The organism is Enterobacter sp. 04-C-12-SI-ECC, from assembly GCF_047530715.1.
GTDB lineage: Bacteria > Pseudomonadota > Gammaproteobacteria > Enterobacterales > Enterobacteriaceae > Enterobacter > Enterobacter bugandensis.
In genome coordinates, this window is the sequence record NZ_JBLKDI010000002.1 from 398440 (window position 1) to 455191 (window position 56752).

At 56.4% G+C, this 56752-nt stretch carries 58 protein-coding genes (2 of these 58 running past the window's edge); 12 read left to right on the forward strand and 46 right to left on the reverse strand.

Annotated elements, in window-relative coordinates; all coding sequences use genetic code 11:
- The 9 genes from nuoI to lrhA form a co-directional block, all read right to left on the reverse strand.
- Positions 1-285: the 5' portion of an NADH-quinone oxidoreductase subunit NuoI gene (gene nuoI / locus ACMWL8_RS05085; RefSeq protein ID WP_003861491.1), read on the reverse strand. It extends 258 nt beyond the left edge of the window; the window shows 285 of its 543 coding nt (coding positions 1-285); its start codon is at positions 283-285; its stop codon lies beyond the left edge, outside the window.
- A 13-nt stretch (positions 286-298) separates the two neighbouring features.
- Complete coding sequence (nuoH, locus tag ACMWL8_RS05090) at positions 299-1276, reverse strand: NADH-quinone oxidoreductase subunit NuoH (RefSeq protein ID WP_008500211.1); 978 nt, start codon at positions 1274-1276, stop codon at positions 299-301.
- Positions 1273-3996 carry an NADH-quinone oxidoreductase subunit NuoG gene (gene nuoG / locus ACMWL8_RS05095; protein WP_045259693.1) on the reverse strand — a complete coding sequence of 908 codons (2724 nt, stop codon included), beginning with the start codon at positions 3994-3996 and terminating at the stop codon, positions 1273-1275. Before nuoG ends, nuoH begins: the two co-directional genes overlap by 4 nt.
- A 55-nt stretch (positions 3997-4051) precedes the next feature.
- Positions 4052-5389: an NADH-quinone oxidoreductase subunit NuoF gene (nuoF, locus tag ACMWL8_RS05100; RefSeq protein WP_006811381.1), complete on the reverse strand. Its 1338-nt coding sequence runs from the start codon at positions 5387-5389 to the stop codon at positions 4052-4054.
- Positions 5386-5886 (reverse strand): NADH-quinone oxidoreductase subunit NuoE, encoded by a 501-nt coding sequence (gene nuoE / locus ACMWL8_RS05105; RefSeq protein WP_006176513.1) that lies wholly within the window; start codon positions 5884-5886, stop codon positions 5386-5388. The genes nuoF and nuoE overlap by 4 nt, the downstream gene beginning before the upstream one ends.
- 2 nt (positions 5887-5888) lie before the next feature.
- Entirely contained in the window at positions 5889-7691 is a 1803-nt protein-coding gene (gene nuoC / locus ACMWL8_RS05110) for an NADH-quinone oxidoreductase subunit C/D (protein WP_028013933.1), read from the reverse strand.
- A gap of 89 nt (positions 7692-7780) precedes the next feature.
- Positions 7781-8455 carry an NADH-quinone oxidoreductase subunit NuoB gene (gene nuoB / locus ACMWL8_RS05115; RefSeq protein WP_003861482.1) on the reverse strand — a complete coding sequence of 225 codons (675 nt, stop codon included), beginning with the start codon at positions 8453-8455 and terminating at the stop codon, positions 7781-7783.
- Between the two features lie 15 nt (positions 8456-8470).
- Positions 8471-8911 carry an NADH-quinone oxidoreductase subunit NuoA gene (gene nuoA / locus ACMWL8_RS05120; protein WP_014171000.1) on the reverse strand — a complete coding sequence of 147 codons (441 nt, stop codon included), beginning with the start codon at positions 8909-8911 and terminating at the stop codon, positions 8471-8473.
- 630 nt (positions 8912-9541) lie between these two features.
- Positions 9542-10480, reverse strand: coding sequence for a transcriptional regulator LrhA (gene lrhA / locus ACMWL8_RS05125; RefSeq protein WP_028013934.1), 939 nt, complete (start codon positions 10478-10480; stop codon positions 9542-9544).
- 938 nt (positions 10481-11418) lie between these two features.
- Here lrhA and alaA point away from each other — a divergent pair.
- Together alaA and yfbR are read left to right on the forward strand one after the other, a co-directional pair.
- Positions 11419-12633, forward strand: a complete 1215-nt coding sequence (alaA, locus tag ACMWL8_RS05130) for an alanine transaminase AlaA (RefSeq protein ID WP_003861471.1) — start codon at positions 11419-11421, stop codon at positions 12631-12633.
- Between the two features lie 94 nt (positions 12634-12727).
- Entirely contained in the window at positions 12728-13327 is a 600-nt protein-coding gene (gene yfbR / locus ACMWL8_RS05135; RefSeq protein WP_028013935.1) for a 5'-deoxynucleotidase, read from the forward strand.
- A gap of 52 nt (positions 13328-13379) precedes the next feature.
- On the opposite strand, the gene ACMWL8_RS05140 is transcribed toward yfbR, so the two are convergent.
- The 4 genes from ACMWL8_RS05140 to yfbV form a co-directional block, all read right to left on the reverse strand.
- A complete protein-coding gene (locus tag ACMWL8_RS05140) occupies positions 13380-15212 on the reverse strand; it encodes an SLC13 family permease (protein ID WP_028013936.1) in 1833 nt (610 codons plus the stop codon).
- 75 nt (positions 15213-15287) lie between these two features.
- Entirely contained in the window at positions 15288-15947 is a 660-nt protein-coding gene (locus ACMWL8_RS05145; protein ID WP_041908926.1) for a sugar phosphatase, read from the reverse strand.
- Positions 15948-15958: 11 nt separating this feature from the next.
- Positions 15959-16453, reverse strand: a complete 495-nt coding sequence (locus ACMWL8_RS05150; RefSeq protein WP_003861461.1) for a YfbU family protein — start codon at positions 16451-16453, stop codon at positions 15959-15961.
- A 92-nt stretch (positions 16454-16545) separates the two neighbouring features.
- On the reverse strand, positions 16546-17001 hold the full coding sequence (gene yfbV / locus ACMWL8_RS05155) for a terminus macrodomain insulation protein YfbV (protein WP_028013938.1): 456 nt from the start codon (positions 16999-17001) through the stop codon (positions 16546-16548).
- A gap of 337 nt (positions 17002-17338) precedes the next feature.
- Here yfbV and ackA point away from each other — a divergent pair, with 337 nt between their 5' ends.
- Together ackA and pta are read left to right on the forward strand one after the other, a co-directional pair.
- The gene (gene ackA, locus ACMWL8_RS05160; RefSeq protein WP_041908924.1) at positions 17339-18541 is read left to right on the forward strand and encodes an acetate kinase; all 1203 of its coding nucleotides are present in this window, start codon (positions 17339-17341) and stop codon (positions 18539-18541) included.
- Positions 18542-18616: 75 nt separating this feature from the next.
- The gene (gene pta, locus ACMWL8_RS05165; RefSeq protein WP_045259692.1) at positions 18617-20758 is read left to right on the forward strand and encodes a phosphate acetyltransferase; all 2142 of its coding nucleotides are present in this window, start codon (positions 18617-18619) and stop codon (positions 20756-20758) included.
- A 107-nt stretch (positions 20759-20865) separates the two neighbouring features.
- On the opposite strand, the gene ACMWL8_RS05170 is transcribed toward pta, so the two are convergent.
- The 5 genes from ACMWL8_RS05170 to ACMWL8_RS05190 form a co-directional block, all read right to left on the reverse strand.
- Positions 20866-21819, reverse strand: a complete 954-nt coding sequence (locus ACMWL8_RS05170) for a transketolase family protein (RefSeq protein WP_045259691.1) — start codon at positions 21817-21819, stop codon at positions 20866-20868.
- The gene (locus tag ACMWL8_RS05175) at positions 21812-22642 is read right to left on the reverse strand and encodes a transketolase (protein ID WP_028013942.1); all 831 of its coding nucleotides are present in this window, start codon (positions 22640-22642) and stop codon (positions 21812-21814) included. The genes ACMWL8_RS05170 and ACMWL8_RS05175 overlap by 8 nt, the downstream gene beginning before the upstream one ends.
- Positions 22639-24030 carry a PTS ascorbate transporter subunit IIC gene (locus ACMWL8_RS05180; protein ID WP_045259690.1) on the reverse strand — a complete coding sequence of 464 codons (1392 nt, stop codon included), beginning with the start codon at positions 24028-24030 and terminating at the stop codon, positions 22639-22641. The genes ACMWL8_RS05175 and ACMWL8_RS05180 overlap by 4 nt, the downstream gene beginning before the upstream one ends.
- Before the next feature lie 21 nt (positions 24031-24051).
- Entirely contained in the window at positions 24052-24324 is a 273-nt protein-coding gene (locus tag ACMWL8_RS05185) for a PTS sugar transporter subunit IIB (protein WP_045259689.1), read from the reverse strand.
- 80 nt (positions 24325-24404) lie between these two features.
- Positions 24405-24848 carry a PTS sugar transporter subunit IIA gene (locus ACMWL8_RS05190; RefSeq protein WP_045259688.1) on the reverse strand — a complete coding sequence of 148 codons (444 nt, stop codon included), beginning with the start codon at positions 24846-24848 and terminating at the stop codon, positions 24405-24407.
- A gap of 232 nt (positions 24849-25080) precedes the next feature.
- Between ACMWL8_RS05190 and ACMWL8_RS05195 the strand changes: the two genes are divergently transcribed.
- Positions 25081-26100 (forward strand): LacI family DNA-binding transcriptional regulator, encoded by a 1020-nt coding sequence (locus tag ACMWL8_RS05195; protein ID WP_028013946.1) that lies wholly within the window; start codon positions 25081-25083, stop codon positions 26098-26100.
- A 3-nt stretch (positions 26101-26103) separates the two neighbouring features.
- Here ACMWL8_RS05195 and yfcD read toward each other — a convergent pair whose 3' ends face one another.
- The 3 genes from yfcD to yfcF are packed head-to-tail and all read right to left on the reverse strand — an operon-like array spanning position 26104 to position 27977.
- Positions 26104-26670: an NUDIX hydrolase YfcD gene (yfcD, locus tag ACMWL8_RS05200; RefSeq protein ID WP_006811396.1), complete on the reverse strand. Its 567-nt coding sequence runs from the start codon at positions 26668-26670 to the stop codon at positions 26104-26106.
- A gap of 55 nt (positions 26671-26725) precedes the next feature.
- Positions 26726-27277 (reverse strand): phosphodiesterase, encoded by a 552-nt coding sequence (gene yfcE / locus ACMWL8_RS05205; protein WP_028013947.1) that lies wholly within the window; start codon positions 27275-27277, stop codon positions 26726-26728.
- A 55-nt stretch (positions 27278-27332) separates the two neighbouring features.
- Positions 27333-27977, reverse strand: a complete 645-nt coding sequence (gene yfcF, locus ACMWL8_RS05210; protein WP_028013948.1) for a glutathione transferase — start codon at positions 27975-27977, stop codon at positions 27333-27335.
- A 140-nt stretch (positions 27978-28117) separates the two neighbouring features.
- Between yfcF and yfcG the strand changes: the two genes are divergently transcribed.
- The 4 genes from yfcG to ACMWL8_RS05230 all read left to right on the forward strand — a co-directional run bounded on the left by yfcG (position 28118) and on the right by ACMWL8_RS05230 (position 30640).
- Positions 28118-28747 (forward strand): GSH-dependent disulfide bond oxidoreductase, encoded by a 630-nt coding sequence (yfcG, locus tag ACMWL8_RS05215; protein WP_028013949.1) that lies wholly within the window; start codon positions 28118-28120, stop codon positions 28745-28747.
- A 75-nt stretch (positions 28748-28822) separates the two neighbouring features.
- The gene (gene folX, locus ACMWL8_RS05220; protein ID WP_028013950.1) at positions 28823-29191 is read left to right on the forward strand and encodes a dihydroneopterin triphosphate 2'-epimerase; all 369 of its coding nucleotides are present in this window, start codon (positions 28823-28825) and stop codon (positions 29189-29191) included.
- Positions 29192-29204: 13 nt separating this feature from the next.
- On the forward strand, positions 29205-30098 hold the full coding sequence (locus ACMWL8_RS05225) for a TIGR01777 family oxidoreductase (RefSeq protein ID WP_045259687.1): 894 nt from the start codon (positions 29205-29207) through the stop codon (positions 30096-30098).
- A 44-nt stretch (positions 30099-30142) separates the two neighbouring features.
- Entirely contained in the window at positions 30143-30640 is a 498-nt protein-coding gene (locus ACMWL8_RS05230; protein ID WP_045259686.1) for a GNAT family N-acetyltransferase, read from the forward strand.
- A gap of 57 nt (positions 30641-30697) precedes the next feature.
- Here the strand turns inward: ACMWL8_RS05230 and hisP are convergent, their stop codons facing one another.
- From hisP to pdxB, 15 genes are all read right to left on the reverse strand, one after another.
- Positions 30698-31471, reverse strand: a complete 774-nt coding sequence (gene hisP / locus ACMWL8_RS05235) for a histidine ABC transporter ATP-binding protein HisP (protein WP_010433274.1) — start codon at positions 31469-31471, stop codon at positions 30698-30700.
- Positions 31472-31479: 8 nt separating this feature from the next.
- Positions 31480-32196 carry an ABC transporter permease gene (locus ACMWL8_RS05240; RefSeq protein WP_028013953.1) on the reverse strand — a complete coding sequence of 239 codons (717 nt, stop codon included), beginning with the start codon at positions 32194-32196 and terminating at the stop codon, positions 31480-31482.
- Entirely contained in the window at positions 32193-32879 is a 687-nt protein-coding gene (locus ACMWL8_RS05245; protein WP_028013954.1) for a histidine ABC transporter permease HisQ, read from the reverse strand. Before ACMWL8_RS05245 ends, ACMWL8_RS05240 begins: the two co-directional genes overlap by 4 nt.
- Positions 32880-32966: 87 nt before the next feature.
- Positions 32967-33749 (reverse strand): histidine ABC transporter substrate-binding protein HisJ, encoded by a 783-nt coding sequence (hisJ, locus tag ACMWL8_RS05250; protein WP_028013955.1) that lies wholly within the window; start codon positions 33747-33749, stop codon positions 32967-32969.
- 213 nt (positions 33750-33962) lie between these two features.
- Positions 33963-34745, reverse strand: a complete 783-nt coding sequence (argT, locus tag ACMWL8_RS05255; protein ID WP_045259685.1) for a lysine/arginine/ornithine ABC transporter substrate-binding protein ArgT — start codon at positions 34743-34745, stop codon at positions 33963-33965.
- A 290-nt stretch (positions 34746-35035) separates the two neighbouring features.
- Complete coding sequence (locus ACMWL8_RS05260; protein ID WP_028013957.1) at positions 35036-35605, reverse strand: UbiX family flavin prenyltransferase; 570 nt, start codon at positions 35603-35605, stop codon at positions 35036-35038.
- An 88-nt stretch (positions 35606-35693) separates the two neighbouring features.
- Positions 35694-37211: an amidophosphoribosyltransferase gene (gene purF / locus ACMWL8_RS05265; protein WP_014884664.1), complete on the reverse strand. Its 1518-nt coding sequence runs from the start codon at positions 37209-37211 to the stop codon at positions 35694-35696.
- A 33-nt stretch (positions 37212-37244) separates the two neighbouring features.
- Positions 37245-37733, reverse strand: coding sequence for a colicin V production protein (gene cvpA, locus ACMWL8_RS05270; protein WP_000262116.1), 489 nt, complete (start codon positions 37731-37733; stop codon positions 37245-37247).
- Between the two features lie 164 nt (positions 37734-37897).
- A complete protein-coding gene (gene dedD / locus ACMWL8_RS05275; RefSeq protein ID WP_045259684.1) occupies positions 37898-38590 on the reverse strand; it encodes a cell division protein DedD in 693 nt (230 codons plus the stop codon).
- Complete coding sequence (gene folC, locus ACMWL8_RS05280) at positions 38580-39848, reverse strand: bifunctional tetrahydrofolate synthase/dihydrofolate synthase (protein ID WP_045259683.1); 1269 nt, start codon at positions 39846-39848, stop codon at positions 38580-38582. Before folC ends, dedD begins: the two co-directional genes overlap by 11 nt.
- Before the next feature lie 70 nt (positions 39849-39918).
- Entirely contained in the window at positions 39919-40824 is a 906-nt protein-coding gene (accD, locus tag ACMWL8_RS05285) for an acetyl-CoA carboxylase, carboxyltransferase subunit beta (protein WP_003861408.1), read from the reverse strand.
- Between the two features lie 154 nt (positions 40825-40978).
- Entirely contained in the window at positions 40979-41638 is a 660-nt protein-coding gene (locus ACMWL8_RS05290; protein WP_008502599.1) for a DedA family protein, read from the reverse strand.
- A gap of 28 nt (positions 41639-41666) precedes the next feature.
- Positions 41667-42479 (reverse strand): tRNA pseudouridine(38-40) synthase TruA, encoded by an 813-nt coding sequence (gene truA, locus ACMWL8_RS05295; RefSeq protein WP_045259682.1) that lies wholly within the window; start codon positions 42477-42479, stop codon positions 41667-41669.
- Positions 42479-43492 (reverse strand): aspartate-semialdehyde dehydrogenase, encoded by a 1014-nt coding sequence (locus ACMWL8_RS05300; RefSeq protein ID WP_028013962.1) that lies wholly within the window; start codon positions 43490-43492, stop codon positions 42479-42481. Before ACMWL8_RS05300 ends, truA begins: the two co-directional genes overlap by 1 nt.
- A 67-nt stretch (positions 43493-43559) precedes the next feature.
- The gene (gene pdxB, locus ACMWL8_RS05305; RefSeq protein WP_045259681.1) at positions 43560-44696 is read right to left on the reverse strand and encodes a 4-phosphoerythronate dehydrogenase PdxB; all 1137 of its coding nucleotides are present in this window, start codon (positions 44694-44696) and stop codon (positions 43560-43562) included.
- A 113-nt stretch (positions 44697-44809) separates the two neighbouring features.
- On the opposite strand from pdxB, the gene flk reads away from it, so the two are divergent.
- Positions 44810-45814, forward strand: a complete 1005-nt coding sequence (flk, locus tag ACMWL8_RS05310) for a flagella biosynthesis regulator Flk (protein ID WP_045259680.1) — start codon at positions 44810-44812, stop codon at positions 45812-45814.
- An 89-nt stretch (positions 45815-45903) separates the two neighbouring features.
- Here flk and ACMWL8_RS05315 read toward each other — a convergent pair whose 3' ends face one another.
- Entirely contained in the window at positions 45904-47082 is a 1179-nt protein-coding gene (locus ACMWL8_RS05315) for an MFS transporter (RefSeq protein ID WP_045259679.1), read from the reverse strand.
- Positions 47083-47150: 68 nt separating this feature from the next.
- The gene (gene fabB / locus ACMWL8_RS05320; protein ID WP_023336433.1) at positions 47151-48368 is read right to left on the reverse strand and encodes a beta-ketoacyl-ACP synthase I; all 1218 of its coding nucleotides are present in this window, start codon (positions 48366-48368) and stop codon (positions 47151-47153) included.
- A 158-nt stretch (positions 48369-48526) separates the two neighbouring features.
- Here fabB and mnmC point away from each other — a divergent pair, with 158 nt between their 5' ends.
- Positions 48527-50524: a bifunctional tRNA (5-methylaminomethyl-2-thiouridine)(34)-methyltransferase MnmD/FAD-dependent 5-carboxymethylaminomethyl-2-thiouridine(34) oxidoreductase MnmC gene (gene mnmC, locus ACMWL8_RS05325; RefSeq protein WP_045259678.1), complete on the forward strand. Its 1998-nt coding sequence runs from the start codon at positions 48527-48529 to the stop codon at positions 50522-50524.
- A 53-nt stretch (positions 50525-50577) separates the two neighbouring features.
- Here the strand turns inward: mnmC and ACMWL8_RS05330 are convergent, their stop codons facing one another.
- From ACMWL8_RS05330 to prmB, 6 genes are read right to left on the reverse strand one after another with little or no spacing between them, the layout of a single operon-like run.
- Positions 50578-50853, reverse strand: a complete 276-nt coding sequence (locus ACMWL8_RS05330; protein WP_028013966.1) for a YfcL family protein — start codon at positions 50851-50853, stop codon at positions 50578-50580.
- A 13-nt stretch (positions 50854-50866) separates the two neighbouring features.
- Positions 50867-51412: an elongation factor P hydroxylase gene (locus ACMWL8_RS05335; protein ID WP_045259677.1), complete on the reverse strand. Its 546-nt coding sequence runs from the start codon at positions 51410-51412 to the stop codon at positions 50867-50869.
- Complete coding sequence (locus ACMWL8_RS05340) at positions 51412-52221, reverse strand: sulfite exporter TauE/SafE family protein (protein ID WP_045259676.1); 810 nt, start codon at positions 52219-52221, stop codon at positions 51412-51414. The genes ACMWL8_RS05335 and ACMWL8_RS05340 overlap by 1 nt, the downstream gene beginning before the upstream one ends.
- Positions 52221-53045, reverse strand: a complete 825-nt coding sequence (mepA, locus tag ACMWL8_RS05345; RefSeq protein WP_045259675.1) for a penicillin-insensitive murein endopeptidase — start codon at positions 53043-53045, stop codon at positions 52221-52223. The genes ACMWL8_RS05340 and mepA overlap by 1 nt, the downstream gene beginning before the upstream one ends.
- A 2-nt stretch (positions 53046-53047) precedes the next feature.
- The gene (gene aroC, locus ACMWL8_RS05350; RefSeq protein WP_045259674.1) at positions 53048-54133 is read right to left on the reverse strand and encodes a chorismate synthase; all 1086 of its coding nucleotides are present in this window, start codon (positions 54131-54133) and stop codon (positions 53048-53050) included.
- A gap of 60 nt (positions 54134-54193) precedes the next feature.
- On the reverse strand, positions 54194-55126 hold the full coding sequence (prmB, locus tag ACMWL8_RS05355) for a 50S ribosomal protein L3 N(5)-glutamine methyltransferase (RefSeq protein WP_023312578.1): 933 nt from the start codon (positions 55124-55126) through the stop codon (positions 54194-54196).
- 145 nt (positions 55127-55271) lie between these two features.
- Here prmB and smrB point away from each other — a divergent pair, with 145 nt between their 5' ends.
- Positions 55272-55823 carry an endonuclease SmrB gene (gene smrB / locus ACMWL8_RS05360; protein WP_008502613.1) on the forward strand — a complete coding sequence of 184 codons (552 nt, stop codon included), beginning with the start codon at positions 55272-55274 and terminating at the stop codon, positions 55821-55823.
- Between the two features lie 46 nt (positions 55824-55869).
- Here smrB and sixA read toward each other — a convergent pair whose 3' ends face one another.
- Together sixA and fadJ are read right to left on the reverse strand one after the other, a co-directional pair.
- The gene (sixA, locus tag ACMWL8_RS05365; RefSeq protein WP_003861375.1) at positions 55870-56355 is read right to left on the reverse strand and encodes a phosphohistidine phosphatase SixA; all 486 of its coding nucleotides are present in this window, start codon (positions 56353-56355) and stop codon (positions 55870-55872) included.
- A gap of 209 nt (positions 56356-56564) precedes the next feature.
- Positions 56565-56752 carry the 3' portion of a fatty acid oxidation complex subunit alpha FadJ gene (gene fadJ / locus ACMWL8_RS05370; protein ID WP_045259672.1) on the reverse strand. Its footprint extends 1960 nt past the window's final position, so the window shows 188 of its 2148 coding nt (coding positions 1961-2148); its start codon lies beyond the right edge, outside the window — the gene reads right to left on this strand; the stop codon is at positions 56565-56567.

A 56752-nucleotide genomic window follows, 5' to 3' on the forward strand; every position in this document is an offset into this window, starting at 1 on the left:
GTTGATGCGGAAGAACTCAGGGTACCAGCGGCCGTCTACCGTCTCGGCTTTCTGCAGAGAGATACAGCCGACCGGACACGCTACCGCACACAGGTTACAGGCAACGCAGCGCTCGGAGCCGTCAGGGTCGCGCGTCAGCACGATACGGCCACGGTAGCGCGGCGGCAGATATACCGGCTCTTCCGGGTACATCCGGGTTTCGCGTTTAGCAAACGCGTGCAGGCCGATCATCCAGATACTGCGTACCTGGGTACCGAAACCTACCAGTAATTCTTTTAAGGTCATGGTCTATAGCCCCTTATGGCTGCTGCCAGAGAATGACAGCTGCCGTTACCAACAAGTTGACGAGCGTCAGCGGCAGGCACACTTTCCAGCCGAAGGACATTACCTGGTCATAACGTGGACGCGGTAACGCTGCGCGAATCAAAATGAACATCATCATGAAGAACGCGGTTTTCAGCGCGAACCAGATGAACGGCGGTAAGAACGGGCCATGCCAGCCACCAAAGAACAGCGTTACCATCAACGCGGAAATGGTGACGATACCGATGTACTCGCCCACAAAGAACAGACCGAACTTCATGCCGGAATATTCAATGTGGTAACCGTCGGCCAGTTCCTGTTCGGCTTCCGGCTGGTCAAACGGGTGACGGTGACACACGGCCACGCCCGCGATAGCAAAGGTAATAAACCCAAAGAACTGCGGGATAACGTTCCAGATGTCGGCCTGGTTGTTGACGATGTCGGTCATGTTGAATGAACCGGCCTGCGCCACCACGCCCATCAGGGAGAGTCCCAGGAACACTTCGTAGCTCAGCGTCTGCGCGGAAGCACGCATCGCACCCAGCAGCGAGTATTTGTTGTTACTGGACCAGCCTGCGAACAGGACCGCGTAAACCGCGAGACCTGCCATCATCAGGAAGAACAGAATGCCGATGTTCAGGTCAGCGACCACCCAGGTCGGGCTGACCGGAACGATAGCAAACGCCAGCAGCAGCGAGGTGAAGGCGATCATCGGTGCCAGAGTAAAGATCACGCGATCCGAGAAGCGAGGGATCCAGTCCTCTTTAAAGAACATCTTGATCATGTCCGCGACCAGCTGGAGTGAACCACCCCAGCCCACGCGGTTCGGTCCGTAACGGTTCTGGAACAGACCGAGCAGACGACGTTCACCAAAGCTCATGAACGCGCCGCAGGTGACCACCACCAGCAGGATCACAATCGCTTTCAGAATGCTCAGCAGGATGTCGATAAGATCCGGCGTTAACCAACTCATGCTTTTGCCTCCTGCAGATTATCAAGACGCGCACCCGCCAGAACCGGCGCGATGCCAGGCATACCCATCGGCAGACCGACCTGCCCTGCTGTCAGATTTTCAGAAATAATCAGCGGCAGGCTGATGGTCTGGCCGTCATAGCTAAAGGCGATGTTCGCGCCCGCGTTAACGCCAAGCTTCGCGGCATCCGCCGGGTTGAGCTTGATGTAAGGCTGCGGCATACGGGTCTGGAAGACCGGTGAACGCTGGGACAGCTCGTCGCTACCGAACAGGTGGTAGTACGGGGCAATACGCCAGCTACCGTCCTGCGCCTGGAAGCTCGCCGGTACGGTGGTGAAGAAGTCCAGACCGGTTTCGGAAGCTTCAATCAGACGCACGCCCGGATCGCCGTGGCGCAGGGAGCCGCCCACTTCAGCCTGGAACTTGTTCCACGCCTGCGGGGAGTTCCAGCCCGGAGCCCATGCGAACGGGATTTGCGAACGCGGGGCAGACGGCTGGTTGTTCCCTTCCATGGAGAAGGCGAACATGGTGTCTTTATCCTGCGGCTGGCGCGGTTCGTGTACGCTGATGTTGGCGCGCATAGCGGTACGGCCGCTGTAGCGGTGCGGTTCACGCGCCAGCTTCTGGCCGCGGATGCGGAAGCTGGCTTCAGGTGCGGCATCTTTAATGCCTGCCAGCTGAGGCAGTTTTTCCACCACCGCGTCGATAACGTGGTCGAGCTGCGTCCAGTCCACTTCACGGCTCTGCACGGTGCTGTGCAGGGAGTGCAGCCAGCGCCAGCTTTCCAGCATCACGGTGTTGCTGTCGTAGTACGCCGGGTCGTAAACCTGGAAGAAACGCTGCGCGCGGCCTTCGTTGTTGATAACGGTACCGTCGCTTTCTGCGAAGCTTGCCGCAGAGAGCACCAGATGCGCTTTGTCCATGATCGCGGTGCGCTGATGGTCAATCACCATCACCAGCGGCGCTTTGGAGAGCGCGGCGTCAACGCGAGCGGCAGACGCGTGGCGGTGCAGATCGTTTTCCAGCACCACAACGGCGTCAGCGGCACCGGATTCCAGTTCGCTTAACGCTTCTTCCAGCGAGCCGCCGCCAATCATGCCCAGACCGATGCTGTTTACCGCACGGGCAATCATGGTCACGCCAACGTCTGCACCGCGGCCTTTCAGGGCTTTGGCAACGTTCGCGGCGGCCTGAATGATTTCAGCGCTACCGGCGTTGGTTCCGGAGATAATCAGCGGTTTCTTCGCACCTGCGAGGGCCTGAACAATCACGTCGACCTTGTTTTGCAGGTCGCGATCCAGTTCAACGGCCGGTGAGCTGTTGTCCAGCGCGTGGGCAATGGCAAAGCCGAGGCGCGCCTGATCTTCAACCGGCGCGCAGTAGGTCCACGCGGCGATATCGTCCAGACGGGTGTTGTCGACGTTCGTTACAAACAGAGGGTGCTTCGCGCGCTGGCCGATGTTGAGGATTGCCGCAATTTGCCAGTCAGCCACTTTCTGCGCCGCTGCCATTTCACGTGCTTTACCCTTCACCGCCTGACGAACCGCCAGGGCCGCGCGGGCGCCGGTTTGCGTCAGGTCTTCACCCAGCACCAGGACCGCATCATAGGATTCAATTTCACGCAGCGCAGGGGTATGGATACCGCCTTCACGCAGCACTTTCAGTACCAGCTGCAGACGTTCCTGCTCGCCCTGGGCGATACCGGTATAGAAGTTTTCCGCCCCGACCAGCTCGCGCAGCGCGAAGTTGCTTTCGATACTGGCGCGCGGGGAGCCGATGCCGATCACTTTCTTCGACTGGCGCAGAATATCTGCCGCGCCCTGCATCGCCTGTTCAGCGTTCAGGGTAATAACGTCGTCGCCACGGCGCTGAACCGGCTGACGCGGACGGTCTTTCAGGTTCACATAGCCATAGCCGAAACGACCGCGGTCGCACAGGAAGTAGTGGTTAACGGTACCGTTGTAACGGTTTTCGATACGACGCAGTTCGCCGTAGCGCTCACCCGGGCTGGTGTTACAGCCGAGGGAACACTGCTGGCAGATGCTTGGCGCAAACTGCATGTCCCATTTACGGTTGTAGCGCTCGGAGTGGGTTTTATCCGTGAATACGCCGGTCGGACAGATTTCTACCAGGTTACCGGAGAATTCGCTCTCCAGCACGCCGTCTTCCGGACGGCCGAAGTAGACGTTATCGTGTGCGCCATACACGCCCAGATCCTGACCGTCCGCGTAGTCTTTGTAGTAACGCACGCAGCGGTAGCAGGCGATGCAGCGGTTCATTTCGTGAGAGATGAACGGCCCCAAATCCTGGTTACGGTGGGTACGCTTGGTAAAGCGATAGCGACGGAAGCTGTGACCGGTCATCACGGTCATATCCTGAAGGTGGCAGTTACCGCCCTCTTCACAAACAGGACAGTCGTGCGGGTGGTTGGTCATCAACCACTCCACCACGCTTTCGCGGAACTGTTTGGCTTCTTCGTCATCAATCGAAATAAAGGTGCCTTCGGTGGCTGGCGTCATACAGGACATCACCAGGCGACCACGCGTGTCTTCCGCGTTTTGATATTGCTTCACCGCACACTGGCGGCAAGCACCGACGCTGCCCAGCGCCGGATGCCAGCAAAAGTACGGAATATCGAGGCCAAGAGACAGACAAGCTTCCAGCAGGTTGTCCGCCCCGTTGACTTCGTATTCTTTGCCGTCTACATGAATCGTAGCCATTAGCATGCTTCCAGTTGGCTCGGTCGAAACCGAGCGTTAATCAAAATTCTTGTCGTTACCAGCGCGCTTTCAGCAGGTTCGGCTGAATACCATTGATCGAATGGGTATTGCTGAACGGCTGCTTGATGCCTGCTTCGAATTCGTCGCGGAAATATTTAATCGCGCTCTGCAGCGGCTCGACGGCACCCGGTGCGTGGGCGCAGAAGGTTTTACCCGGGCCTAAGAATCGACACAGTTGCTCAAGCGTCTCGATATCGCCAGGCTGGCCTTCGCCACGTTCGATTGCGCGCAGGATCTTCACGCTCCACGGCAGACCATCACGGCACGGTGTACACCAGCCGCAGGACTCACGGGCGAAGAACTCTTCCAGGTTACGCACCAGCGATACCATGCCGATCTCGTGGTCGACGGCCATCGCCAGCGCCGTACCCAGACGGCTGCCTGCTTTACCAATGCTTTCGAATTCCATCGGCAGATCAAGGTGGGCTTCGGTCAGGAAGTCTGTCCCTGCCCCACCCGGCTGCCAGGCTTTGAATTTCAGGCCATCGCGCATGCCGCCAGCGTAGTCTTCAAGAATTTCGCGTGCGGTGGTACCGAACGGCAGTTCCCAGACGCCAGGGTTCTTCACGCGACCGGAGAAGCCCATCAGCTTGGTACCGGCATCTTTGCTTGAGGAGATGCCCTGATACCACTCCACGCCGTTGGCGAGGATAGCCGGGACGTTACACAGGGTTTCGACGTTGTTTACGCAGGTCGGTTTACCCCATACGCCGGAGCTTGCCGGGAACGGTGGCTTGGAACGTGGGTTCGCACGGCGGCCTTCCAGGGAGTTAATCAGCGCAGTTTCTTCACCGCAGATGTAACGCCCGGCACCAGTGTGCACGAACAGTTCGAAGTCAAACCCGGTACCCAGGATGTTTTTACCCAGAAGGCCGGCTTCAGTGGCTTCGGCAATCGCGCGACGCAGGTTTTCCGCCGCTTCGATGTACTCACCGCGCAGGAAGATGTAGCCACGGTACGCTTTCAGCGCAAACGCGGAGATCAGCATGCCTTCCACCAGCAGGTGCGGCAGCTGCTCCATCAGCAGGCGGTCTTTATAGGTGCCTGGCTCCATTTCATCGGCGTTACACAGCAGGTAACGGATGTTCATGGATTCGTCTTTTGGCATCAGGCTCCACTTCAGACCGGTGGAGAAGCCCGCGCCGCCGCGGCCTTTCAGGCCGGAGTCTTTCACCGCATTAACGATATCGTCCGGCGCCATGCCGCCGAGGGCTTTACGCGCACCGGCATAGCCGTTTTTGCTCTGGTATTCGTCGAGCCATACCGGCTGTTTGTCATCACGCAGACGCCAGGTCAGCGGATGCGTCTCAGCAGTACGAATTACAGTTTTCATTTGTACTGCTCCAGCAGGTCAGGAATCGCTTCCGGCGTCAGATGGCTGTGAGTATCCTCATCAATCATCATGGTCGGCCCCTTGTCGCAGTTACCCAGGCAGCAGGTTGGCAGCAGAGTAAAGCGTCCATCGAACGTGGTCTGGCCCGGCTTGATATTGAGCTTTTTCTCAATCGCAGCCTGAATGCCCTGATAGCCGGTAATGTGGCAGACGACGCTGTCACAGTAGCGGATCACATGGCGGCCAACCGGCTGACGGAAGATCTGGCTGTAGAACGTGGCTACGCCTTCTACGTCGCTTGCCGGAATACCCAGCACTTTCGCGATCTCGTAAATCGCCCCATCCGGCACCCAACCACGCTGTTTCTGTACGATTTTCAGCGCTTCAATGGACGCCGCACGCGGGTCTTCGTAGTGGTGCATTTCGTGCTCAATGGCGGCACGCTCTGCTTCACTCAGCTCAAAAGCCTCGGTTTGTGGTTGTTGATTCTCGTGCATAATTAGCGGTCCACATCTGACATAACAAAATCGATACTACCCAGATACACAATCAGGTCAGAGACCAGACTGCCGCGGATGGCGGACGGGATCTGCTGCAGGTGCGCAAAGCTCGGCGTACGCACGCGGGTACGGTAGCTCATGGTGCTGCCGTCGCTGGTCAGGTAGTAACTGTTAATACCCTTGGTCGCTTCAATCATCTGGAAGGATTCTTGCGCCGGCATGACCGGGCCCCAGGAAACCTGCAGGAAGTGGGTGATCAGGGTTTCGATATGCTGCAGCGTGCGCTCTTTCGGCGGCGGCGTGGTCAGCGGGTGATCCGCCTTGAACGGGCCTTCCGGCATGTTGTTGAGGCACTGCTCAAGGATGCGCAGACTCTGGCGCAGCTCTTCCACTTTCAGCATCACGCGGGTGTAGCAGTCGGACACACCGCCGCCAACCGGCACTTCAAAGTCGAAGTTCTCGTAGCCAGAGTAAGGACGGGCTTTACGCACGTCGAAATCAATACCGGTCGCGCGCAGGCCAGCACCTGTAGTCCCCCACTCCAGCGCTTCTTTCGCGCCATAGGCAGCAACGCCCTGGGAACGGCCTTTCAGGATGGTGTTGCGCAGCGCGGCTTTCTCGTAAGACGCCAGACGCTTCGGCATCCAGTCGAGGAATTCACGCAGCAGGCGGTCCCAGCCGCGCGGCAGATCGTGTGCCACACCGCCGATACGGAACCAGGCCGGGTGCATACGGAAGCCGGTAATCGCTTCCACCAGATCGTAGATTTTCTGACGATCGGTAAAGGCGAAGAAGACTGGGGTCATCGCGCCCACGTCCTGAATGAACGTAGAGATGTACAGCAGGTGGCTGTTGATGCGGAACAGTTCTGACAGCATAACGCGAATCACGTTAACGCGATCCGGTACGGTAATGCCTGCCAGTTTCTCAACGGCCAGCACGTATGGCATTTCGTTTACGCACCCGCCGAGGTACTCGATACGGTCGGTATACGGAATGTAGCTGTGCCAGGACTGACGCTCGCCCATCTTCTCAGCACCGCGGTGGTGGTAGCCGATGTCAGGGACGCAGTCGACAATCTCTTCGCCATCAAGCTGAAGAATAATACGGAATGCACCGTGCGCAGACGGGTGGTTCGGACCGAGGTTGAGGAACATGAAGTCCTCGTTTTCAGTACCGCGCTTCATGCCCCAGTCTTCCGGCTTGAAGGTCAGCGCTTCCATCTCCAGATCCTGCTTGGCTTTGGTCAGCTCAAACGGATCGAATTCGGTCGCACGTGCCGGGTAGTCTTTACGCAGCGGGTGGCCGGTCCAGGTCTGCGGCATCATGATGCGCGTCAGGTGCGGGTGGCCGTCGAAGGTCATGCCGAACATTTCCCAGGTTTCACGCTCATACCAGTTAGCGTTCGGGAAAAGTTTGGTGATCGTCGGCAGATGCATGTCGTTTTCAGACAATGCCACCTTGAGCATGATATCCGTGTTGCGGTCTATTGAGATCAGGTGGTAGAAAACGGAAAAATCCGCAGCAGGGAGACCCTGGCGGTGCGTTCTCAGACGTTCGTCCATGCCGTGTAAGTCAAACAGCATGACGTAAGGTTTTGGCAATTTCTTGAGGAAATCGACAACTTCCAGCAATTGTTCACGCTTCACCCAAACAACGGGTACCCCGGTGCGGGTCGCCTGAACGGTAAAGGCATCCGGCCCAAAACGGTTGCGCAGTTCGCCAATAACGGGGTCATCAAGATGATCCCGGGTCTGCCAGGCGGCTTCTTGCGCGGTTAAGTCGGTCATATTGTTCACCATTGCAAATGGTCCGTGGTGACTGTTAAGCCTGGCTTCGCGCTATTTGAGTAGTGATATGCGAAGGTTTTCTCCAGGCCTACAGGCGCAAATTAAATTTCGTCAGGCGTACGCAGGTTGGTGACGGCAATACGTTCACCACGTTTACGCTCGCGCTCGGACTGCATGTTCGCGCGATAGACACCCTGATCGCCAACAACCCATGAGAGTGGGCGACGTTCTTTACCGATAGACTCCTGCAGCAGCATCAGCGCCTGCATATAGGCTTCTGGGCGCGGCGGGCAGCCCGGGATGTAAACATCCACCGGAATGAACTTATCAACGCCCTGCACAACGGAATAAATGTCGTACATACCGCCGGAGTTTGCACATGCGCCCATGGAAATAACCCATTTTGGCTCCAGCATCTGGTCATACAGACGCTGAATAACAGGTGCCATTTTGGTAAAGCAGGTACCGGCCACCACCATCAGGTCAGCCTGACGTGGGGAAGCACGCAGTACCTCGGCCCCAAAACGCGCAACGTCATGCACCGCAGTGAATGACGTCACCATTTCAACGTAGCAGCAAGAAAGGCCAAAGTTGTATGGCCAGATGGAGTTCTTACGACCCCAGTTGACCATATCGTGCATGGCATGTTCGAGTTTGCCCATATACACGCTTTTATTGACTTCTTGCTCCAGGGGGTCGGTTACGATCTCCTGTTTTTGCAGGGGGTAACGGTCATTCTCACCGTTAGGATCTATGCGGGTGAGCGTATAATCCATCTTATTGCCTCGCTGTTACTGCTGACGATTAGAGATACTGTTTTCCGGGTTGATGTGTTCACGACGTGAACGCGCAGGCGTCCAGTCAAGCGCGCCAATACGCACCAGATAAACCAGACCGGCCAGTAGCACTAAAATGAAAATTGCGGCCTCGACAAAGCCCACCCAACCACTTTCGCGAATGGAGGTCGACCATGCGAACAGGTAGAGCGCTTCCACGTCAAAGATGACGAAGAACATCGCTACCAGATAGAACTTGGCAGACAGGCGTAAGCGAGCGGAACCTACTGAATCAATACCTGATTCGAAAGGTGTGTTTTTGTGCCTTGCACGGGCGCGACCGCCCAGGAACCAGCCGCCGACTAACATCAGGCAGCACAGGCCAATGGCTACAATAAGAAAGATTGCGAATGCCCAGTGATGAGCGATGACTTCTGTGGATGTTGACATACTCATTGCTTACTCATCAAAAGTGATACCGACGACACTGCTCTTGCTGGCAGATGGGCATCACATCGATTCATGGGGAGGAACAAATAACCTTACACTAACTGTCTGAAATGAGACGTAGACAGCAAAATGATGGGGTTTTTTACTCCTTTCTATAACCTATTGTCAACTTTAACAAAGGTTTCTTCACATTAAATTACATCGAGCGATTCTCATTAACATTTGGTGCCCTTTAACCCTGGTGGTTACCTGACTTTTCGTCAAATGCATGTTGTTGAATCGTGTCCGTTTTGGAAGTAAAAAAAATAACCCTCCTATTTTGACAGGATTTGCCAACGATTCCTCCCCCCAAATAGGAGTATTTTCTTGATCTGAGACACGCTTTTGTTAATTCACCCAAAAAACCGGCAACATATTTGCTGCTTTTTTAACATCAAGGGGTTATGGATGAAGTTAGAACGGAAAGTGAACAAGATTTAAGCAGAAGCATTTATTCCCTTGATATGTATGTTTTATTTATGAAAACCCTGTAACGAAAGAGGATAATAATGGCAAAAAAAAGCCACTGCGTGCGAAAACGGCACGAGTGGCTTTTTTTTACACTTACAATTTGTTACCAGAATTTTGAGCTTTTGATCACTCAAAGTCACCTTCAACGATCAGGGAATCATCCCCCCCTTCGGAGGTAACATGCTCGAACTGCCATGGGTTATGGTAATTTTCCATCGCCTCAAACACCACCTTCGCCAGCTCGTTATGACTGGACGCGTTATGGCAAAGCAGATACTCGGTATCCGGCAGCGCTGGGAGACCATCAGATTTACCGAGAACGCGCAGATCGGGGCTCATCATCTCTACCGGACGGGCCGTTACGCCAAGACCCGCTTTCACGGCGGCACGCACCGCGGGCAGTGTGGACGCTACATAGGCCAGACGCCACGGAATGTTGGCTTCATTTAACGCCGTAAGCACCATATCCCGGAAAGGACTCGGATCGTCCAGTAAAACCAGCGGTACGGGTTCCCCTTTTTGCAACACGTATTCCGCTGCGCAATACCAGTGCGTTGGCGATGTGCGCAAGGTCAGACAATCAAACTGTCCGGGACGATGCGTCGTGACCACCAGGTCGACCTTGTTCTCATTTAACATCTCCACCATAAAGGCATTACGCTTTACGCTCACATCCAGCGCAAGCTTCGGATAAACCGAGCTAATTCGGTTGAGAAGAAACGGCAATATTGTATCCGCTGACTCATCAGATGCCCCTAAGGTTAACACCCCCTGAAGGTTGCTAAACATTAATGACATACATGCTTCATCATTAAAGCGAAGAATTTTCCTGGCATAACCCAGTAGCTGAATACCGTGTTCCGTTAAGAGCTTATTACGCCCGTGACGGGCAAAAAGCTCTTTCCCAACCAGTTGCTCCAGCCGCTGCATTTGCTGGCTAACGGCGGACTGAGTTCGGCAGACGGCGGCAGCAGCTGCTGCAAAAGTGTTGAGATCGGCGACCGCAACAAACGTTCTCAGCAGATCGAGGTCGAGATTCATTATCGGACGATTTGCATTTATCATATCTATTCACTTTCAGGTTGCTCGTGCGGAGCTGCCCGGGTTGAAGCTGTGTGTAACAGTTAAGCAATTCCTTCTGAAGGTTTTCCCTCGCATCCCGGCCCGGCAGACTGCCTGACAGATAGTTATTGTGCTGCTTTATATCAACAGTCAGAAAGCACGTTTCATGACGTTATTTTTATTCTCTTAAACGTTCAGGATATTTAGATGTTCGCAGGGTTATGTAAATTACATTAAAGGCGTAACACTTTTTCTGCCATCTTTTTCGCAGCGCTGTCAACGTAGCAGGAGATGTTTGACACATTCCAGCCAGAGATAACTCCAACAATAACAATCAATTAAATCGGAAAATCAGTTTCAAAAATGCAAAACCACTGCATCTTTCTACTGCTTTCCGTATAGACATCTTAACCCAAATCCACTTTATTTATAAGTCTTATTGCAATATTCAGGATTAAAGAGGTTTGTTAAGCTTCTAAACTAATTTTATTAGAATTAACTAAAGTTGCATTTTGTTGGTTAATAATAAATAAATTTTAATTTAGATTATGGTCATTCATTAATAACACTTAACATTAATTTCACATGATTAACTTTTAGCCGCTCCGGGCTATTACTGCAAGGTGCCTTCAACACTCAGGTTTTACGAAATGTCACCCAGCGTAACTTCTGCTTGTTGTCTGCGCGTTTTTTATTTTCCATCAGAACAATATACATAATTCACATAAATCAGCAGCACAATCAACCTTTATTTATGGTTTGTACATGACGTTAAGGCAGTGAAAGCGTCAGTCAATAGTTAAAAAGATTCATCACAATTTCGCTATGAGCACAAAATCTTCTTCTGCACACCCTTCAAAACGAAGCGTGGGGGGAGTACATTATTCCGTGCTGACTTCCACGGCAGGGAGTGGCAATAATAGCGAAAAGGTTAAAGGTTCATGTCCCCTATCGAAAAATCCAGCAAGCTAGATAACGTCTGTTATGACATCCGTGGCCCGGTTCTGAAAGAGGCAAAACGCCTTGAAGAAGAAGGCAACAAGGTTCTGAAGCTCAACATCGGCAACCCCGCGCCATTTGGTTTTGAAGCGCCGGATGAAATTCTGGTTGATGTGATCCGCAACCTGCCTACGGCACAAGGCTATTGTGACTCAAAGGGACTTTACTCCGCCCGTAAAGCCATTATGCAGCACTACCAGGCGCGCGGTATGCGTGACGTTACCGTCGAAGATATCTATATCGGCAACGGCGTCTCCGAACTTATCGTTCAGGCCATGCAGGCGCTGCTGAACAGCGGTGACGAAATGCTGGTTCCCGCGCCGGACTATCCGCTGTGGACCGCTGCCGTATCGCTCTCCAGCGGTAAAGCGGTACATTATCTTTGCGACGAATCCTCTGACTGGTTCCCGGATCTGGACGATATTCGCGCGAAAATCACGCCTCGCACGCGTGGGATTGTGATCATCAACCCGAACAACCCGACGGGCGCGGTCTATTCAAAAGAGCTGCTGATGGAGATCGTGGAGATCGCCCGCCAGCACAACCTGATCATCTTCGCTGACGAAATCTACGACAAGATCCTGTACGACGCGGCGCAGCACCACTCTATCGCCGCGCTGGCGCCCGACCTGCTGACCGTCACCTTTAACGGACTGTCTAAAACCTACCGCGTGGCCGGTTTCCGTCAGGGCTGGATGGTGCTGAACGGCCCGAAAAAGCACGCAAAAGGCTATATTGAAGGGCTTGAGATGCTGGCGTCGATGCGTCTTTGCGCCAACGTGCCTGCTCAGCACGCGATCCAGACGGCGCTGGGCGGCTACCAGAGCATCAGCGAGTTTATCGTCCCTGGCGGTCGCCTGTACGAACAGCGTAACCGCGCATGGGAACTGATCAACGATATCCCGGGCGTCTCCTGCGTGAAGCCGAACGGGGCGCTGTATATGTTCCCGAAAATTGACGCGAAGCGCTTCAATATCCACGACGATCAGAAAATGGTGCTCGATTTCCTGTTGCAGGAAAAAGTGCTGCTGGTTCAGGGGACGGCGTTTAACTGGCCGTGGCCGGACCACGTGCGTATCGTGACCCTGCCACGTGAAGACGATCTCGAAATGGCCATCAGCCGCTTCGGGCGATTCCTCTCTGGATACCATCAGTAATCTTAAAATCAGGCTACTTCGGTAGCCTGATTTGCATCTTCCCTCCCCTCCCCGCACAATGAAGTCCTGTCGCAGTGAAGACAAAAGGTAACCTATGAGTCAGAGCCATTTCTTTGCCCACCTCTCCCGCCTGAAACTGATCAACCGCTGGCCGCTGATGCGCAACGTGCGTACAGAGAACGTGTCTGAGCATAGTCTGCAGGTTGCTATGGTTGCTCATGCGCTGGCTGCCATTAAGAATCGCAAATTTAACGGGCAGGTGAATGCCGAGCGCATCGCTTTGCTGGCGATGTACCACGACGCATCAGAGGTGCTGACCGGCGACCTGCCTACCCCAGTGAAATATTTCAATTCTCAGATTGCTCAGGAATATAAGGCTATCGAGAAGATTGCCCAGCAAAAGCTTATCGAGATGGTGCCCGAAGAGCTGCGCGATATCTTTGAACCGCTCATCGACGAGCATCAGTATACGGAAGATGAAAAGTCGCTGGTCAAGCAGGCCGACGCGCTGTGCGCCTATCTGAAGTGTCTGGAAGAGCTGTCTGCGGGCAATAATGAGTTTTTACTGGCGAAAACGCGTCTGGAAAAAACGCTGGAATCCCGCCGCAGCGAAGAGATGGACTACTTCATGCAGGTATTTGTGCCGAGCTTCCATCTATCGCTGGACGAGATTAGCCAGGATTCACCGTTGTAATTTTAGCCGGGTGGCGGCTTCGCCTTACCCGGCCTACGTTTCTGCGCTCACGCTAAAACGGGAATAACACCGGAATTAACACCACGCACACCACCATCACCAGCACGGTGAACGGCACGCCCAGCTTCACGAAATCGCTGAACTTATAATTCCCCGGCCCCAGCACCAGCGTGTTCACCGGCGATGAAACCGGCGTCATAAACGCCGCGGATGCCGCCATCGCGACCATCATCGCAAACGGGTACGGCGACACCCCCATGGATTTCGCCATCGCCAGCGCAATGGGCGCCATCAGCACCGCCGTCGCGGTATTCGAGATAAATAACCCTATCGTGGCACACATGACAAACAGACAGACCATCATCATGTACGGTCCATACCCGCCGCCCACGTCCATCAAGCCTTTTACGATCAGATCCACCCCGCCGGTTTTTTGCAGTGCCAGGGCAAAGGGCATCATCCCGACGATAAGAATAATGCTCGGCCAGTGAATGGCTTTATACGCGCTTTCGGCGTCAATGCAGCGGAATTTCCCCATCAGCAGGCAGGCGATAATGGCCGCGACCGGATTAGGGATTTCATCGGTCAGCATCAGCGCCACCATCAGCACCAGACAGAAAATCGCATGGGGCGCCTGGCTGTGCGCCGGGGAGGCATCGCTCTCCTCGACCGGCATGTTGAGCACCACAAAATCACGCCCTTTTTGCCCGAGCTGGCTTATCAGCTTCCAGTTGCCGACCACGAGGAAGATATCTCCCAGCAGGATCGGCTCATCGACGACGGCCCCTTCCATCGCCACGCCATCACGCTTCAGCCCCACTACGTTCAGGCCATAGCGGGTACGGAACCCCATTTCACGCACGGTTTTACCCAGCAGTTCCGATTCCGGTATCAGCGACACTTCGGCCATCCCCACATCCAGCGCCTGGTCGGAGAAATACTCGCCGCGTAGCACCATCGGCTCCAGCAGCTGCTCGCTACAGAACTCTCGCAGATCCACGTCCGCCGTTGACATATCAATCAGCAGGACATCACGCGCGCGGAACTCTGATACCCCGTTCACGTTAACGATCACCCGGCGAAAACGACGCCAGCGCTCAACCCCGATCACGTTCGCGCCATAACGCTCGCGCAGCTTAAGGTCGTCGAGCCGCTGGCCGACCATCGGCGAGCCGGGGCGAATGGCCAGACGGCGCGCCCGCCCGGTGAGGCGGTACTCTTTGATCAGATCGCGGAAGGTACGTCGCTTCCACCCCTCTTTATTCTTATCCTGTTTGTCGCCTTTGAGGGCAAAACGGGTCAGCAGCATGTAGACCACGCCCATCGCCAGAATCACCAGCCCAAGCGGGGTGACGCTGAAAAAGCTGAAGCCCTGAAACCCTTCACGAATCAGCTCGCTGTTGACAACCAGGTTCGGCGGCGTCGCCACCAGCGTCATCATTCCGCTGATCAAACCGGCAAAGCTCAAAGGCATCATCAGGCGCGACGGCGAGCTCTGCATCCGCATTGAAACGCTCAGCACCACCGGAATAAAAATAGCGACCACGCCCGTTGAGCTCATAAACGCCCCCAGTCCGGCGACCGTCAGCATCAGGTAGATCAGCATTTTGGTTTCACTGCTGCCGGCCACCTTAACCAGCCACGCGCCCATGATGGTCGCCACGCCGGTGCGAACAAGGCCGTCGCCGATGATAAACAGGGCAGCTATAAGGATAACGTTGGGGTCGCTGAACCCGGAGAAGGCTTCCGGTAGCGTGAGCGTGCCGCTCAGCACAAACGCGACGATGACAAACAGGGCGACGGCATCCATGCGCACCTTGCCTGTGGCGAAGAGAATAATGGCGATTAAAAGCAGGCTCAGAACCCAGATCAATTCACCGTTCACAACCTATCCTTGTCAGTGGAAGATGAGAAATTTTGCCATAAAAAAGCCCCAGCAGCGTGGGGCTATATCATGGGATTACATTTTTAGCGAGACGGTTACAACTCCGTCGGGCGCTTTTGACACCGCCAGCGCCGTCAGAGAATGAATCACAAAGTCCGCCTCGTCCAGGCGTGGAGATCCCGCCGGAACGTTAACGGCAATGACGTGGCTCCCGGCGTTCAGCCCGGCCAGCACGCCAGCGGCCGCATCTTCCACCACCACACATTCTGCAGGCGCGAAGCCCAGCATTTCTGCACCAAGCAGAAACGCATCCGGCTCCGGCTTGCCGCGTTTAACGCGCTCAGCCGTAATGAACACCTCTGGCTTCGGTAAACCGGCCGCCTTATGGCGGGCATGCGCGACCGGAACAGAGCCGGAGGTGACGATAGCCCACGGGATTTGCGCTTCATTCAGATGCTCAAGCAGTTCGCGCGCCCCGGGCAGCGCGGTAATGCCCTCGGTGTCAGTGGCCTCAATCTGCTCCAGGTATTTGAACTCCGCCTGGATCTCTTCCTCAGAACGCCCCGCTAAAAAGTGCCGCAATGAGGTAATGGCCTGTTTGCCATGGATAAAATTCAGCACGTCCTGATGGTCGATGCCGTGCCGGTCGGCCCAGTGACACCATGAGCGTTCCACCACCGGCAGCGAATCCACCAGCGTACCGTCCAGATCAAACAGAAAACCTTTACACTGCACACGCACCTCCGTCAGGCATTAATGATTTGTTGAATTTCGTTGCTGCTTAAATGGTACTGACGCGGGCAGGCGTGCCACGCGCTCAGCATACGTTGATATTTATCCCACATGGGGGTTTGGGCGTTGAAGCCGTGCGTTCCCGCATCAAAATGGGTGTAGCGCCCTTCGGTGTTCACCATAAAGCGAACATAGCTCAGATAGCGCGCTTCCGTCGCGGCATCAAAGCCTAAGAAGGTCACGCGACGTTCGTCAATGGTCTGCTGGTCTTTGAGATTCGTCCAGGAGACGTGCAGAGCGTGATACATCTCCATAATGTCGATCACGATGCGGCAGGTTTCTTCTTTCAGCTCGCCAAACTCGCGGTCCAGTTCGCGCATTTGCAAACCAAAACCGCGTTCGACGATGGTTTGCAGGCGGCTGTAGCGCGCAGCGTTATCGGGATCAAGCATAGTCATCATCTTGTACTGGTTAGACAAAATCAGACGTTGAGCATGGGTCATTTCCATCTTTCGACTCCTGTAGCGCATTGCACTGTAAAAAAAAGACACGGTAACGGTGTGTTACTGTGCCTTCTTTTGTTAGTCGTTTCGATGATCAATCACAAGTCATCGAGGAATGTTTTATCCAGCTGCTTAAAAGCACGCTTTAACGTGTCCGCCAGCGCCTGGTAATCCGGCTTGCCTTCAACCGGGGCCAGCGCCTGCCCGGCCTCCTCCAGTTTTCCACGCACTTCATAAAACCAGTGTAAAATTGAAGGCGGAAGCGGCGTAATGGAGCGTTTGCCTAACCACCACAGCCCCTGCATCGGCAGGCTTAACGCGAAGAGCGCCGTTGCGACGGCAGGACCAAGCTGTCCACCGAGGGCGATTTGCCAGCACAGAGTAAAGATAGCGACCGGAGGCATAAAGCGAATCGCATAGCGCGTGGCGCGGATCGTGCGATTCTCAATAAACATTGGCGCAAGGCGCTTTTCCATTGGCCACGTCTTTGCGTAATGCTGTCCCCGACGAAACAGACTGAAAAAGCTCACGGACGGGATTTCGGGTGTCGACATGGCTGTACCTCAACTTCACATATAAAAATTAAAATTTTTGTGCAAAACCACAACAGGCTATGACAACGTTCAAAATATTTTGTCATCGCTACCCCGTATCGGGTATTCTGTGCCAGCCTGATAGGGCCGTAGACGAGAAGCGTTAACTCGTCAAATTATCGCATATTATGCCATTGTCTGAAAAATGTTCAAAATGGCTTAAAATCATAGATATTTCTTCCATCCTGCCAGAATGTTCGTTTGGCATGATGTTAATCATAAACGTCTGGGTCAGCTTGCGTTACGCTTTTAGGCTCATTGACGTTTTTTTAGCCACGTATCAATTATAGGTACTTCCATGTCGAGTAAGTTAGTACTGGTTCTGAACTGCGGTAGCTCTTCACTGAAATTCGCCATCATCGATGCGCTCAACGGTGACGAGTACCTCTCTGGTTTGGCCGAATGTTTCCATCTGCCTGAAGCACGTATCAAGTGGAAGATGGACGGCAGCAAACAAGAAGCGGCTTTAGGTGCAGGCGCCGCTCACAGTGAAGCGCTGAACTTTATCGTTAACACTATTCTGGCACAAAAACCAGAACTGTCTGCTCAGCTGACTGCGATTGGTCACCGTATCGTCCACGGCGGCGAAAAATACACCAGCTCCGTTGTCATCGACGACTCTGTTATCCAGGGCATCAAAGACTCTGCCTCTTTTGCTCCGCTGCATAACCCGGCGCACCTGATCGGTATCGCTGAAGCGCTGAAGTCCTTCCCGAATCTGAAAGACAAAAACGTGGCCGTGTTTGACACCGCGTTCCATCAGACAATGCCGGAAGAGTCTTACCTCTATGCCCTGCCGTACAGCCTGTACAAAGAGCACGGCGTACGTCGCTACGGCGCGCACGGCACCAGCCACTTCTATGTGACTCAGGAAGCCGCAAAAGTCCTGAACAAGCCGGTTGAAGAAGTCAACATCATCACCTGCCACTTGGGTAACGGTGGTTCTGTTTCTGCTATCCGCAACGGTAAATGTGTTGATACCTCTATGGGTCTGACCCCGCTGGAAGGTCTGGTAATGGGTACCCGTTCCGGTGACATCGACCCGGCGATCATCTTCCACCTGCACGACACTCTGGGCATGAGCGTTGACGACATCAACAAAATGCTGACCAAAGAGTCTGGCCTGCTGGGTCTGACCGAAGTCACCAGCGACTGCCGTTATGTTGAAGACAACTACGACAGCAAAGAAGACGCGAAGCGTGCAATGGACGTTTACTGCCACCGTCTGGCGAAGTACATCGGTTCTTACACCGCGCTGATGGACGGTCGTCTGGACGCGGTTATCTTCACCGGTGGCATCGGTGAGAACGCGGCAATGGTACGTGAACTGTCCCTGGGCAAACTGGGCGTTCTTGGCTTCGAAGTCGATCACGAGCGTAACCTGGCTGCCCGCTTCGGCAAGTCTGGCTTCATCAACAAAGAAGGCACCCGCCCGGCTATCGTTATCCCAACTAACGAAGAGCTGGTCATCGCGCAAGACGCGTGCCGCCTGACTGCCTGATTCCACACCGCCAGCAATGCTGGCGGTGCTGTTTTGTAACCCGCCCAACGCGGCGGTAACGAAAGAGGATAAACCGTGTCCCGTACTATTATGCTGATCCCTACCGGAACCAGCGTCGGCCTGACCAGCGTCAGCCTCGGCGTGATCCGCGCTATGGAACGCAAAGGCGTTCGTCTGAGCGTCTTTAAGCCTATTGCCCAGCCTCGTGCCGGTGGCGATGCGCCAGACCAGACCACCACCATCGTGCGTAAGAATTCCAATCTTCCTGCGGCTGAACCGCTGAAGATGAGCCACGTTGAGTCTCTGCTCTCCAGCAACCAGAAAGATGTGCTGATGGAAGAGATCATCGCCAACTACCACGCTAACGCGCAGGACGCGGAAGTGGTTCTGGTTGAAGGCCTGGTCCCGACCCGCAAACACCAGTTTGCCCAGTCCCTGAACTTTGAAATCGCGAAAACCCTGAACGCAGAGATTGTTTTCGTGATGTCTCAGGGGACTGATACCCCAGAGCAGCTGAAAGAGCGTATCGAACTGACGCGCAGCAGCTTCGGCGGCGCGAAAAACACCAGCATCACCGGCGTGATCGTTAACAAACTGAACGCACCGGTTGATGAACAGGGCCGTACGCGTCCTGACCTGTCCGAAATCTTCGACGACTCTTCCAAAGCGAAAGTCATCAAGGTTGATCCGGCAAAGCTGCAGGAATCCAGCCCGCTGCCTGTACTCGGCGCAGTGCCATGGAGCTTCGATCTGATTGCCACCCGTGCAATCGATATGGCGCGTCACCTGAACGCGACCATCGTTAACGAAGGCGATATCAACACCCGCCGCGTGAAGTCCGTGACCTTCTGCGCGCGCAGCATTCCGCACATGCTGGAGCACTTCCGCGCAGGTTCCCTGCTGGTGACCTCCGCAGACCGTCCGGACGTGCTGGTTGCTGCCTGCCTGGCGGCGATGAACGGCGTGGAAATCGGTGCAATTCTGCTGACCGGCGGCTACGAAATGGACGCACGCATCAGCAAGCTGTGCGAACGTGCGTTCGCTACCGGCCTGCCAGTCTTCATGGTGAACACCAACACCTGGCAGACCTCTCTGAGCCTGCAAAGCTTCAACCTGGAAGTGCCGGTTGATGACCACGAGCGTATCGAGAAAGTTCAGGAATACGTTGCGGGCTACATCAACGCAGACTGGATTGAATCCCTGACTGCTACCTCCGAGCGCAGCCGCCGTCTGTCTCCTCCAGCCTTCCGCTACCAGCTGACCGAGCTGGCGCGTAAAGCGGGCAAACGCGTGGTTCTGCCAGAAGGCGACGAGCCACGTACCGTTAAAGCGGCGGCCATCTGTGCAGAGCGCGGCATCGCGACCTGCGTGCTGCTGGGTAACCCGGACGAGATCAACCGCGTTGCGGCGTCTCAGGGCGTTGAGCTGGGCACAGGCATCGAAATCGTTGACCCGGAAGTGGTTCGCGAAAGCTACGTTGCCCGTCTGGTTGAGCTGCGTAAGAACAAGGGCATGACCGAAGCCGTTGCGCGCGAGCAGCTGGAAGACAACGTCGTGCTGGGCACGCTGATGCTGGAGCAGGACGAAGTTGACGGTCTGGTTTCCGGTGCGGTTCACACCACCGCGAACACCATCCGTCCACCGTTGCAGCTGATCAAAACCGCACCGGGCAGCTCGCTGGTCTCCTCCGTGTTCTTCATGCTGCTGCCTGAACAGGTTTACGTTTACGGCGACTGCGCGATCAACCCGGATCCTACCGCAGAACAGCTGGCAGAAATCGCTATCCAGTCTGCGGACTCCGCGACTGCCTTCGGTATTGAACCACGCGTAGCAATGCTCTCCTACTCCACCGGCACCTCTGGTGCAGGTAGCGACGTAGAGAAAGTCCGTGAAGCGACCCGTATTGCGCAGGAAAAACGTCCCGATCTGATGATCGACGGCCCGCTGCAGTACGACGCCGCGGTAATGGCTGACGTGGCGAAATCCAAAGCGCCAAACTCTCCGGTTGCCGGTCGCGCTACCGTGTTCATCTTCCCGGATCTGAACACCGGTAACACCACTTATAAAGCGGTACAGCGTTCTGCCGACCTGATCTCCATCGGGCCAATGCTGCAGGGCATGCGCAAGCCTGTGAACGACCTGTCCCGTGGTGCGCTGGTTGACGATATCGTCTACACCATCGCGCTGACGGCGATTCAGTCTTCGCAGCAGCAGTAATGTTTTGCCGGATGGCGCTTCGCTTATCCGGCCTACAGAACCTTAGGCCCGGTAAGCGCCAGCGCCACCGGGCAACAAAAAGGCGACCACACGGTCGCCTTTTTTTATTACAGCAGCTCCCGCGCCGCCGACACAATGTCATGCGCCGTCAGGCCATACTCTTTTTGCAGGAAGTCCTGTGTGCCCACCTGGCCGTAACGCTCCTTCACGCCCACGCGACGCATCGGCACCGGGCAGGTCTCCACCAGCACTTCCGCCACCGCTGACCCGAGACCGTTGTGAATACTGTGGTTTTCGCAGGTGACGATGCGCCCGGTTTTCTCGGCATAGTTTTTCACCAGCATCCGATCGATAGGCTTCAGGGTAAACATGTCGATGACCGCCGCACTTACCCCCTCCTGTTCAAGCTGGCGCGCCGCCTCCAGCGCTTCCGCCACCATGATGCCGTTGGCAATCAGCGTGATATCGCTTCCCTCGCGCAACACGTTGCCTTTGCCAATGGTGAAGGTTGAGCCCGGCGCATAGACGCTCGGCGCCTGCTTGCGGATGGTGCGCACCCAGTAGAAGCCTTCGAGATCGATAAGCTGGCGCAGCACATCCTCGAACATCACCGCATCGGTGACTTCCAGCACCACCGAATGCGCCAGACCGCGCACGATGCCCATATCCTCGAAGGACATGTGCGTCCCGCCGTTGTGGCAGGCCGTCACGCCCGCATCCGAGGCAATCACCTTCACGTTGTTGCGCTGGTAGTCCAGGGACATAAACAGCTGGTCGAAGCAGCGACGGCTGGCAAACGCGGTGAAGGTGTGCACGAACGGCTTACGGCCGGTGAGCGACAGGCCCGCCGCAGTGCCGATGACGTTGGCCTCCATAATGCCGCAGTTAATCACGTGCTGCGGATAATCGCGCGCTACGCCGTCCATCGCCATTGAGCTCATCAGGTCCGCTTCCAGGGCGATAATCTCGCTGCCGGCCTCAATCTGCTTTGCCACAAAGCCCGCGTAGACCTTGCGCATCTCAACGGCGTCTTTCTGTCCTGCCGGTGCAACCTTAATCATGTGAAGCCTCCAGTTGGCGAATGGTCTCATTGAGGGCCGCTTTGCTCTCCGCGGTTAATCGCAGGTGGTGCGAGTTGCTGAGCTGTTCCAGGTACGGCACCCCCTGCCCTTTGATGCTGTCGAGGATCACCACCCGCGGACGCGCATCGGCCTCCGGTACCCTTGAAGTCACCTTCAGCAGTGCCGGAATGTCGTCCCCTTTGACCGTCACCACGTCAAAGCCAAAGGCGCGGAATTTGCCCTCCAGGTCGAAGGCACAGATGATTTCGTCCAGTTCGCCGTCGAGCTGCTGTTTGTTCCAGTCCACGAACACGGTCAGGTTGTTCAGACGATGGTGAGCGATAAACTGGAACGCTTCCCAGCACTGCCCCTCGTTCAGCTCGCCGTCACCGACGATGCAGAAGACCCGATTCGGCCGCCCGGCCAGCCTGTGCGAGAGTGCCATACCGCCCGCAATGGAGATCCCCTGCCCCAGCGAGCCGGTGGTAGCATCCACGCCGCGCGTTTTCAGGCGGTCCGGGTGGCTGGGCAGACGCGTGCCGTTCTGGTTCAGCGTGCTCAGCTCTTCAACCGGGAAGTAGCCCTTAATCGCCAGGGTGCTGTAGAGCGCCGGGCCTGCATGACCTTTCGACAGCACAAAGTAATCGCGCTCAGGCCAGTCCGGATCTGCCGGGTCGATCTTCATCACGGCGCCGTACAGCACCGCCAGGGTTTCCACCACCGACATGCTGCCGCCGTAGTGCCCAAAGCCCAACTGCGTCAGGGATTTGAGGGTTTCAAGACGGATCTGACGCGCCAGTTCGGTTATCTCGTTCTCATTCATGATTTGGCTCCGGTATTTTCCTGCGCGTTACTACCCGCAGGTTTGTTTTTCGCGAAGATGTTGTAGGCCACCAGCAACGCGAACAGCGCCACAACCAGCCCGGTGATGGCAAGCGGTGACAGGAAGCGCGCCAGGTTGCCCAGCACAATCCCGACCGCGCCGAAGTCGGCGTCCGAGAAGGTGGTGTTAGCAAAGCCAATCGCACCCAGTACCGGCAGCAGCAGGACCGGGAGGAAGGTAATCAGCAGGCCGTTAGCAAAGGCGCCTATCATTGCCCCGCGGCGTCCACCGGTGGCGTTACCGAACACGCCCGCCGTTGCGCCGGTGAAGAAGTGCGGCACTACGCCCGGCAGGATCAGCACCCAGCTAAACTGACCGCAGATCAACAACCCCACAATTCCCCCGAGGAAGCTGAACAGGAAGCCAATCAGCACCGCGTTTGGCGCATACGGGTAGACCACCGGGCAGTCCAGCGCCGGACGCGCGTTCGGCACCAGTTTTTCCGAAAAGCCGGTAAAGGCCGGGACGATTTCCGCCAGAATCAGGCGCACGCCCTGCAGGATGATGAACACGCCCGCCGCGAAGGTGATCGCCATGATGATGGCGTAGACCAGGTAGTTTTGCCCGCCGCTGAAGGTGGCCTCGACGTACTCGCGTCCGGCGCTCACCGCCATGATCAGGTAGATAATCATCATGGTCAGGGAGATGGAGATCGAACTGTCGCGCAGGAAGCTGAGGTTTTTCGGCAGGTTCATCTCTTCGGTGGAGCGCGAGCCTTTGCCGACCCTGCTGCCAATCCAGCCGGACAGCACGTAGCCCAGCGTACCGAAATGACCGAAGGCGATCTCATCGTTGCCGGTAATACGCTTCATATAGCGCTGCGCAATCGCCGGGAAAAAGGCCATAATCAGGCCGAGGATCAGTGAACCGGTAAAGACCAGCCCCACCCCTTCAAAGCCCGCGACCGTCAGGATCACGCCGATCATGCACGCCATGTAGAAGGTGTGGTGCCCGGTCAGGAAGATGTACTTCAGGCGGGTAAAGCGCGCGACGACAATGTTCGCCACCATGCCGAAGGCCATGATCAGCGCGGTCGAGGCACCGTATTTTTCCAGCGCGATCGACACAATCGCTTCATTGTTTGGAATAATGCCCTGGATATTAAAAGCGTGCTCAAACATGCCGCCTAACGGGTTTAACGACCCCACCAACACCGTGGCGCCACCGCCCAGTACAATAAAGCCGAGAATCGTTTTAATTGTGCCTTTTACGACATCAGAAAATGCTTTTTTCTGCGCGACCAGACCAATTAACGCAATTAAACCCACCAGCACCGAAGGGACTTTTAAAATATCGACAACGAAATTCAGCGTTTCAAGGATAAACATATCCACCTCGCCTTATCAGGGTTATTGTCTGTCGAACCAGGCGCGCAGCTGCGCTTCGAGTTCGTTGATATCAATGATGTTGTTGAGCACCACCAGCTGGCTTTCCGGCACGCTGGCGCTGGCCGCAATGTCTTTCGCCATCACGAACAGGTCCGCCGCGCCCGGCGTGGCGGAGGAGAGATCGGAGTGTTCAACCTCGGCCTCAATGTCCAGCTTTTTAAGCACTTTTTTAATGTTCATTTCGACCATAAAACTGCTGCCCAGGCCAGAACCGCAAATAGCCATGATTTTCATTGTTGTCCCCTTATTTTGAGTAGAGCACGCCCCATCACGCTGGCGCGTAATGTTGTGAATAATCGGATTAAAAAATTAAATCAGAAGCGGTCAATAATGGCTTTAATGTCCTCCAGGGTATTCGCCTGATGTAATTTCGCCATATCTTCGTCGCTAGAAAATAATTCAGCGAGCGCGGATATCATTTCGATATGGCTATGTTTATCTGGTGCCGCGAGCATAATAATCAGATCGACAGGGTCAAACTCTCCGGCACCAAAAGAGACGCCCTGTTTTAGTTTTAGTAATGACAAACCCAGTCCTTTGGCGCCTTCCTCCGGCCGCGCATGCGGCATGGCTAGCCCTGGTGCCAGCACATAATAGGGTCCTAACGTATGGTGCTGCTGAATGATTGCCGTCACGTATTCCGGTGCAATTACCTGCAGATCTAGCAGCGGTTTCGCGCATATCTCCAGCGCCTGTGGCCAGCTTTCCACGCTATCCTGCAGCGTGATGGTTGTATCATATATCCACTTTTTGAGCATTTTCCCTCCCGCCAAACGCTAAAGATGGGCAAACTTTATTCAACCCATCAATCATTGACTGCGATCGCGATCACAAAGATAGCGCTACCAATTACCAACATGCAGAAATGTGATAGCGCTATCAAAATGTAATCATGGTGTGAAATCACAGCAAAAAAAGGGATTTAAGGCGTATACTGCCTGTCACCTGAAATGAAGGAAAAAAGAACGCGTCTGGTCAGCAGGAAGGTGTATGTCTTTAACCCGAAAACGGCGCAGTACCGGAAAAGTCACGCTCGCTGATGTCGCGCAGCTTGCCGGAGTCGGCACGATGACCGTCTCCCGTGCGCTCCGCACGCCCGAACAGGTTTCCGATAAACTGCGTGAAAAAATTGAAGCTGCGGTGCAGGAGCTGGGCTATATGCCCAATCTCGCCGCCAGCGCACTGGCATCCGCGTCCTCATGGACGATTGCGATGGTTGTTCCCAACCTTTCCGAAGCCGGTTGCTCTGAAATGTTTGCGGGCCTACAGCAGGTGCTGCAGCCCGCCGGATACCAGATTATGCTGGCAGAGTCCCAGCATCGGCTTGAGCAGGAAGAGAAGCTGCTTGAGACCCTGCTGGCGTCAAATATCGCCGCCGCGATTTTGCTCAGCGTCGAGCACACCGACACCGTTCGCCACTGGCTGAAAAACGCCTCGATTCCGGTAATGGAGATGGGTGCGATGCGCGCCGATCCGATCGATATGAATATCGGGATCGATAACGTGGCGGCCATGTACGAGCTGACGGAAATGGTGATTAGGCGCGGCTACCAGAATATCGGCCTGCTGTGCGCCAACCAGGAGCAGTGGATTTTCCAGCAGCATTTGCAGGGCTGGTACAAGGCGATGCTGCGCCATCATCTGTCGCCGAACCGGGTGATTAACGCGGCGATGCCGCCGAGCTTCTCGACCGGCGCGGCACAGCTGCCAGAGTTCTTGCTGGCGTGGCCGGAGCTGGATGCGCTGGTGTGCGTATCAGACGAGCTGGCCTGCGGCGCGCTGTATGAGTGTCAGCGTCGACGCATTAAAGTGCCGGACGATCTGGCTGTCGTGGGCTTTGGCGATAGCGACGTGAGCCGCGTCTGCCAGCCGCCGCTGACGACGATGGCGGTACCGCATCGAAAGATTGGGATTGAGGCAGGTAAAGCGCTACTGGAACGTCTGAATGACGGAGACTGGCGCGACCAAAAAACCATCGCGTCCAGCCTGTGCCTGCGGGAAAGCTGTTAAGGCTTACTCAGCCTCTTCCTCTTTTTCCGCTTTGTTTTCCGGCTTAGCGGATTCGTTTTTGGCGTTGCGGGTCATCCACAGCGCCAGCGCTTTTAACGAATCCGGCGTGAACTCGTCGCAGCGGGCGGTAATCTCTTCCGGCGTCATCCAGCAGACTTCGCTCACTTCCTCTTCCTGCAGGGCGAAAGGCCCATGGGAAACGCAGCTAAACAGTCCACCCCAGACGCGGCAATGTTCGTCTTCGAAATAGAACTGCCCGTGCTCGGCAAACGGCACCCCGGCGATACCTAACTCTTCTTCCGCTTCACGACGTGCGGAATCCAGCAGCACTTCATCGGCCTGCACGACGCCGCCTGCGGTGGCATCAAGCATGCCCGGAAGAAAATCTTTGGTGTCCGTGCGGCGCTGGACCAGAATCTTGCCCATGCCGTCATGCACAACGATGTACGTTGCACGGTGACGCAGGCGCTCTGCACGCATTTGTTCGCGGCTCGCCTGCGCGATCACTTCATTTTCTTCGCTGACAATGTCAACCCATTCAGTACTTGCCAAATGATTCTGCTCCACCATCGGGAAACCTTCTCGTCTAAGCGCTCTTTCGGCGCGTTTGCAGTTGTGGTGTAACTTACGGATTAATCGCTACCTGCGCAATAACTTGCTGATCATTAAGTGCGATAACGCTCAGGGTATTTCCATCCAGCAGGCCATAGCTCGCAGGATATCCGCCTTTCGGGATGCTGACCGACCCCGGATTAAAGTGATAAATCTCACCGCGTTTTTCAGCCACCGGAATATGAGTATGGCCGTAAACCAGGACATCGCCAGCCGCGAGCGCCGGGAGATTATCCGGGCCGAAAAGGTGTCCATGGGTCAGAAACAGGCGGCTGTTTTCCAGCAGAACCTGTTGCCATGGCGCGGTAAGGGGAAAATGCAGCAGCATCTGGTCGACTTCGCTGTCGCAATTACCGCGAACGGCGATAATGCGCGAGGCAAACGGGTTAAGCTTTTCCGCCACCTGCGCCGGGGCATAGCCTTCCGGCAGCGCATTACGCGGACCATGATTTAACACATCCCCCAGAATCACCAGCCATTGAGCCCCGCTTTGCGAAAACAGAGAAAGCACTCGCTCGGTCGCGGGCAGCGATCCATGGATATCTGACGCAAACATCAGTTTCATCCGTCACTCCCTGGTAAAAAAACTCCCCTTATCATACCTGAAGCGTCAGGGCTTATCAGCCCGCGCGCTTAGCGGAGAGTGCCACATAGCGCTGTACGGAGGCTCGCTGCCACTGGAACGCCGCATAGTCCACCAGCATTTGAGGGACCTCATCGCCGTTGAGGATCAAACGGTTCAGCATCAGCGCCAGATCGGTATCGGCAATACACCATTCACCGAACAGGTTCGGGTTGCCGTGAGCGAGCAGCGAGGCTGCAGTTTCAATCAGCTTTTGCGCGCTGTCGACGCCTTCTGCGCTGAGCGCTGGCTTTTTCACACCGGCAAACACGACATCCGTGGAGCGCTCGACGCGAATCGGCACCAGGTCGCTACGCAGCCACGCCTGGATCTGCCGGGCGCGGGCGCGCTTTTGCAGATCGTGAGGATAGATGCGCTCCCACTCCGGCGGCGCAAAACGATCTTCCAGATATTCATCGATCGCCGAGGATTCGCTCAGTGCAAAACCATCCAGTTCCAGCACCGGCACGCGTCGCGTCAGGTCGTAACCCTGCCACTGGGGTTTGAGGTGTTCACCACCGTCGAGATCGACGGTCTTCAGCGTAAAAGAGAGCCCCTTTTCGGCCAGCGCGACGTAAACGCTCATAACATAGGGAGAAAAGAAATTTGCATCGGACCACAACGTAATTACGGGCTGGTTCATAACATCCTCATCGGCTGATCGGTTTTTACTCAACATATAATCTCTTTGCTTCGCTGTCACTTGATGAAAACTCACGATTTACAACAAGCACCTATACTCATTTGTCATGGCACCACTATTTGCATGGACAGGAGTTGAGAATGATTGACCTTTATTACGCCCCTACCCCAAACGGCCACAAGATCACCCTCTTTCTCGAAGAAGCCGAACTGGATTACAGAATCATCCGCGTGGATATCAGCAAAGGCGAACAGTTCAACCCTGTGTTTTTAGCTATCTCGCCCAACAATAAAATTCCGGCCATTATTGATAGCCAGCCGGCGGACGGAGGCAGGCCGTTAAGCCTGTTTGAATCCGGTGAAATTTTGCTTTATCTGGCAGAGAAAACCGGCAAGCTGCTGAGCGGTGAACTGCGCGAGCGTCACCACACTCTGCAGTGGCTTTTCTGGCAGTCAAGCGGCTTTGGGCCGATGCTGGGGCAGAACCACCACTTCACCGCCTTCGCGCCGCAGACCATTCCTTACGCCATTGAGCGATATCAGGTTGAAACCCAGCGTCTTTACGGCGTTCTGAACCAGCGGCTGGAGAAAACGCCGTGGCTCGGGGGCGACCATTACAGCATTGCCGATATCGCCTGCTGGCCGTGGGTAAATACGCATGATAAACACCGGATTGACTTAGCGTCTTACCCGGCGGTGAACAACTGGTTTGAGCGTATCCGGACCCGCCCGGCCACCGAACGCGCAATGCAAAAAATCCAGCAGGTTTAATCACCTATGAGGCTGGGTGGCTGAGAGGCTCTCATGTATTATGGGCGGGAAATACTGACACGGAGAAGACCTGCAATGTCACAGCCAGACGCTATTATTCGTATAAAAAATTTACGCTTGCGCACGTTCATTGGTATCAAAGAGGAAGAGATTGCCAACCGTCAGGATATTGTCATTAATGTGGTGATTCACTACCCGGCAGACAAAGCGCGGGCCAGTGAAGACATCAATGACGCGCTGAACTATCGCACGATCACTAAAAACATCATCCAGTACGTGGAAAACAACCGCTTCTCGCTGCTGGAAAAATTAACCCAGGATGTGCTCGATATCGCACGCGATCACCACTGGGTCACTTATGCTGAAGTAGAGATCGATAAACTTCACGCCCTGCGCTATGCCGACTCCGTCTCCATGACGTTAAGCTGGCGACGCCAGGCGTAAACCTGGAGGTTGTATGAAGATTCTGCTGACCGGCGGTACAGGCCTGATTGGGCGCCATCTCATTGCGCGTTTGCAGGCGCTGCATCACGACATTACCGTAGTGACCCGCAGCCCGGAGAAAGCGCGCCAGGTGCTGGGCGCGGGGGTCGATATCTGGAAAGGGCTGGCCGATCGGCAGAATCTGGACGGCTTCGACGCCGTCATCAACCTTGCGGGCGAACCCATCGCCGATAAGCGCTGGACCGAAGAGCAGAAACAGCGGTTGTGCAGCAGCCGCTGGAACATCACCGAGAAGCTGGTTGAGCTGATTCGCAACAGCCAGACCCCGCCGTCGGTGCTGATTTCAGGCTCTGCGACGGGCTATTACGGCGATCTCGGCGAAGTGGTGGTGACCGAGGAAGAGCCGCCCCACAACGAGTTCACCCATAAACTCTGCGCCCAGTGGGAGCGCATCGCCTGCGCGGCGCAAAGCGATAATACCCGCGTCTGCCTGATGCGTACCGGCGTGGTGCTTGCGCCGAAAGGCGGCATTCTGGGTAAAATGCTTCCGCCCTTCAGGCTGGGGCTCGGCGGGCCGATCGGCAACGGGCGTCAGTACCTGGCGTGGATCCATATCGACGACATGGTTAACGGCATTATCTGGCTACTGGATAACGATCTGCGCGGGCCGTTTAACATGGTTGCGCCGTATCCGGTGCGAAATGAACAGTTTGCCCACGCGCTGGGGCATGCCCTGCACCGTCCGGCGATATTGCGCGTGCCTGCGACGGCGATTCGCCTGTTGATGGGCGAAGCGTCCGTGCTGGTGCTGGGCGGTCAGCGCGCGCTGCCAAAACGGCTGGAAGCGGCGGGGTTTGCGTTTCGCTGGTATGACTTAGAAGAGGCGCTGGGAGATGTGGTGCGCTGAATATGTTACAGTGATACGCCATGTTCCGATGAAATGGCGTAACAATGGCAACCATCACTACATCCCGACTTCACCTCACCCCTTTCGAACCCTCTGACTGGGCGTTCTTCCGCTCGCTGCGCGAAAACAGCGACATCATGCGCTATATGGCCGCGATTGCGCCTGAGAAAGAGACCCGACGCGTGTTTGCCGCACGCCTGATGGCGGAGCATGTCTTCGTGATCCGCTTTCGGGATGACGATACGCCGCTGGGCGATATCGGCCTGCAAATCAGCCCTGAGAATCATGAAGAGGCGGACATCGGCTACACGGTTGTGCCTGCCGCGCAGGGAAAAGGCATCGCCAGCGAGGCGCTGCGCGCGGTGTGTGATTATGCGTTCAACCAGACCGGCGTGAAGGCGATTAACGCGTACGTGCTGGCGGACAACGGCAGGTCTGTGCGGGTGCTTGAGAAAGCCGGGTTTGTGCGCACGCAGGTGCTTGAAAAGGCGTATGAGATTGACGGCGTGCGGTATGACGACTGGGTGTATCGGCTGGAGTGAGGTGCGGCTTGATGCCCTCACCCCGGCCCATTCCCTCTGGGAGAGGGAGAGCTCCCGTTACTTCAGGGAGCCTTTAAGGAACTGCTGCAAACGCGGGCTTTGCGGGTTCGCCAGCACCTCATCCGGATGCCCCTGCTCTTCAATTTTCCCCTGATGAAGGAAAATCACGTGGTTCGAGACGTTACGGGCGAAGCCCATCTCGTGCGTCACCACCACCATCGTTTTGCCCTCTTCGGCCAGCTTCTGCATGATGCGCAGCACTTCGCCGACCAGTTCCGGGTCCAGCGCGGAGGTCGGTTCGTCGAACAGCAGCACTTCCGGCTCCATCGCCAGCGCGCGGGCGATAGATACACGCTGCTGCTGGCCGCCGGAGAGGTGTACCGGATACTTCATCTGCTGGCGCTCGTCGATACCCACTTTCGCCAGGTATTTCACCGCGCGCTCGCGGGCTTCCTGCTTGCTCAGGCCCAGTACCTGAACCGGCGCTTCCATCACGTTCTCCAGCACCGTCATGTGGCTCCAGAGGTTGAAATGCTGGAACACCATCGTCAGGCGCGTACGCAGCAGGCGCAGCTGATGCTTATCCGCCACCTTCAGCTGGCCGTCTTTGTCACGCACCAGGTTGATGTTCTGCCCGCTCACCACTATCGAGCCTTCGCTCGGTTTTTCGAGGAAGTTAATGCAGCGCAGGAAGGTACTTTTACCCGAGCCGGATGAACCGATGATACTGATCACGTCGCCCGCGTTAGCCTGCAGCGACACCCCTTTCAGCACTTCATGTTCGCCGTAGCGTTTGTGCAAATCAATAACGTTTAATTTGTTCTCAGCCATCATCTTTCTCAGTGCGTCGAAGAAGGTTTTATATGCTGCAACCAGCGTTTTTCAGCCTTACGGAACAGGCTAATCAGAACATAAGAGATAATTAAATAGAGCACCGCCGCAATGCCAAACGCGGTAAACGGCTGATAGGTCGCGGAGTTGATATCGCGCGCGATTTTGAGCAGGTCCGGCACCGTGGCGGTAAAGGCGAGCGCGGTGGAGTGCAACATCAAAATCACTTCGTTGCTGTAGGCCGGTAGCGCAATGCGCAGCGCCGACGGCAGAATAATGCAGCGGTAAAGCTTCACCGAGGAGAAGCCGTACGCGCGCGCGGCCTCGATCTCACCGTGCGGCACGGAACGAATGGCCCCGGCGAAAATCTCGGTGGTATAGGCGCAGGTGTTGAGCGTTAGCGCCAGCACCGTACAGTTCAGGCCACTGCGGAAGAACGCATTCAGCATTTCCGTGCCTTTTACGATCTCCAGCGTATACATCCCCGAATAGAACACCAGCAGCTGCACGTACAGCGGCGTGCCGCGAAACACATAGGTAAACAGCCAAATCGGGAACTGAATAAATTTATTGTTCGACACGCGACCGATGGCGAGAAACACCGCCAGAATGCCGCCCATCACCACGGAAGAAATCAGCAGCCAGAGCGTGATCGCCACGCCGGTAAAGCGGTAGCCGTCCGTCCACAGCAGGGATTTCCAGTATTCCTGAATAATCTCAATCACAGGTCAGCCCTCTTCACACCCACGGAGTAGCGACGCTCAAGCAGAAGCAGCACACCATTGGAGACGGTCGTAAAGACCAGATAGATCGCGCCGCAGACCACCGCAAAGTAGAACGGCTCCCAGGTGCTCTTGCCCGCCAGCTGAGTCGCTTTCACGACGTCTTCCAGACCGAGCAGCGAGACCAGCGCCGTCGCTTTGAGGATAACCTGCCAGTTATTACCGATGCCCGGCAGCGCATAGCGCATCATGGCCGGGAACATAATCCGGCGAAACGTTTGTGAAGAGGTAAAACCAAATGCGGTTGCCGCTTCAATGTGTCCTCTGGGAACCGCCATATAAGCGCCACGGAAGGTTTCCGTGAAGTAGGCACCGTAGATAAAACCGAGGGTGATAATACCGGCCACCATCGGGTCGATATCAATTTGTCCCATGCCCATCGCATCCGTCACGCTGTTCAGGGCAATCTGCAGGCCGTAAAAAATAAGCAGCATCAGCACCAGATCGGGTACGCCGCGAATGAGCGTGGTATAGCCTTCGAAAATGAGCGCCAGCGGTTTGTTAGCCGAAAGCTTCGCCCCTGCGCCCGCCAGACCTATCAGCACCGCCAGCACCACGGAGCTGATAGCCAGCTCAAGGGTGACAAGCGCGCCCTGTAAAATAACGCCAGAAAATCCGTACAGCATACCGCGAGCCCTGTCGTATCGTGAGTGGTAAACCGTGTCTTATCCCCTCCCCCAGCGGGAGGGGCCGCACGTTATTTGACGGAGCGATTAGCCGCCGTACACATTGAAATCGAAGTACTTTTTCGCCAGTTTGTCGTAGGTACCGTCAGCGCGCATTTCAGCAAACGCTTTGTTCAGCGCCTCACGCAGTTCGTTGTCTTCCTTACGCAGGCCCATACCGGTACCCACGCCAAAGAGCTTCTCATCCTTAATGGACGGACCGCCGAACTTATAATCTTTACCCACCGGCGTTTTCAGGAAACCTTCGCTTGCCGCGACTTCGTCCTGGAATGCCGCATCAATACGGCCTGCCGTCAGGTCTGCGTAAATATTTTCCTGGCCCTGATAGGAGACGATTTCGATCCCCTTCGGCGCCCAGTGTTCGTTACCGTAGGTTTCCTGCGTGGTGCCCTGCAGCACGCCTACGCGTTTCCCCTTCAGCGACTCGAGGGTCGGTTGAATGTCAGAAGACTTAGCCACTACCAGACGTGAATCGGCCGCATAGAGCTTGTCGGTGAAGGCAATCTCCTGCTGACGTTTCTCGGTGATGGAAAGCGAGGACATAATCACGTCTATTTTTTTAGCTTTCAGGGAAGGGATCAGCGCATCCAGCGGGTTCTCTACATAAGTACACTGTGCTTTGATGCGTTTGCACAGCTCATTGGCCAGATCGATGTCAAAACCCACCAGTTCGCCCTTTGAATTCTTCGATTCAAACGGCGCGTAGGTTGGATCGGTGCCAATACGAATTTTCTGCGGAATGGCTGCGAAGGCCGCGGTGGCGCTGGAAAAGGCCAGTACCAGAGATAATGACAACACGAGTTTTTTCATATTTGTCCTCAACAAACTGTCTTCATACGGTTTTTTTACGACGACGGGGTGGGGTTAATGTGCCATTAATCCACGCTGTCAGGCAAAGAATAATGCCTTTCAGACGGGAATTTTTGCATTATAAATGCTTAAGTATGCACGTAGCGACCCAATATGGTGCACAAATTGCACCATATTGAATCATCCACACCCGCGACGCACCACGCTGGTGCGTTAGTCACCGTAGACGTTGAAGTCGAAGTATTTCTTCGCCAGTTTGTCGTAGGTACCGTCTTTGCGCAGCTCCGTGAATGCTTTGTCAAAGGCGGCTTTCAGCTCTTTATCGTCCTTACGCAGACCGATGCCGGTGCCGTCACCAAAGTATTTTTTGTCTTTCACGGACGGGCCCGCAAAGGCGTAATCTTTACCGGCCGGCTGCTTCAGGAAGCCTTCGCTCGCCGCGACTTCATCCTGGAACGCGGCATCCAGACGGCCTGCCGCCAGGTCAGAGTAGATCAGATCCTGGTTCTGGTAAGCCACCACGTCGACGCCCTTCTCGCGCCAGTTGGCATTCGCGTAACCTTCCTGGGTCGAGCCCTGGAGCACGCCCACATGCTTGCCTTTCAGCGAGTCGATGGTCGGCTGGATCGGGGAACCTTTCGCGGCAATCAGACGCGAATCCGCAGCGTAGAGCTTGTCAGAGAAGGCAATCTCCTGCTGGCGTTTTTCGGTAATGGAGAGAGAAGAGATAATGGCGTCGATTTTCTTTGCCTTCAGCGACGGGATTAACGCGTCGAAGTCGCTGCCCCCCCATGTGCATTTCACTTCCATACGTTTGCACATTTCATTTCCCAGATCGATATCAAACCCCACGAAATCGCCTTTCGCATCCTTGGAAGAGAATGGCGCGTAGGTTGCGTCTGTACCGATACGAACCGTCTGTGGAAGCGCTGCGTAGCTACCTGCCGCCGCACTTAACCCCACCAGCAAAGACAGAGCCAGAACCGTCTTCTTCATACATTTACCCTCAAGTACCGTGATTTTATTATGTATTGTGTTGTGTGTTGTGATGCAGGCTTCTCTTGCAGGTCTTATGCCACATTGCCGTCTGGTCAAAACTTCGACGTTAAATATGTTAATAAAACGTTGCGATATTGCCTTAATGGTGAAAGATAGCAGGTCTGCCGAACGAACCGGAAAGAGAAAAAGGGAAAAAGCGAATTAAATGTCGAGGATATGATCGCCGTTGCATAATTGCCCTGAAACAGGGCAACGTCTTTTTTCATGCACAGCATTTGTGCACAGAATCAGGCTCCCTGCCAGCGGGTGAAGAGGTCTTCGGGCAGGTCGATGTCAAACTGATCCAGCACGCGATTGACGGTCTGATTGATCACATCGTCCAGCGACTGCGGTCTGTGGTAGAACGCCGGCACTGGCGGCATGATCACTGCGCCCAGCTCGGCGGCCTGGGTCATGAGGCGCAGATGGCCCAGGTGCAGCGGCGTTTCCCGCACGCAGAGCACCAGCGGGCGGCGCTCCTTCAGCACCACGTCCGCCGCGCGCGTTACCAGCGTGTCGGTATAGCTGTTCACAATCCCGGAGAGCGTTTTGATTGAACAGGGCAGGATCACCATACCGGCGGTTTTAAACGAGCCTGAGGAGATGCTGGCGGCGATATCGCGGGCATCGTGAACCACGTCCGCCATCGCCTGGACATCGCGCAGGGAGAGATCCGTTTCAAGGGAGAGGGTTTGCCGCGCCGCCTGGCTCATCACCAGATGCGTTTCCACTTCTGCCACGTTACGCAAAACCTGTAGCAGGCGTACGCCGTAAATCGCGCCGCTGGCACCGCTGATGCCTATTATGAGTCGTTTCATGATTTCGCCCTTGCTGAATTCTGGGCTGACTGTGCAGGATTTTGCGGGGAGTTGCAAGTGAGGGCGAGCGCCCTCACCTGCGGAGAGATTAACCTTCGTTGTGCATCTCTAAGCTTTCGAGATCGTTTTGCAGCTGAACGGCTTTCGCATCGTCGTTGCGCAACGAATCAAGGTAGTCGAGGTACTGCTGGTCAACGTCTTTCGTCACGTAGACGCCATTGAACACGGAGCATTCGAACTGCTGAATCTCCGGATTCTCGGCGCGCACCGCGTCGATGAGATCGTTCAGATCCTGGAAAATCAGGCCGTCGGCCCCGATGATCTGGCGAATCTCATCCACTTCACGGCCGTGAGCAATCAGCTCGTTGGCGGTTGGCATATCAATGCCGTACACGTTCGGGAAGCGAATCTCCGGCGCGGCAGACGCCAGGTAGACTTTCTTCGCACCCGCTTCGCGCGCCATCTCGATAATCTGCTCAGAGGTGGTGCCGCGAACGATGGAGTCATCCACCAGCAGAACGTTTTTGTCGCGGAACTCCGCGCGGTTGGCGTTCAGTTTGCGGCGCACGGACTTACGGCGCAGGTGCTGGCCCGGCATGATAAACGTGCGGCCAACGTAGCGGTTCTTCACGAAGCCCTGACGGTACGGCTTGTCCAGAATGCGGGCGATCTCCAGGGCGATATCGCAGGAGGTTTCCGGGATAGGAATAACTACGTCAATGTCGAGATCGTCCCACTCGCGGGCAATCTTCTCGCCGAGCTTCGTGCCCATATTGACGCGCGCGCTGTAGACGGAAATCTTGTCGATGAACGAATCCGGACGGGCAAAATAGACGTATTCAAACAGGCAAGGGTTGCTGACCGGGTTGTCGGCACACTGACGGGTGAACAGCTGGCCCTTCTCGGTGATATACACCGCTTCGCCCGGCGCAACGTCGCGCAGGAATTCGAAGCCCAGGGTATCCAGCGCCACGCTCTCAGAGGCAACCATATATTCGGTACGGCCATCGCCGAGGTCGCGCTTGCCCAGCACCAGCGGACGAATGCCGTTTGGATCGCGGAAGGCGACCATGCCGTGACCGATGATCATCGCCACGCAGGCGTACGCACCGCGGATCTGGCGGTTGGTCGCGGCAATGGCAGCGAAGATATTGTCTGCTTCCAGCGGGTAGTGACGGAAGTTATCCAGCTCGCTGGCGAACACATTGAGCAGGATTTCTGAATCAGAGGTGGTGTTAATGTGGCGACGTTTCTCTTCGAACAGCTTCTTACGCAGCTCATGAGCGTTGGTCAGGTTGCCGTTATGGGCAAGCGTGATGCCATACGGTGAGTTGACGTAGAAAGGCTGTGCCTCAGAGGCGCTGGAACTGCCAGCAGTAGGATAACGAACGTGACCGATCCCCATATTACCTTGCAGACGCTGCATATGGCGGGCTTCAAATACATCGTTTACCAGGCCATTGGCCTTACGTAAACGGAAGCAGTTGTTTGCATCAATGGTGATGATACCCGCAGCATCCTGCCCACGGTGCTGAAGCACCGTTAACGCGTCATAAATCGACTGGTTTACCGGCATGAAACCGGCGATACCGACAATACCGCACATTCGTCTTTTCCTCGTTAAGCCACATCTCAGGGTTTATGCCCTGGGCAAAAAACTCGACGAGCTTTGCAGATAGTCAAAGAACCATCTGATGATGAAGCTGAACTCTGGAATGAGCTGCGATTTTTGCCAGTCTTCGCTTTTGGAGAACCCGGTGAAGGTATCCAGGAAGAACAGGATCGCGGCCACAATCAGCACGCCTCGTAATGCCCCGAAACAGATCCCGAGTACCCTGTCCGTTCCTGACAGACCGGTTTTCTCGACCAGCTGACCTATCACGTAATTCACGATAGCGCCGACAATCAGCGTCGCGATAAACAGCACCGCGATGGCGATTCCATTTCGGACCAGTTCATCTTCAAAGCCCGTGAACCAGACAGACAGGTAAGTGTAGTAATGACTGGCAACAAAGAAAGCACAACCCCAGGTTACCAGCGATAACGCTTCACGAACAAAGCCACGGATCAGGCTAACCAGACAGGAAAAACCAATCACCGCAATGATGGCGTAATCAATCCAGACCATATGTGTCCCACGATTAAACGCCCTGTCATCCAGTTCGGGGCGAATTCTAACAGAAAAAGAAAACGTTTGCGTAGGGATTTCCTTCCCGCGCGTAAATAAAAAAGGCGCTGAAAAAATGTTCAACGCCGTGGCTTATCGCCTCTCTCTAAAGGAGCAGGTCGTACTTAGTTCGCGCTGTAGCTCATCACCACACCACTCAGCCCGGAGATCTGCTTCAGCTCGCCCAGCGACCCTTTCAGCTTGTCTTTCGACGCCTCCGGCCCCACGAGGATACGGGTGATTTTACCCTGCACCGGCGTGGAAGGTGAAGTGTAAACGCGATAGCCCGCACTGCGCAGTTTACCCACAACCTCGTTGACTTTATCGGCGTTTTTCAGCGCCCCCAGCTGCACAACGTAGGCTTTGCCGGTCGGCGCTGCGTCTTGCTTCGCAGGTGGTGGAGTTTCAGACGCTGCAGCCAGCTGCTCTGCTGCTTTATCTCGCTGTTGCTGAGGCTTCGGCTGCGGTTTCTCTACCGGCTTCGGTTTTTCGACAGGCTTAGGCTTCTCTACCGGTACCGGATCGATCTCGATGTTGTTATTCGCCGCCAGACGCGACGGGTCGAGTGACGGTGCAGCGGCATCGCCCGCGCGAACTTCTTCCGCCGCCCCTTCAGGCGGCTGAGCAGGCAGCGCCTGAGTCGCCGCGGGCAGCATATCCGGCTCATCGCGGTCGCCCGGCTTCGGCACCAGCGGAATGGCTGCAAACTCGTCCTGATAATGTTTTTTCTGCCCGTCGAGCAGCCCGGGAAGAATAATCACCCCGAGCGCGACCAGCACAATGGTTCCTGTTAAACGGTTCTGAAACTTACTCGCCACCGGTTCTCCCCGCGTCCATCACTTCCATGACATGTGCCACCGTGTGGAAAGAGCCACACACCAGCACGGTATCTTCTGGTTTAGCATCCGCCATCGCGGCATGCCAGGCCTGCGCCACGCTACTGTAGATTGCACCTTTGCCGAGATGTTCCATCAACTGCTCAGCAGTCGCACCGCGCGGCCCCTCCAGAGGAGCACAATACCAGCTATCGACCACACTCTCCATGCAGGCCAGCGTGCCGCCGATATCTTTATCATGAAGCATACCGATAACCGCCAGCACGCGCCCGGTTTTTGGTAACGATTTGAGACGTCCTGCGAGATACGCCGCCGCATGCGGGTTGTGCGCCACGTCGAGGATCAGACGCGGTGACTCGCTGACTATCTGGAAACGCCCCGACAGCAGCGCATTCTGAATGCCGTCACGGATCGCCTGCTCACTTACAGCTAATCCGCTGGCGCGCAGTGCCGCCAGCGCGGTTGCCGCGTTCGGCTGCGGTACCTGCGGCAGCGGCAGATTCTCCAGCACGCCCTGCGCATCGCTAAAGCGCCAGCCGTTGCCCTGCAACTCATACTGCCAGTCAACGCCTCGGCGCAACAGATGTGCGCCCTTCTCTTTCGCCACGTCGGCAATGGTATGCGGCATGTCCGGCTCGCCCACCACGGCGGGCTTATTCGCCCGGAAAATACCGGCCTTCTCGCGGCCAATGCTTTCACGGTCCGGGCCCAGCCAGTCGGTATGATCCAGCGCGATGCTGGTGACCACCGCCACGTCCGCATCCACCATATTGGTGGCATCCAGACGCCCGCCCAGCCCCACTTCCAGGATCACCACGTCCAGCTGCGCCTGTTTGAACAGCCACAGCGCCGACAGGGTGCCGTATTCAAAATAGGTTAATGAGGTTTCCCCGCGCGCCGCTTCGATAGCCGCGAACGACGCCGTATGGGCAGATTCCGCCAGCTCGGTGTTCTGCACCCGCACGCGCTCGGTATAGCGCACCAGATGCGGTGAGCTGTAAACGCCAACCTTGTACCCCACAGCCATCAGGACTGACTCCAGCGTGCGGCAGGTCGTCCCTTTACCGTTAGTACCTGCAACGGTGAACACGAACGGAGCCGGTTTCAGCACGTCGAGACGCGCGGCAACCTGGCTTACGCGCTCAAGGCCCATATCGATGGTTTTACTGTGCAGGTTTTCCAGATAAGAAAGCCACGCGGCCAGGGGCGACGTGGCTTGGGGAATGCTTTTATTTTCCATAATGCCCGGTTGTCATTAACAGGTTATAAAGCAAAAGGGCAGCGCCATCTGGCCCTGCCCTTTTCAGTTATCAGGCCTCGGGTTCCTGATCCGGTACCACCACGCCTTCGCGCGGCTCATCCGGGTTAGGCGCTGGCAGATTCATCAGCTTCGCCAGAATGCTGGCCAGTTTCAGGCGCATTTCCGGACGGCGGACGATCATATCGATAGCGCCTTTCTCAATGAGGAACTCACTGCGCTGGAAGCCCGGCGGCAGTTTTTCACGAACGGTCTGCTCGATGACGCGAGGACCGGCAAAGCCGATCAGCGCTTTTGGCTCAGCGATGTTCAGGTCACCCAGCATCGCGAAGCTTGCGGAGACGCCACCCATGGTTGGGTCGGTCAGTACCGAGATGTACGGCAGACCGCGCTCCTGCATTTTCGCCAGCGCCGCAGAGGTTTTCGCCATCTGCATCAGGGACATCAGCGCTTCCTGCATACGCGCACCACCGGAGGCGGAGAAGCAGATCAGCGGACAGTTGTCTTCCAGCGCCTGCTCAACGGCACGCACGAAACGCGCGCCGACCACGGAGCCCATTGAGCCGCCCATAAAGGAGAACTCAAACGCAGCGGCAACCACCGGCATCTCGTGCAGGGTGCCTTTCATGACGATCAGCGCGTCTTTCTCGCCGGTCTCTTTCTGTGCAGAGGCCAGACGATCTTTGTATTTTTTGGAATCGCGGAACTTCAGCACGTCTTTTGGCTCAAGCTCGCTGCCCAGTTCTACCAGAGAACCTTCGTCCAGCAGGCTATGCAGGCGGTTGCGCGCCGACATACGCATGTGGTGGTCACACTTCGGACACACCTCAAGATTGCGTTCCAGCTCTGCGCGATACAGAACCTGGCCGCAGCTATCACACTTCGTCCATACCCCTTCAGGAATGCTCGCTTTGCGCGTCGGGGTAATGTTGCTTTTAATTCGTTCAATCCAGCTCATTGATAACCTTTCTGCCTGAACCTGGTCGTATGCCAGTTTTGCTATAAGAGGCGAATAATGCCATTTTTGCCTCCAACAGACCATGAATGTTGCACATTAAAACATAACAGCCCGAAACTTTGGATAAAAAAGTGGTCGAACCGCCAGCGTGCATTTACTTCGCTTGCTTTGCTGCCGCGCGTTTGTGACGAATGATTTCAATCACGCCAGGCAGTACGGAAAGCACAATAATCGCTACAATCAGTAACTTAAGGTTTTCCTGAACCACCGGCAAGTCGCCAAACAGATAGCCTGCATAGGTAAAGAGCAACACCCAAAGCAGTGCGCCCACCACGTTATACATTGCAAAATGACGATAGGACATATGGCCCATTCCCGCCACAAACGGTGCAAATGTGCGCACAATAGGCACAAAACGCGCAAGGATAATGGTTTTTCCGCCATGACGTTCATAGAAGGCATGGGTCTTGTCTAAATAGCTGCGGCGGAAAATTTTCGAGTCCGGATTACTGAACAACCGCTCACCGAACACCCGGCCAATCGTATAGTTGACCGCATCCCCGACAATCGCGGCAATCACCATCAACACCACCATCAGATGCACGTTTAAATCATTGGTGGGCAGCGCCGACAACGCACCGGCCACAAACAGCAGCGAGTCTCCCGGCAGGAACGGGGTAACGACCAGACCGGTTTCACAGAACAGAATCAGGAACAGAATGGCGTAAACCCAGACGCCATACTGCGCGACCAGCTCCGCCAGGTGAACATCAATATGCAGAATGAAATCAATCAGAAAACGTATTACGTCCATATTGTCTAAGCCTTAATTGCACCTTTGTTTAGTCCGCTAAAAACAGCGGGCCCATTGGCGGTTTTGGCAGGTCAAACCGATCCGGATAGTCTACCGAGACCAGATAAAGCCCTTCCGCTTTCGCCGTTGCTGCCGCAAGCGTTCTGTCCTTCGCTGCCAGCAGTTCTGCAATCCAGCTCTCCGGCTGGTGTCCGGCGCCCACTTCCATCAGGCTGCCCACAATATTCCGCACCATATGATGTACAAAGGCATTGGCTTTGATATCCACCACCACATACGCGCCAAAACGACTGACGTTAATGTGCATGACGTTACGCCACGGCGTACGGGACTGACACTGCACCGCACGAAACGACGTAAAGTCATTTTCACCAATCAGACACTGCGCCGCACGATGCATACGTTCTGCATCGAGCGGTTCATAAAAATGCGTCACACCCTGGCTTAACACCGCCGGGCGCAGACGCTGGTTGTAGATGACATAGCGATAGCGACGCGCCGTTGCGCTGAAGCGCGCGTGAAAATCATCCGGCACAGCTTTCACCCAACGCACCGCGATGTCACCAGGTAAATTCGCATTTACACCCAGCGTCCAAGCGGCATCCTTACGCACGGCGGTGGTTTCAAAGTGAACCACCTGCCCCGTGCCATGAACACCCGCGTCCGTACGCCCCGCGCACAGGACGTTAATCGGCTCGTTTGCCACCTGAGAGAGCGCTTTCTCCAGCTTTTCCTGAACGCTGCGCACCTCATTCTGACGCTGCCAGCCATAATATTTACTGCCATCGTACTCAATACCGAGGGCAATTTTATGAACCGGCTTTTGATCCACTTCGGACATCAGTACAGATACTCCTGCACCAGCTTCTCGGCGATCTTGACCGCCATCAGCGCGCCGCCAAAGCGAACGTTATCGGCGACGGACCAGAACTGGACCTGCTCCGGCATACCGTAGTCGTTACGCACGCAGCCAACGGAAAGATGCGCGCTGCCGGTGGCGTCGCCCACCTGGGTCGGGAACTCGCTCTCTTCGGAAAGGACGATATCTTCACCGCGGCCAAACGCATCGCGGGCCTCTTCTGCCGCCAGCGGACGCAGGGCTTCAAAGCCGACCATCTGCGCGTGGCCGTAGAAGACCGGGGACTGTACGACGCTGGCGGAAATCATCAGCCCCTCGTCCTGCAGAATCTTGCGCGCTTCGTCGACGAGACGACGCTCTTCGCGCACGGAACCTTCACGATCCGGCAGCAGCGGCAGCATGTTGAACGCCAGCTGGCGGCCAAAGAAATCATCTTCGTCGATCGGGATGCCATTCAGCAGCTTCGCACTCTGCCCGGCCAGCGCGTCAACGGCCTTTTTACCGTTCGCCGACGCGGACAGCAGGCTGGTGACGGTAATGCGCGACAGGCCGCCGTCGTCAATCAGCGGCTTCAGCGCGGTCAGCAGCTGGCTGGTCAGGCTGTTCGGTACCGCGATAACGTTACGGTTGCGGTAGTCAGCCAGCACAAACGGATTGACGTCCGGGACCACCAGCGGCACGTCCGGCTCCAGGGAGAACAGACCGCTCAGGTCGATCACCAGACAGCCCGAATTGGTCGCCTCTTCAATATAAGACGCCGTGGCTTCAGCACCTGCGGCAAAAAACGCCAGCTGCGCCTGGGTCCAGTCAAACGCGGCCGCATCCTGAACCATCACGGATTTACCGCCAAAGCGCAGATGTTCGCCCGCGCTGTCGGTGCGCGCCAGCGCATAGATATCTCCCACCGGGAACTGACGCTCGGCAAGAGTTTCGAGCAGGGCTTCGCCCACGGCACCCGTGGCACCTAAAATGGCAATGTTCCAGCCTTCAGACATGGTGGTTTACTCCAGAAATAAAAAAGCGTCCCTGTCGGCGTATCCGACAGGGAGCATTAAGAAGACATTAATGCGCCGGGTGATGAACGGCGTTAAAACCCAGTTTCTTGAGCAACGTCGCAGCCGCTGCGTCGTCGCACATCACATACAGGGAAGACCACTCGCGGCGCTCAACGTAGTTCTTGCGCAGCTTATCAAATTCACCCGGGATCCCCGCCACCTTACGCAGCAGCGCATCGTCGCGGCGCACATCATACACCAAATGCACCAGCCTTTTCAGCGTTGCCTGATCGAGCGGGCCATGCAGGGTAATGCGGCCAAATTCAGGCGCGGGGAGTAAAGTATCAAGCGCCACCTGCTGCGGATGGCCGATAAAGGCGCTGTAGGCTTCAAACACCTGCGTCGTGCCGCGCGCTTTGCCTTCAAGCGTATAGCCCGCAATATGCGCGGTGGCAACGTCAACCTTGTTCAGCAACTCAACGTTGAGATCCGGCTCCGGCTCCCAGACGTCCAGCACCACGCTGAGATCGTGTCCTTCATTCAGACATTTCAGCAGCGCGGCATTATCCACCACCGGGCCACGGCAGGCATTAATCAGAATAGTGCCAGCCTTCAGACGGCGAATCAGCGCCTCGTCCGCCAGATGCAGGGACTTATACGGCCCTTCTTTAAACAGCGGCGTGTGGAACGTTAGCACATCGCACTGTTCAACCAGCTCATCCAGCGCGTGGAAATCCTCGTCGTCACCGTTGTCTTTACGCGGCGGATCGCACAGCAGCGTGCGGATACCAAACGCTTCAAGGCGCTTTTGCAGACGTCCGCCGACGTTACCCACGCCGACAATTCCCACGGTGCGGTCTTTCAGCGCAAAACCATCGCGCTCGGCCAGCATCAGCAGCGAGGAGAAAACGTATTCCACGACGGCAATGGCATTACAGCCGGGCGCGGCGGAAAAACCGATTCCGGCCTGCTTCAGCCACTGATCATCCACATGATCGGTCCCTGCCGTTGCGGTTCCGACAAACTTAATCGCTTTACCGGCAAGCAACGCCTCATTTACTTTGGTCACCGAGCGCACCATCAGCGCGTCTGCGTCATCCAGTTCGTTAACCGGGATCGGGCGACCAGGGACAGCCTTAACGTCGCCGAGGCGGCTAAACAGCTCGCGGGCGTAAGGCATATTTTCATCAACGAGGATTTTCACGTCTGAGTACCTGTTTGAGAGGAAGAAAACCTGCCAAGTGTGCCATAATCTGGCCGCCAGGCATATACGTATGCCGGGTTTACGCTGAGTTTTGACTTTAAGGATTTTTGACGATGCAGCCCATTTCAGGTACGCCGCCACGCCCTCCGGGTGAAGGCCCTGTCACGCCAAACGTTGCCGGTGAACAGCCACTATCCACGCAACAGCGCACCGTGCTAGAGCGACTGATCACGCGCCTGATAGCGCTGACTTCGCAGCAAAACGCGGAAGTCTGGGCCGGGGTAAAGCATGATTTAGGCGTGAGGAACGACGCACCGCTGCAGTCGCGCCATTTCCCTGCCGCCGAGCAAAATCTCAACCAGCGTATTACGACCGCGCAGCAGAACCACACCACGCGTCAGATTGTCACGCAGTTGACTGAGCTGCTGGGCCAGGGAAATAACCGTCAAGCTGTCAGTGACTTTATCCGTCAGCAGTATGGCCAGACCGCCCTGAGCCAGCTGACGCCAGACCAGCTTAAAACCGTGCTGACGCTGTTGCAGAACAATCAGTTGTCTATTCCGCAGCCTCAGGTGCGCCCCTCAACCGAGCGCCCGCTGCAGCCTGCCGAGCACAACACGCTGAACCAGATGGTGACCAAACTGGCCGCCGCCACCGGCGAGTCGACGAAGCTTATCTGGCAATCCATGCTGGAACTGTCCGGCGTGAAGGCGGGCGAGCTGATTCCGGCCAAACAGTTTACCCATCTGGTGACCTGGCTCCAGGCGCGCCAGACGCTCAGCACCCAGAGCGCCCCTACCCTGCATACCGTTCAGGCGGCGCTTAAACAGCCGCTGGAACCGCACGAGTTCGAGGCGATTCGGGATTACGCCCAGCAGAACTGGCAGGCCACGCCGCAAACGGTACTGACCACCGCGCAGGTGCAGGATGTGCTGAATCAGATCTTTGTTCGCCGCGCCGAGCGGGAAGGCGGCGTGCCGGAGGTAAGAAACGTTCAGCCGATCTACAGCCCGCTGTTTGCGCCCGTTGTGGAGACGTTCAGAACGCTCTCTGCCCGCCCGGGATTAATGTTGATTGCATTATTGATTGCGCTGGCGATTTTCTGGCTGGTTGCCTGAGGATTTGCCCGGTGGCGCTACGCATACCGGGCCTACAACGGCTCGAACCGTAGGCCGGGTAAGGCGCAGCCGCCACCCGGCGACAACAGTTAATTTCTGCGAAACGCCACCAGCGTCACCACGATCCCCACCACCGCAGAAACCGCGCCCGCCAGGAAGACGGACGGGTAGCCAAACGAAGTGGCTAACAGACCCGCCAGCGGCCCGGTTACGCCGTATGAGATATCCTGAAACGCCGCATAGCCGCCCAGCGCCGTACCGCGGACCTGCGGCGCCACGCGCTTCACCACCTCAACGCCCAGCGCCGGGAAGATCAGCGAGCAGCCGCAGCCGGTTAACGCCGCACCAAGCAGTGCAACGGAGGCGACCGGCGCCTGCCAGAGCAACACCAGCCCAACGGTTTCAATCACCAGCGACGCCACCGCCACCTTCACGCCGCCAAAGCGATCCGGCATCCAGCCGAACAGGACACGCATCAGGACAAACGCGCCGCCAAAGGCCGTCAGCGTAAAGCCCGCCATTGCCCAGCCGCGGCTCATGAAATAGAGGGAGACGAAGGTACCAATCACCGCGAAGCCTACTCCCTGAAGCGCCAGCCCCAGTCCTGGCTGCCAGATTTGCCCCACCACACTCCACAACGAAGGACGTTCGCCTTTATGGGCGGGCACCTTGCGTACCGAACCGTTAAAAGCCCACGCCAGCAGCGGTAATACCATGGTGGTTGCTGCCAGTACCGCAAAACCAAACTGGCTGTGGATCAGCAAACCCAGCGGCGCGCCTGCAGCCAGTGCGCCATAAATCGCCATCCCGTTCCAGGACATCACTTTGCCGGAGCGCGCAGGCCCCACCAGCCCCATCCCCCAGGTCAGGGTGCCGGTCAGCAGCTGGCTTTCACCGAAGCCAAGGATTAAACGGCCCACCACCAGCAGCGCAAATTTATACGCGGCGTCGACCGGCAGGAGAGCGGCCAGCAGCCACGCGCCCCCCGCCAGACCGCAGGCAAACATGCCCTGCAGCGCCGAGCGTTTTGCACCGTGCTGATCGGCCAGCCGTCCTGCGTAGCCGCGGGTTAATACCGTGGCTAAAAACTGAATGCCCACGGCAATGCCGACCATGGTGTTGCCATAGCCGAGTTCCTGATGAACGAACAGCGGGATCACCGGCAGCGGCAGGCCAACGGTCATGTAGGTCAGGAATACCGCAAAGGCGATGCGGAAAAGAGAAAGGTTCCCGGAAGGAGTGCCCTTCTCGGGGGTAACAGCCTTCATGCATAACTCCGTGTTCAGGAATAAAAAAAGGGAGCCTTCCGGCTCCCTTCTATTATACATTCAAACGCTTATGCTTTCAGCTTGCGCATAACCAGCGTGGCGTTGGTGCCGCCGAAGCCGAAGCTGTTGGACATCACGGTGGTCAGCGTCGCTTCCGTTGGTTTGGTCACGATGTTCAGGCCAGCCGCCTGCTCGTCCATCTCGTCGATGTTGATGCTTGGGGCGATAAAGCCGTTTTCCAGCATCAGCAGAGAGTAAATCGCTTCCTGTACGCCAGCCGCACCCAGAGAGTGACCGGTCATGGCTTTGGTGGCAGAGATAGCCGGGCTGTTGTCGCCGAACACTTCGCGGATCGCACCCAGCTCTTTCACGTCACCTACCGGAGTAGAGGTACCGTGGGAGTTCAGGTAGTCGATTGGGGTATCAACACCGTGCATCGCCATCTTCATGCAGCGCACCGCGCCTTCGCCGGACGGAGCAACCATGTCGGCGCCGTCGGACGTTGCGCCGTAGCCCACGATCTCAGCGTAGATGTGCGCGCCGCGCGCCAGCGCGTGCTCAAGCTCTTCAACCACAACCATACCGCCGCCGCCCGCGATGACGAAACCGTCACGGTGCGCATCGTAGGTACGGGAGGCTTTGTCTGGGGTTTCGTTGTACTTGGTGGACAGTGCGCCCATCGCGTCGAACTCACAGGCCATTTCCCAGCCCAGCTCTTCGCCGCCGCCAGCAAATACGATGTCCTGTTTGCCCAGCTGGATCTGCTCAACCGCGTTGCCGATACAGTGTGCGGAAGTCGCACACGCGGAGCTGATGGAGTAGTTCACACCATGGATTTTGAACGGGGTCGCCAGGCACGCGGAAACCGCAGAACCCATGGCTTTAGTCACCACGTACGGACCTACCGCTTTCAGACCACGCGGGCTGCGCATGGCGTCAGCACCGAATACCTGCGCTTTAGAGGAACCGCCGGAACCGGCAATCAGGCCCACGCGCGGGTTGTTCTGATAAACCTCTTCGCTCAGGCCGGAATCTTTGATCGCTTCCTGCATGGAGAGATAAGCATAAATAGAGGCATCGTTCATGAAACGAACCACTTTACGGTCAATCAAACCGGTGGTGTCCAGTTTGACGTTACCCCATACGTGGCTACGCATACCTGAATCTTTAAACTCTTCAGAGAAAGTGATCCCGGAGCGTCCTTCACGCAGAGATGCCAGGACTTCCTGCTGGTTATTACCGATGCTGGAAACAATGCCCAGGCCAGTAATCACTGCACGTTTCATTCAATACCTCTGTAAGTCGCACTATAAAAAGTTTCGAGTCGCACAATAGCGTACACTTGTACGCCGAACAAGTCCGATCAGACATTTTCTGCGGAAATTTGCACCGATGGACTCACATCGTTAAGATCGTGCCACTGCCTGTCAGACGAGTAACTTACGTGAAACAAAACGCTATACAACCCGCCAACCTCGAATTCAACGCTGAGGGTACACCTGTTTCCCGAGATTTTGATGACGTCTACTTTTCTAATGATAACGGACTCGAAGAAACCCGCTATGTTTTCCTCGAGGGAAACCAGCTCAGCGCCCGCTTCCCTGCGCACCCGCGCAGCCTGTTCGTTGTTGCGGAAAGCGGATTCGGCACCGGGCTCAATTTTTTAACCCTCTGGCAGGCGTTTGACCAGTTTCACGCTGCGCACCCCGAGGCTACGCTACAAAGATTACATTTCATCAGTTTTGAAAAATTTCCGCTTACCGCGCACGATCTGCGGCTCGCCCACCAGCGCTGGCCGGAGCTTGCAGCCTGGGCGGAGCAGCTTCAGGCGCAGTGGCCGCCGCATATCGGCGGCTGCCACCGTCTGATTCTGGACGGCGGACGGGTGACGCTGGATTTATGGCTGGGCGACATTAACGACCTGACCGATACGCTCGACGACGCGATGAACCAGACGGTGGACGCGTGGTTCCTTGACGGCTTTGCGCCCGCCAAGAACCCGGACATGTGGAGCCAGCATCTGTTTAGCGCGATGGCCCGGCTGGCGCGTCCCGGCGCAACGCTCGCCACCTTTACCTCGGCCGGCTTTGTTCGCCGCGGCCTGCAGGACGCGGGCTTTACCATGCAGAAGACCAAAGGCTTTGGCCGCAAGCGCGACATGCTGGTCGGCACGATGGAACGGACGTTGGACGTTCCCGCTCGGGCTCCCTGGTTTGCGCGCAGCGCCAGCGCATCGCGCGAAGTGGCGATCGTTGGCGGAGGGATCGCCAGCGCCCTGCTCTCTCTCGCGCTGCTGCACCGGGGCTGGCAGGTGACGCTCTACTGCGCTGACGAGGCACCAGCCAGCGGCGCGTCCGGCAACCGCCAGGGCGCGCTTTACCCGCTTTTAAGCGCGCACGACCCGGCCCTGTTCCAGTTTTTCCCCGCGGCCTTTACCTTCGCCCGTCGCCTGTACGACGCGCTGCCAGTGGCATTCGACCACGACTGGTGCGGCGTGACGCAGCTCGGCTGGGATGAAAAGAGCCAGCAAAAAATCGCCCAGATGCTGTCGCTGGGTCTGCCGGAGGAGATTGCCCGCGCGGTCAGTGCGCAAGAGGTGGCAGACACCGCGGGCGTGGAAACCGGCTGTGGCGGCATTCAATATCCGCTCGGCGGCTGGCTGTGCCCGGCTGAACTGACCGCGGCGGCGATTAGCCTGGCGCAGTCACGCGGGCTGAGGGTGCATTATGCTCATAAGGTTGAATCGCTTAGCCGGTCAGAACGGTGGACTCTGCATTTTGCTGATGGCAAAGCGGCACACCATGCCAGCGTTGTGCTGGCAAACGGACATAACATCAGCCAGTTAATCCAGACCGAGACGTTGCCGGTTTATCCGGTCGGCGGCCAGGTAAGCCATATCCCGACCGCGCCCGAACTAAGCAAGCTGCGCCAGGTGCTGTGCTATGACGGCTATCTGACGCCACAAAAACCGTCTAACGGCCATCACTGCATCGGCGCCAGCTACCATCGTGGCGAAGCGGATATGCGCTACAGCGAAGCGGATCAGCAGCAAAACCGCCAGCGCCTGATTGACTGCTTCCCGGACGCGGCGTGGGCGAAAGAGGTTGACGTGAGCGAGGGCGAAGCGCGCTGCGGCGTGCGCTGCGCGACCCGCGATCATCTGCCGATGGCGGGAAACGTGCCGGACTACGACACGACGCTTGCGGCCTATCAGGATCTGGCAGAAAACAAGGAAACGGCGGTAAGTGCCCCGGTTTATCCGGAACTGTTTATGCTGGGCGGATTAGGATCGCGAGGATTGTGCTCCGCGCCGCTGCTGGCTGAAACGTTAGCCGCGCAAATGAGTAATGAGCCTGTTCCGCTGGACAGAACCACGCTTGCGGGGCTGAACCCGAATCGACTGTGGGTACGGAAACTGCTGAAGGGGAAAATGGTTAAGTAGGGTGCGGTCGAATCCCCTCTCCCCAAAGGGGAGAGGGAAGAGAGGGCAGCGGCTTAGCGTTTAGCCTGCTGGAATAAATTGTCCCACATGCCCAGCACTAAAGACTGGTCGCGCGGAGAGAGCTCCCCGGCCAGAATGGCTTTTTCCAGGCTGCGCGTGACTTCAGCGTGAACGGCGTCGGCAGAGTGATCGTCACCTGCTTCCAGCTCGGCTACCGCCAGCGTCAGGTGACCACGCAGATAACCGCTGGCGAACAGCTCATCATCACTGGCGTGTTCCACCATGTCATCAATTAACGCCAGAATGCGTGATTCAAATTCTGCGATCATCTTCTTTCCTCTGTTAAAGATCTTCCGGCCAAGGGAAGCATTCCGCCGTGATCTCCGGCGTGTGGTAATAATTCTGTAAAGCCTCAATCAGGCGCGCCGGACGTTCCGGGATGCCTTTCTCAAGATACTCCATCACCTGCGCATGCACGCGGCGCTGGAAGACGATACGGTCTGGCTCGAAGTCGCCTTCAAGGTTGTCACAGCTCACGTTGAACGGGAAACCCGCCGCCACGCAGAACAGCCACTCCAGCGCCTGCGGTTTCACCTCTACATCTTCGAACTGGCCCTGGGTGGCGGCGTCGCGCCCGTCCGGACAGTACCAGTAACCGAAGTCGACCAGCTCGCGACGCGCTTTCCCCGCGATGCACCAGTGCGAAATCTCGTGCAAACCGCTGGCGTAAAAGCCGTGGGCAAAGACGATGCGGTTGTACGGAACCTCTGCATCAGCAGGAAGATAGATCGGTTCGTCGTCGCCTTTAATCAGACGGGTATTAAAATCATCAGCAAAACAGCTATCGAAGATCTCAATCAGCTGTTCGTATTTATGCGTACTGTTCATTAGTTCATCCCCAACCAGGTGAGGATCTCCTGTCCATGGCTGTCATAAAGAAGTTTGGCGCTCATCACCGCCGAGACGACAACAATCATCGGGCGGATCAGCTTTTGCCCTTTGCTTAATACCAGACGCGAGCCTGCGCGCGCGCCCAAAAACTGTCCTGCCATCATCACAAACCCGGTTGCCCAGATAACCTTGCCGCCAATGATAAACAGCAGCAGGCCGCCGACGTTCGAGGTCGCATTCAGCACCTTGGCGTGGGCGGTGGATTTGGCGAGGTTAAAGCCGGCCAGCGTCACGAACGCCAGCGCGTAAAACGAGCCTGCCCCCGGGCCAAAGAAGCCGTCGTAAAAGCCGACGCAGCCACCGGCAATCAGCGCAAACGGCAGGCCGTGCAGCCGCCGCGCCCGGTCTTCCTCGCCGAGCTTAGGCATTAGCAGGAAATAGAGGCCAATGCAGATAACCAGAATCGGCAGGATCTGGCGCAAAATATCCGACTGCACGTGCTGCACCAGCAGCGCGCCCGACGTTGAGCCGATAAAGGTCATCAGGATATTGAGCTTCTGATCGGCCAGGCTCACCACCTTGCGGCGAATAAAATAGAGCGACGCCGAGAGCGAGCCGCCGCAGGCCTGCAGCTTATTGGTGGCAAGCGCCTGCGCCGGGCTCATGCCTGCCGCCAGCAGCGCGGGCACGGTTAACAGCCCGCCGCCGCCCGCAAGGGCATCAATAAAACCGGCCAGCATGGCCACGAAGAACAGCACCACCAGCAGCAGCGGTGACACCATAAACAGATCGACGAAATTATCCATTAAAGTACATGCTCATCCAGTAGCGCCTGGCAGGAAGGCGGCAACGGAGGCGGTGTCTTCTTCTCAGGCTTAGAGGTTCCAGGTTTTGCCGGCTCAAACCAGCTTTGCAGTTCGTAACCACAGCCATCGCCTGGCGGAGGCAACGGCTGATCTTCACATTCCAGGCTGTTCGCCGGGCAGCGCAGACGAACGTGCATATGCGCCCGGTGCTGGAACCACGGGCGCACTTTGCGCAGCCAGTCGCGATCCGTCCCCGCATCCAGGCAAAGCTGCTGCTTGATCGCCGGGTTCACAAAGATCCGCGTGACGTCGTTATCTTCCGCCGCCAGCTTGATCATACTGGAAACCTCCCGCGTCCACAGCGAGGGCACCACGCTTTTGCCGTCGCGCGCCACCAGATCCAGCGCCTGCGGCTTCAGCAGCTGCGCAGACGTCCAGCGCGTTTTCGGCAGCTGCAGGAAGATGTCGACATCCAGTCCGGTCTGGTGGCTGGCGTGCCCGCCGTTAAAGCGGCCACCGGCAGGCATCCCCATATCGCCAATCAGCATCGTCCCCAGCCCCAGGTTATGCACCTGGTTCCCCAGTCGCTGAATGAACAGCACCAGATCAGGGTGACCGAAGTAACGACGCTGGTCGGTACGCATCACCTGATAGGTATCTGATTGCAGCGGCAGCTCCTGCGCGCCCACGATACAGCCATTAGAGAAGGCGCCGATGGACTGCGCGCTTCCCGCCACCGGGTGGGTGATTTTTTGCCACGGCGTGGCGGCCAGACCGGCTCCACTGGCCAGCAGCGCCAGCAGAGCAATTGCGGTTTTTTTCATGTTTACCAGCGTGGAATGGTGGTCGTCACGTCCGCGTTCTGCGCGCGCTGGCGCAGGAAGTGATCCATCAGCACGATCGCCAGCATCGCTTCCGCGATCGGCACCGCGCGGATCCCCACGCACGGATCGTGACGACCTTTGGTGATCATCTCAACTTCTTCGCCTAAGCGGTTAATCGTGTGGCCCGGCACGGTGATGCTTGAGGTCGGCTTCAGCGCGATATTGGCAATAATCTGCTGTCCACTGCTGATACCGCCGAGAATGCCGCCCGCATGGTTGCTCTGGAAGCCCGCTTTCGTGATTTCGTCGCGGTTCTGGCTGCCGCGAAGCGCCACCACGTCGAAGCCGTCGCCAATCTCGACGCCCTTCACCGCGTTGATGCTCATCAGCGCGTGGGCGATATCGGCGTCGAGACGGTCAAATACCGGCTCGCCCCAGCCAGCCGGGACGCCATCTGCCACCACGGTGACTTTCGCACCAATGGAGTCGCCCTCTTTTTTCAGGCCGCGCATCAGTTCGTCCAGCGCGTCAAGCTTATCCGCATCGGCGCAGAAGAACGGGTTTTGCTCGACCTGATCCCAGTCCTTGATCGCCAGCGGAATGTCGCCCATCTGGGTCAGACAGCCGCGAATGACGATGCCAAATTTCTGCTGCAAATACTTTTTAGCAATCGCGCCAGCGGCCACGCGCATCGCGGTTTCACGCGCGGAAGAGCGTCCGCCGCCGCGATAGTCGCGAAAGCCGTACTTTTGCTCGTAGGTGTAGTCGGCATGGCCCGGGCGGAACACGTCCTTGATAGCACCGTAGTCCTGAGAGCGCTGATCGGTGTTTTCAATCAGCAGACCAATGCTGGTGCCGGTGGTGCGGCCTTCAAAAACGCCGGAGAGAATTTTGACCTGGTCCGGCTCGCGACGCTGCGTGGTGTAGCGAGAGGTGCCCGGACGACGGCGGTCAAGGTCGTGCTGTAAATCTGCTTCGGTCAGTTCGATGCCTGGCGGTACGCCATCAACGATACAGCCCAGCGCCAGCCCGTGCGACTCGCCAAAGGTGGTCACGCGGAATAACTGTCCAATACTGTTTCCTGCCATCACGGCTCCGATGTTGTTGTTTGTGTTTGAGCGTTGTGAAACGGGCCGAAGCCCGCTGGATTAATCTTTATAGATGCTGAAGTGTTCGCGCGCGTCGAGCAGCTGCGCTTTGGTCAGCATAAAGACGCCGTCACCGCCGTTGTCGAACTCAAGCCAGGTGAACGGCACATCCGGGTACTGCTCTATCAGATGTACCATGCTGTTGCCCACTTCACAAATCAGAACGCCGTCATCGGTCAGGTAATCCGGCGCGCAGGCCAGAATGCGGCGGGTCAGCTTCAGGCCGTCCGAGCCTGACGCCAGGCCCAGCTCCGGCTCGTGACGATATTCGTTGGGCAGATCTGACATGTCTTCTGCATCGACGTACGGCGGGTTAGTGACGATCAGATCGTATTGCAGCGTCGGCAGGTCGCGGAACAGGTCAGAGCGGATTGGCGTGACGTGATGGATCAGGCCGTGCTCTTCGATGTTGTGTTCGGTCACGGCCAGCGCGTCGGTGGAGATATCGACGGCGTCCACTTCCGCTTCAGGGAAAGCGTAGGCGCAGGCAATAGCGATGCAGCCGCTGCCGGTGCACATATCGAGAATGTGCTGCGGCTGATGGTTAATCAGGCCTTCAAAGTGGTTGTTGATTAGCTCACCAATCGGCGAGCGCGGTACCAGCACGCGTTCATCGACGTAAAACTCGTGGCCGCAGAACCAGGCTTTGTTGGTCAGGTAAGCCACCGGAATGCGCTCGTTTACACGACGGATCACGCGCTCAACGATGCGGTGTTTTTCGCTGGAGGTCAGGCGCGCGGTGCGCATGTCTTCCGGAATGTCCAGCGGCAGGTAAAGAGACGGCAGCACCAGCTGAACGGCCTCGTCCCACGGGTTATCGGTACCGTGACCGTACCAGATATTAGCGGCGCTGAAGCGGCTAACCGACCAGCGCAACATGTCCTGTATGGTATGCAGCTCGTTTACTGCTTCATCGACAAATATTTTATCCACTCTTTCCTCCAGGGCATGCTCGCATAATTTTCGGCGGCTAGTTTGCCATGAAGACGGCGATAAATCAGCAATGACGCGTACCGCTTGAGGTTAAAAAATGCGTTTAGTCGGGTACACTATCGGAAATACGAGATGAGAATGACGAATGAAAAAGAAAACATCGCTCAGCGAGGAGGATCAGGCTCTCTTCCGCCAGCTGATGACCGGCACGCGTAAAATCGCGCAGGACACGATTGTCCACCGTCCGCAGCGTAAAAAAATCAGCGAAGTTCCGGTCAAACGGCTGCTCCAGGAGCAGGCGGATAACAGCCACTATTTTTCAGATGAATTTCAGCCGCTGCTCAATACGCAAGGGGCTGTGAAGTACGTGCGCGAAGACGTCAGCCATTTTGAGCTGAAAAAGTTACGACGCGGAGATTATTCGCCGGAGCTGTTTCTCGATCTGCACGGCTTAACGCAGATGCAGGCGAAACAGGAGCTGGGGGCGTTGATTGCCGCCTGTCGCCGCGAACACGTTTTTTGCGCCTGCGTGATGCACGGCCACGGTAAGCACATTCTGAAGCAACAGACGCCGCTGTGGCTGGCTCAGCACCCGCACGTGATGGCGTTTCATCAGGCACCGAAAGAGTACGGCGGCGATGCCGCATTGCTGGTGTTGATTGAAGTTGAGGAGTGGCAGCCGCCAGAGTTGCCCTGACAGAATGGCGGGAAACACGTAGTACCCCGCCCTGTCACACGTCACGTCAGATGGCTTTTGCCATCTTCAGGTTGCACGGGCTCATTTGCCAGTTGAAGACCCCTTTGCCGGTTTCGTCGAGAGTGACGTTGGCAATGGCGGAAGTGGTGAACATTGGCGGCGTTTCGCCCGGGCACAGCTCAGATACCAGATAGCCGACCAGCGGCAGGTGGGAAATGACCAGTGCGGAAGCGACACCTTCATTGCACAGCGCCTGAAGGTAAGCGCTGACAAGACCGACATCGCCGCATGGCGTCAGCTCAGGGAGAACGTCCACGCTGGATGGCAGGTTCATACACTCCCCTACCACGTCCAGCGTCTGTTCTGCACGCAGGAACGGACTCACCAGAACACGTTCAATGTCCACTTTTTGACCTTTAAGCCACGTCGCCATTTGACGGGATTCGTCACAGCCACAGACGGTTAAAGGACGTACTGAGTCACTGGCGGCATCGAGTGCCGCGTCGCCGTGACGCATGATAAAAACTTGCATATTGCACCGCTTTTGTTAACCAGAATCACCGGCGTTAACTACCCGCGATTAATGCTCTGAGGTAGAAAACCCGATGGCCGGGCATTGTGCCTGATCCATTCGGTGAATGAAACGCTGTTTTTTACCTCAATGGCGTAAGTATAGTCAATCTCTGTTTACAAAATCGCCAGAACAGGTTCATTCACCTCAGGATTTACCCTTCTTTGACTTCAGTTTACGAAATCAGTTTCCCTTGCAGGCCAGAATGTCTGGCCCCGCTCCGCCATCTGCAATAATTCGTCACACGGTGTGAACCGCGGACCGTATTGCGAGGCCAGACGTTGCAAAATGACAACCACTTCACCCGCACCGAGCGTATCCATGTAACGGAACGGGCCGCCAAGGAACGGCGGGAAAC

Coding starts and splice junctions, on each gene's coding strand:
- nuoC (WP_028013933.1), bottom strand. CDS start 7,691: ATGGTGAACAATATGACCGACTTAACCGCGCAAGAAGCCGCCTGGCAG.
- nuoA (WP_014171000.1), bottom strand. CDS start 8,911: ATGAGTATGTCAACATCCACAGAAGTCATCGCTCATCACTGGGCATTC.
- ACMWL8_RS05150 (WP_003861461.1), bottom strand. CDS start 16,453: ATGGAAATGACCCATGCTCAACGTCTGATTTTGTCTAACCAGTACAAG.
- yfcF (WP_028013948.1), bottom strand. CDS start 27,977: ATGAACCAGCCCGTAATTACGTTGTGGTCCGATGCAAATTTCTTTTCT.
- flk (WP_045259680.1), top strand. CDS start 44,810: ATGCAGCCCATTTCAGGTACGCCGCCACGCCCTCCGGGTGAAGGCCCT.
- ACMWL8_RS05245 (WP_028013954.1), bottom strand. CDS start 32,879: ATGCTGTACGGATTTTCTGGCGTTATTTTACAGGGCGCGCTTGTCACC.
- nuoG (WP_045259693.1), bottom strand. CDS start 3,996: ATGGCTACGATTCATGTAGACGGCAAAGAATACGAAGTCAACGGGGCG.
- yfcD (WP_006811396.1), bottom strand. CDS start 26,670: ATGGTGGAGCAGAATCATTTGGCAAGTACTGAATGGGTTGACATTGTC.
- folX (WP_028013950.1), top strand. CDS start 28,823: ATGTCACAGCCAGACGCTATTATTCGTATAAAAAATTTACGCTTGCGC.
- mepA (WP_045259675.1), bottom strand. CDS start 53,045: ATGAAAAAAACCGCAATTGCTCTGCTGGCGCTGCTGGCCAGTGGAGCC.
- ackA (WP_041908924.1), top strand. CDS start 17,339: ATGTCGAGTAAGTTAGTACTGGTTCTGAACTGCGGTAGCTCTTCACTG.
- yfbV (WP_028013938.1), bottom strand. CDS start 17,001: ATGTCGACACCCGAAATCCCGTCCGTGAGCTTTTTCAGTCTGTTTCGT.
- accD (WP_003861408.1), bottom strand. CDS start 40,824: ATGAGCTGGATTGAACGAATTAAAAGCAACATTACCCCGACGCGCAAA.
- ACMWL8_RS05175 (WP_028013942.1), bottom strand. CDS start 22,642: ATGAATGAGAACGAGATAACCGAACTGGCGCGTCAGATCCGTCTTGAA.
- ACMWL8_RS05260 (WP_028013957.1), bottom strand. CDS start 35,605: ATGAAACGACTCATAATAGGCATCAGCGGTGCCAGCGGCGCGATTTAC.
- truA (WP_045259682.1), bottom strand. CDS start 42,479: ATGTCCGAAGTGGATCAAAAGCCGGTTCATAAAATTGCCCTCGGTATT.
- ACMWL8_RS05290 (WP_008502599.1), bottom strand. CDS start 41,638: ATGGACGTAATACGTTTTCTGATTGATTTCATTCTGCATATTGATGTT.
- hisJ (WP_028013955.1), bottom strand. CDS start 33,749: ATGAAAAAACTCGTGTTGTCATTATCTCTGGTACTGGCCTTTTCCAGC.
- lrhA (WP_028013934.1), bottom strand. CDS start 10,480: ATGATAAATGCAAATCGTCCGATAATGAATCTCGACCTCGATCTGCTG.
- ACMWL8_RS05335 (WP_045259677.1), bottom strand. CDS start 51,412: ATGAACAGTACGCATAAATACGAACAGCTGATTGAGATCTTCGATAGC.
- yfcE (WP_028013947.1), bottom strand. CDS start 27,277: ATGAAACTGATGTTTGCGTCAGATATCCATGGATCGCTGCCCGCGACC.
- ACMWL8_RS05340 (WP_045259676.1), bottom strand. CDS start 52,221: ATGGATAATTTCGTCGATCTGTTTATGGTGTCACCGCTGCTGCTGGTG.
- folC (WP_045259683.1), bottom strand. CDS start 39,848: ATGGAAAATAAAAGCATTCCCCAAGCCACGTCGCCCCTGGCCGCGTGG.
- ACMWL8_RS05230 (WP_045259686.1), top strand. CDS start 30,143: ATGGCAACCATCACTACATCCCGACTTCACCTCACCCCTTTCGAACCC.
- ACMWL8_RS05180 (WP_045259690.1), bottom strand. CDS start 24,030: ATGTTTATCCTTGAAACGCTGAATTTCGTTGTCGATATTTTAAAAGTC.
- cvpA (WP_000262116.1), bottom strand. CDS start 37,733: ATGGTCTGGATTGATTACGCCATCATTGCGGTGATTGGTTTTTCCTGT.
- yfcG (WP_028013949.1), top strand. CDS start 28,118: ATGATTGACCTTTATTACGCCCCTACCCCAAACGGCCACAAGATCACC.
- purF (WP_014884664.1), bottom strand. CDS start 37,211: ATGTGCGGTATTGTCGGTATCGCCGGTTTCATGCCGGTAAACCAGTCG.
- alaA (WP_003861471.1), top strand. CDS start 11,419: ATGTCCCCTATCGAAAAATCCAGCAAGCTAGATAACGTCTGTTATGAC.
- hisP (WP_010433274.1), bottom strand. CDS start 31,471: ATGGCTGAGAACAAATTAAACGTTATTGATTTGCACAAACGCTACGGC.
- argT (WP_045259685.1), bottom strand. CDS start 34,745: ATGAAGAAGACGGTTCTGGCTCTGTCTTTGCTGGTGGGGTTAAGTGCG.
- ACMWL8_RS05190 (WP_045259688.1), bottom strand. CDS start 24,848: ATGCTCAAAAAGTGGATATATGATACAACCATCACGCTGCAGGATAGC.
- aroC (WP_045259674.1), bottom strand. CDS start 54,133: ATGGCAGGAAACAGTATTGGACAGTTATTCCGCGTGACCACCTTTGGC.
- ACMWL8_RS05185 (WP_045259689.1), bottom strand. CDS start 24,324: ATGAAAATCATGGCTATTTGCGGTTCTGGCCTGGGCAGCAGTTTTATG.
- ACMWL8_RS05170 (WP_045259691.1), bottom strand. CDS start 21,819: ATGATTAAGGTTGCACCGGCAGGACAGAAAGACGCCGTTGAGATGCGC.
- ACMWL8_RS05300 (WP_028013962.1), bottom strand. CDS start 43,492: ATGTCTGAAGGCTGGAACATTGCCATTTTAGGTGCCACGGGTGCCGTG.
- nuoH (WP_008500211.1), bottom strand. CDS start 1,276: ATGAGTTGGTTAACGCCGGATCTTATCGACATCCTGCTGAGCATTCTG.
- yfbR (WP_028013935.1), top strand. CDS start 12,728: ATGAGTCAGAGCCATTTCTTTGCCCACCTCTCCCGCCTGAAACTGATC.
- smrB (WP_008502613.1), top strand. CDS start 55,272: ATGAAAAAGAAAACATCGCTCAGCGAGGAGGATCAGGCTCTCTTCCGC.
- fabB (WP_023336433.1), bottom strand. CDS start 48,368: ATGAAACGTGCAGTGATTACTGGCCTGGGCATTGTTTCCAGCATCGGT.
- sixA (WP_003861375.1), bottom strand. CDS start 56,355: ATGCAAGTTTTTATCATGCGTCACGGCGACGCGGCACTCGATGCCGCC.
- nuoB (WP_003861482.1), bottom strand. CDS start 8,455: ATGGATTATACGCTCACCCGCATAGATCCTAACGGTGAGAATGACCGT.
- ACMWL8_RS05330 (WP_028013966.1), bottom strand. CDS start 50,853: ATGATCGCAGAATTTGAATCACGCATTCTGGCGTTAATTGATGACATG.
- ACMWL8_RS05195 (WP_028013946.1), top strand. CDS start 25,081: ATGTCTTTAACCCGAAAACGGCGCAGTACCGGAAAAGTCACGCTCGCT.
- ACMWL8_RS05315 (WP_045259679.1), bottom strand. CDS start 47,082: ATGAAGGCTGTTACCCCCGAGAAGGGCACTCCTTCCGGGAACCTTTCT.
- nuoE (WP_006176513.1), bottom strand. CDS start 5,886: ATGCACGAGAATCAACAACCACAAACCGAGGCTTTTGAGCTGAGTGAA.
- nuoF (WP_006811381.1), bottom strand. CDS start 5,389: ATGAAAACTGTAATTCGTACTGCTGAGACGCATCCGCTGACCTGGCGT.
- ACMWL8_RS05225 (WP_045259687.1), top strand. CDS start 29,205: ATGAAGATTCTGCTGACCGGCGGTACAGGCCTGATTGGGCGCCATCTC.